The following is a 57671-nucleotide window of genomic DNA, read 5'->3' as shown; positions in this document are numbered from 1 at the left end:
CGCGACGGCCTGCGCCCATGGTCGCATGCTGATTTTGGATCAACAGGCGGCGCTGGAGTCCACCGGCCACGGTTCTCCGTTACCGATGCTGGTGCACGGCGGGCCAGGGCGAGCGGGAGGCGGTGAGGAACTGGGCGGGTTACGGGCGGTAAAACACTATATGCAACGCACGGCGATCCAGGGCAGCCCGGCAATGTTGGCGGCGATTGGCCGCGAGTGGGTACGCGGGGCAACGGTGATTGAGGATCCGGTTCATCCGTTCCGTAAATACTTTGAACAACTGCGGCTGGGCGAAAGCCTGCTCACCGCACGCCGTACGGTGACCGAAGCCGACATCGTTAATTTTGCCTGCCTCAGTGGTGACCATTTTTATGCTCATATGGACAAGATCGGTGCCGCCGAATCCCTGTTTGGCGAGCGGGTAGCGCATGGCTACTTTGTGGTATCTGCCGCTGCTGGTTTGTTTGTCGACCCTGGGGTGGGGCCGGTGATTGCCAACTACGGCATGGAAAACCTGCGTTTTATCGAGCCGGTGAAAATTGGCGATACCATCCAGGTACGGCTGACCTGCAAGAAGAAAATCCGCAAGCCGCAGAAAACCGCTGAAGATCGTCCGCATGGCGTGGTGGTGTGGGATGTGCAGGTGCTCAATCAACATCAGCAGGCGGTGGCGTTGTATAGCATTCTGACGCTGGTAGCACGCCAGCAAGGGGATTTTGAGGCGGTAAGCTAAAGACGCAGCAGGGGAAACCCTGCTGCTTACAGCGGATTAAATCAAGGGTTTGCGCAGCAGCGTTTCCAACATTTTTAGCGGTGACTGCCGTGGATTTTTCATCGCACTGACCGGCAGCAGGAAGGTTTGTTCCAACATAAACTGACCGACCATCGCTGCATGCGGCGTCTGATCGGAAAAACAGATCCAACTGCTGCCCGGCGGCAGGTCGAGTGCCAGCTGTGGGCCTTGCTGCTGGTAGTTTTGGTCGGCTTTCATTGCATCGTGCAGGTGCAGCATCAGGTGGTCGTAATGGCTGCGGCGGCGTTTGGTGATGCCGACCTTATGCTGCAGCCAACTGCTCAAGGGCGAATAGCGCGGAAGGCGCGGTATAAAACGTCGTGCCAATTGGGGGAAGGGCTCACCGACGCGCCATTGGCGATGCTCGCCGTGCGGATTGATGTTGGTAAAAATACGCAGGATGCGCTCACCCTGATTGGGGCGTGACGGGAAGGCGTCAACGTGCAAACGGCTGTCGTCCTTACGCCATGAACTGCTCGCACGCCAGGCCGAAACCGGGTGCAGGCGCAGGCTGTTAACCGGCGAATGCAAGGTCTGCTGATAGTGCGGCAGTAGCCCGATGACCAGTTGTCGGCAAGCCAGGTAATAACGTTCCAGCAGTGCCTGTACCTGCGGCTGTTGCGCCGCTATTGCTACGCCAGATAATTTTTGGCTTTCCGGCCAATAGCTGATGTTTTTACGTTTTATATCCACCAGCGCGGGATCCAATAGTGTTATTTCATCGTTTAATAATGGAAACGCCAGCTCGGGCAAAAACAGAATTTTACCTTGTTCCAGTGCTTTGACGGCCAGGAGGGAAAGAGGGGTGGCAGCACTGTCCCACTGCCGCTGTGGCACCGTCATCAACGCCTGTTCCGGCGTAATGTTATCCGTACGCATAATATCTCCTTGCAACGGGGTAATTTTTTAATTTTTATTTAAAATAGATTTATAACCAGCAGGAATGAGTTTTGAATTGGAATAATTTATATTAATAAGCTGGATGGAATGATCGTAGCATTATTAAAATGTACCAAACAGTAAACAGATATTAAACGATGAGTCTAATCGCACGAATGGGTAAAAATAGATTTAAGCGGAATTAATGTGTTTGTTATTGGAAATTAATCAAAAGCATCGACCAGGCAGGATAATTCTATTAGGTGGTCTGAGCTTTTTATCTGGGGCCGCCTTTAGTTAAAGGCGGCCCATCGGGTCAAGCGGAGTAAATGCGGTTTTTGCCCTGGGCTTTGGCTTGGTACAGTGCGCTGTCCGCCTGATTGATAAAGCTCATCGGCGTGTCGTTATACATATGCGGCACCTTGGCGTAGATCCCTATGCTGATGGTGATGACGCCATGTGGGTTGCCATCATGAGGTATTTTTAGCTCCCGCACCGCTTCGATAACGCGCTCGGCGAAAATCAGTGCACCCTGGGCGTCGGTATCCGGCAATATGATGGCCATTTCTTCGCCGCCGTAGCGGGCCATAATGTCGTTGCTGCGGCTGGCCATTCCCTTGAGCATTTGTCCGATCTGTTGCAGACACTGGTCGCCGGCGACGTGGCCATAGATGTCGTTATACTGCTTGAAATAGTCAATATCCAACATCAACAGCGCCACGCTGCGGTAGTTGCGTGAGGCGCGCATCAGCTCATTCTTTAAGGCAATATCAAACTGACGGCGGTTGGCCAGCCCGGTCAGGCCGTCCAGCAAGGCCAGTTCTTCCAGGGTGCGGTTGATACTGGTGAGCTGATCGCGAGTGCGCATCAGCTCGGCTTCGGTGCGCACGCTGTGGTTTATCTGACGCATCAACACCATCCCCATAGCCAACAGGATCGCCAGCAGGGTGGCACCACCCAGGGCAAACAGGCCGGAATCGTTGCGCCAATCAGCCAGCACGTCTTTTTTCGACAGCCCGGCGGCAATCACCAGTGGATAGCGGGTAACCCGTGAATAGCCGTAAATCCGTTCCACCTTGTCGTAGCGTGAGGTAATGGTGGCATTGCCGAATTCGGAATGTGGCAATATTTCCCGGAACAACACGCCCTCGGAAATATTCTTGCCGATGGCCGCCAGGGAATAAGGGCGACGGTAGAGAATGGTGCCGTCCGCCAATAGTAAGTTGAGTGAAGCATCGCTGTTTAGCGCAAAGGTATCGTAAAACTGGCGGAAATAATTGATATACAATGTGGCCAGTACGACCCCGGCAAAGCTGCCGTCCGGGTGGTTGAAACGGCGTGATACCGGAATGATCAAATCGCCGGTAGAGCGGCTGCGCACCACCTTGCCGATATAAACTGCATTGCTGTTGTGCTCGAGGTGATATTTAAAATATTCCCGGTCGGCATTGTTGGCGTTTTGTACAAAGCGGCCTGATGAAGTGACGACCCAATTACCTTGCGCATCGTAAACAAACAGCCCGTGCAGTTGTGGCAGGTTACCCACCTGTGTTTGCATCACTTTTTGCAATCGTAACAGCTGTGGGCTAGCCAGCCCGTCAACCTGAATGCGTTCACTCAGATCGGACAGCGTGCTGTCGGTCTGCATAAAGGTGTCATCGGCATGCTGCGCCAGCGCACGGGCCAAATTGGCGGATTCATTCTCGGCACTTTGCAAGTCGCGCTGATGGGCATTCCAAATTTGCCAGGCGTTAAACAGGATCAGCGTAACGGCAACGATGACGACAAACACGCCGGCCTGAAATAATAACGGGGAGTTTTTACCGTTGCGAGGCCGTTCGGCATCCTGCAGTTGCTGCTGTGTCATGTCACCCTTGCTGTACAATCTTTAAATCGAGGTAAGAACAATCCTACATCTTATTCGCTAATCACCTGGACCACTACACCTTAAACGGCGAAAATGAATAAGTTGTTGAGGGCAGAGGAAGAATATATTGCCTCCGATCATACCCTTCGCATTAAACCTGCGGAGAGAATACAGGGATCGCTTGCATGTCTGACTACATCATTATTACTTTGCTGACGCTGGTGGTTTATTACCCGGTGACGCTGGGAGTACTGGCGTTAATGATCCTGTTTGCCTGGCGGCAGCGTAAGTCGCCTTACTGGCGTTTGGGATTGGTGCTGCTGACGGCGCTGTTTGTGCTGTTCGCCATGGCGGCCTATGACTGGTATCACTACAACTGATGGTTGATACCACGATGCCCGCTATCAGAGCGGACACCGCAGCGGGATGAAGCACTATTCAACGTTGATCATCCAATTGACGCCAAACTGGTCGGTCAGCATACCAAAACCTTTGGCCCAGAAGGTGGACTGATAAGGCATGGTTACCTGGCCGCCCTGTGACAGTTTTTCAAACAGTTCGCGGCCTTGATCCACGGTACTCGGGTTGAGCGACAGGGCAAATCCTTTGTGTGATGCGTCGGCACCCTCCTGCGGGCAGCCATCCGAGGCCATCAGCGCGGTTTCACCGATCAGCAGCCGGGCATGCATGATGGACTCCGGATTGACGTCTTGAGGGTTGCCCTGTTTGGCTTCTTCGGGCATCTCTTTGTAACGCATCATCATTTCAAGCGTGGCACCCAACTGCTGCACGTAGAAGTTCACCGCCTGTTCACAGTTACCGTTAAAGAATAAGTAGGGTTGAATCACCATGACATTGACCTCTGTTATGGCCCGTCTGGGCGTTTAGCGGCCTACGGCGGGCGGGAAACAATAGTTTCTAATTGCGACTATTGCTGTTGGAAACTTACAAGTGTAGTGCGATTTCCGCTGAATGCCTGGCTGCCGATCACGCTGTGGGGATTTTTCGCCCGCCCAGCAGTATTGACCGAAAAACCGGGATGGTTCATCCCGGTTTAGACAGATTATCTGAGCGGTCACAGTTCCTATACTCGTTACAACCTTCACTAACGGAGTCACTGTAATGAGCAAACAATCTTTAAATGGAAAAGTGGTGTTGATCGCTGGCGGTGCGAAGAACCTGGGTGGCCTGGTAGCGCGCGATCTGGCGGCCGGCGGTGCAGCAGCGATAGTCGTGCATTACAACAGCGATGCGACCCGGGCGGCAGCGGAGGAAACGCTGAAGGCGGTTAAAGCGGCGGGCGCACAGGCGATAACGGTGCAGGGCGATCTGACTAAACCGGCTAACGTGGCGCAGCTGTTTGAGCAGGCTATCAAGGCATTCGGCAAAGTGGATATTGCCGTTAATACCGCCGGTCTGGTAATCAAAAAACCTATTGCCGAGGTGACCGAAGCGGACTACGACAGCAGTTTTGACATCAATTCCAAGGCGGCTTTCTTCTTTATCCAGCAGGCGGGCAAGCATTTGGCCGACAACGGTCGCATTGTGTCCATCGTCAGCTCACTGCTGGCGGTTTATACGCCGTTTTATGCCGTCTATCCGGGCAGCAAGGCACCGGTGGAGCACTTTACCCGTGCCGCGTCCAAAGAGTTTGGCGAGCGGGGCATCAGCGTGAACGCCATCGGCCCCGGCCCAATGGATACGCCGTTCTTCTATGGGCAGGAAAGCAAAGAGGCGGTGGAATATCACAGCAGCGCCGCGGCGCTGAGCAAGTTCTCGAAAACCGGCCTGACCGACATTGAGGACATCGCGCCGATCGTCAAATTTCTGGTCACCGACGGCTGGTGGATCACCGGGCAGACGCTGTTTGCCAACGGTGGCTATACTACCCGTTAATATCAATTTTGCTGCGGCCGATGCCGCAGCCTGTTTAACAGGATGCACTGCCGGTGGATAAAATAGGGAGATTGCGGGTCTTTATCCAGGTGGCCGAAGTGGGCAGTTTTATCCGGGCTTCGCAGATCCTGCTGATGCCAAAAACCACGGTTTCGGCCGCGATACAGCAATTGGAACATGAAATGGGCACCCGCCTGTTTCATCGCACCACTCGCCGGGTACAACTGACCAGCGACGGTGAACTGTTGCTCGAAAAGGCACGCAGCCTGCTGTTTGACGTGCAGGCATTGGAAAGTCTGTTTCACCGGCAAAACGGCCCGATCGGGGGGCGTTTGACGGTCGATGTCCCCAGCCGAATCGCCCGGAGAATGATCGTGCCGGCGCTGCCGGACTTTTTTCTGCAGTATCCCGAAATCCAACTGTTTCTCAGCGCCAGCGACCGTTCAGTCGATCTGATCCAGGAAGGGATCGATTGTGTGGTGCGCGTCGGCAACCTCAGCGACAGCAGTCTGGTCAGCCAGCCGCTGGGCCGCCTGAGTATGATCAACTGTGCCAGTCCGGATTATTTGCAGCGCTACGGGACCCCGGAGCATCCTGCCCAATTGGAAGATCACTGGGTGGTGGGCTATGCGCAGCCGACCCTGGCAGGGGCGGATAGCTGGCAGTGGCAGCAGGATGGACAGCATTTTGAGAAAACGTTGCCTAGTCGGGTGACGGTGAACAATGTGGAAAACTACATCGGCTGTTGCCTGGTGGGGTTGGGAATGATGCAGATACCGCGTTTTGATGTTCAACACTACCTGGATAACGGCAGCCTGTGCGAGATCTTGCCGCAGGCCCGGCCACCGGCAATGAGCATGGCTTTGCTTTATCCCCATCGTCGTCAGCGTTCGGCGCGTTTAACCGCCTTTGCCGAATGGTTCAGCCAGTTAATCAAGCCGTTCTGCGAAACCTGAGGCCTGCGGGCCAATGGGATTTTTATCTAAGTGAGATGCTATTTATTATTGGCTTTCAGGCAATTAAATTTCTGTAAAAACAAGACACAATTAAAACCGCCAAAAAAGTGACAAAGGATGTGTAACATTACATCAACAGCAGAGCGGCTGAACCATCCCAGGCGGCAGCCAGGGCATAAATGGCGGCCAGTATCAGCAGAAACGGCGTGTTGGTCATGGTCTGTCTCCGGCGTGAAGTCTCGCCTGTCGTTATAGCCTGTACAAATGACAGCGAGATGAATTCGGCTGATTTTCGTACAGTAAAATTCAGACGGACGGAAATGGGTAAACTGCTGATATTTGACTATAGTAGTTGTGTGAAGACGCGTGTTTATCGTGATTTACCCTGTATCGTTCTGCCGTTAAGGGAAGGGGCAGGTGTGAAAGTATCGAGCAGGCGCCGTCGTGGGTCTGGTGATAGGGTTTCTTAAGGCAAAAAGTAATAGGGAGAGTAAAAATGGGCATTATTTCCTGGATCATTTTTGGGTTAATCGCCGGTATCTTGGCTAAATGGATCATGCCGGGCAAAGACGGTGGTGGCTTTATCGTGACCGTCATTCTGGGGATTATCGGTGCAGTTGTCGGCGGCTATATCAGTACCTTCTTCGGTATGGGTCGCGTGGATGGCTTCAATCTGGGCAGCTTTGTTGTCGCAGTCATCGGTGCCCTGGTGGTGCTTTTTGTCTACAGAAAGATCAGAAGCTAATCAGATGCTGATCAACAGGGTCGCTGCGGCGGCCCTTTTTTCGTTAAATCACAAGGGTCGAGCGGCCTGAGCCGACGACTGGAAGGGGATTACCATGGGTCTTTTTGATAGCGTATTAGGCAATATTCTCGGCGGTGCCAACGGCGGTAAAGGCATCGATTACGTCGCCATCATGCAATGGGTTCAGCAACAGGGCGGCCTGCAGGCGATTCTGGACAAGTTCCGTCAGGGGCAATTCGGCGATGTGGTCGGTTCATGGCTGGGCAACGGTGAAAACCAGCAGATCAACGGCGATCACGTGCAGCAGGCGCTGGGCAGCGATGCCATCAAGCAGCTGGCCGAAAAGCTGGGCGTCGATCCGGCTCAGGCCTCCGCCACTATTGCGCAGTTCCTGCCAACGGTCGCTGACGCCGCATCGCCAAATGGCGAAGTGCAGCAGGACAGCAATGAACTGGGCGATATGGTCGGTAAACTGTTCAAATAATGTTTATGCCTCCGGCGCCTGGTCGGGGGCATAGTTTAACGTCATGCCTTCAATGTTCCCCAATGCCGTCAGCAAATACTCCACCCAGGCCTGCACTTTGCCGGGAATAAAGCGCGCCGCGGGATAAACCGCATGCAGCGCCATCGGCGGATAACGCCAGGCCGGCAAAATGGGCACCAACGCGCCACTCGCCAATTGCCGACCGATTAATGGCCGCTGTGCGCCGCCAATGCCCAGCCCCGACTCAATCGCCGCCAGCAATGAAAAAGTATTGTTAGCACGGAATACCGGACGCAGTTCCACCATCTCGGGGCCATGAGGGCCGATTAACGTCAGCGTGTCTGCGTCGCTCAGGCCGCTGTAACGAATGTGCGGATGGGTTGCCAGCTCTGCCAGCGTTTGCGGTTCACCCTGGGCTGCCAGGTAAGCCGGTGAGGCCACCAGAATGCGTTGTAACTCTCCCAGTCGTCGCGCCACCGTGCCAGGTGAACTCAGTTCGCCAAAGCGGATCGCTACATCGATGCCTTCACCGATCACATCCGCCCGACGATCGTCCAGCAACAGTTCGATGTTCAGTTGCGGATGCTGTTGCTGAAAGGCGATCGCCAGCGGCGTCAGGTGTTGTTGGCCGAAACCTGTTGGTGCATGGATGCGTAACGAACCCTGCAGCCGCAGGTTTTGGCCATGTAGCACTTCTTCCGCTTCACCCACCGCCGCCAGAATCGGTTTGATTTGTCGGTAATAGCCCGCACCGGCATCGGTCAGCGTCACGGCGCGGGTGCTGCGAAACAGCAGTTGTGCGCGCAGCTGTTGTTCCAGGCTGGCGATCTGTTGGCTGACCGCCGGTTGTGTCAGGCCCAGATCGCGAGCGGCGGCCGACAGGCTGCCCAACTCGGCTACCCGAACAAAAGTCTGCATGGCGTTTAGCTTGTCCATCGGCCCTCCATCTATAGATTTTACTTATAAGTGATAGTAATAAACCTCACCTACCGCAAGCTTAACTAATAAATCATAGTGAAAGTCTCAATAGATACTGAAGCGGAGACATAACATGCAAAACGACAAACTGGCGCTGGTGGTCGGCGCTAACGGCGTTATTGGCGGCAAGCTGATTGAAGAGCTGGAACAACAGGGTTGGCAGGTGATTGGCCTGTCGCGGCGCGGAGGCGTTGACCGGCCGCAGGTGCGTTATCTGGCGGTCGATCTGTTGGATACACAGGCAACGGCTGATGCCTTGCGATCGTTGACCCAGGTCAGCCACATTTTCTACGCTGCCTATCAGGATGCGCCGGATTGGGCGGGGCTGGTGGCGCCAAACCTGGCGATGCTAAGCAATGTGGTGGAGGCGTTGGAACCGGTGGCGCATGGCCTGGAGCACATTAGCCTGATGCAAGGCTATAAAGTGTATGGCGCTCATTTAGGGCCGTTCAAAACCCCGGCGCGTGAGAGTGATGCCGGGCATATGCCGCCGGAGTTTAATCTGGAGCAGCAAAGCTATCTTGAACAGCGCCAGCAGGGGAAAAACTGGCACTGGAGCGCCATTCGCCCCAGCGTCGTCGGTGGTTTCTCGCTTGGCAACCCGATGAATCTGGCGCTGACCCTGGCGGTTTATGCCTCGATCAGCAAGGCGCTGGGGCTGCCATTGCGTTTTCCCGGCAAACCAGGGGCTTACCACAGCCTGCTGGAAATGACCGATGCCGGGTTGCTGGCGCGAGCTACCCTGTGGGCGGCTACGGAGCCGGCGGCGGCTAATCAGGCATTTAACATCAATAACGGTGACCTGTTCCGCTGGAGTGAGCTGTGGCCGAAAATTGCCGGCTATTTTGATCTGGAAGTGGCGCCGCCGTTGCCGATGCCGCTGGAGTCGGTGATGGCGGATAAAAGTGAGCTGTGGCAGGCGTTGGCGCAACAGCATCATTTAGTCGAAACGGATTACCGCGCGGTGGCGAGTTGGCGTTTTGCCGATTTTGTTTTCTCGTGGGATTACGACATGTTTGCCGATGGCAGTAAGGCACGCCGTTTTGGCTTCCATCAATTTGTCGAAACCGAAGCGATGCTGTTCGCGCTGTTTGACGAATTCCGCCGTCGCAAGATAATTCCTTAAGTCGGCTGGCGGGACAGGCATTTTTTATGGCAATCTTTGGCTGCCGCACCAAGCGGCAGTCAGGAGGCCGTCACCCCGACCGGCCCGGATCGATGATGAGGAATTAACTGTGACAGGGATAACCGCCATACTGACGCTTTTGCTGGCGCTGGTGACCATTGCGCCACTTTCAAAGCATGCAGCCTGGTGGATCCGGGTGTGGGATTTCCCCCGCCTGCAAATACTGGCGCTCTCGTTGCTGGTGTTATTGCTTAACCTGCTGTTTGTACCGCTGTCACCCTGGGTGTGGGGCATGATGGCCGTGAACCTGGCCTGTGTGGCTTATCAGGCCGCGTGGATTTACCCTTATACCCGGCTGAGCAAACCCCAGGTGCTGGATTTTACCGGCTACCAGAAGAAACCGCGTATCCGCATTCTGGTGTCCAACGTGTTAACGCCCAATCGGCAGGCGGAGAAACTGTTGGCGTTGGTGGCGACCGAACGGCCGGACGTGCTGGTGGCGGTAGAAACCGATGCCTGGTGGGAGCAGCAGCTGTCGGCGCTGGAACAGGACTATCCTCACAGCCTGAAATGCCCGCTGGATAACCTGTACGGCATGCATGTCTATTCGCGGCTGAAACTCAGCGATGCGCAAATACAATATCTGGTGGATGAGCAGATCCCGTCGATGCACATGATGGTGCATTTGCCGCAAGGGCCGCAGATACGACTGCACTGTGTGCACCCGATGCCGCCCAGCCCGACCGAGAATGAAGAGTCGGAAGATCGCGATGCCGAGCTGGTGATGGTGGGCAAAAGCGCAGCCAAATCGGAGTTACCGGTAATTGTGACCGGCGATTTGAACGATGTGGCCTGGTCGACCACCACCCGGCTGTTTCTGAAAGTCAGCGGCCTGTTGGATCCGCGCCGTGGCCGTGGCATGTTCAGCACTTTTCACGCCGGTTATCCGTTCCTGCGTTGGCCCCTGGACCATGTGTTTCATAGCGATCATTTTGTTCTCGGTTCGCTGCGTCGCCTAACCAGCGTCGGCTCGGATCACTTCCCGATAATGGTGGAACTGGTGTATTCGCCGAAGCAGGGGGCACAGCAGGAAAGCCTGGAGAAAGACAGCGAAGACGAAGCGCTGGCGCAAGAGAAGTTAGCCAATACCGACTCCACGCCGGAAGAGGTCCACACCCCAGGCAGCTGAAATCATCCCCCCGCGACCCCTGCTGCGGGGGGCGTGTGACCTAGATAGTCAGCATGATTTTACCGATATGCTGACTGGACTCCATCAGCGCATGGGCTTCCGCGGCCTGATCCAGCGGGAAGGTTTTGAATATCTGCGGTTTTAATGCGCCGCGCTCCAGCAGCGGCCACACCTTCTGGCGTAAATCAGCGGCAATTTGCGCTTTATCTTCCACGCTGCGTGCACGCAAGGTCGAGCCGGTATGGGTCAGGCGCTTGATCAGCAGTGGCATCAGGTTCAGTTCCTTCACCACGCCGTTCTGGGTGCCGATTTGCACAATGCGCCCGTCCATCGCCGCCGCCTGGTAGTTCTTCGCCACGTAATCACCGGCAATCAGATCGACAATCACGTCGGCTCCCTTGCCGTTAGTCGCGCGCTGGGTCTGTTCAACAAAATCTTCGTTGCGGTAGTTAATCGCCACATCGGCACCCAATGCCAGACTGGCCTGGCGCTTTTCTTCGGAGCCGACGGTGGTGATCACCCGGGCGCAAAAGGCTTTCGCCAGCAGGGTGGCGACAGTGCCGATACCGGAGGTTCCGCCGTGGATCAATACGGTTTCGCCAGCCTTAAGGTGCCCGCGTTGGAACACGTTGACCCACACGGTAAAGAAGGTTTCCGGGATCGCCGCCGCTTCAATCAGGCTAAAGCCCTCGGGTACCGGCAGCGCATTGCTTTCATGTACTTTGCAGTATTCTGCGTAACCGCCGCCGGCAATCAGGGCGCAAACCGCGTCGCCGATGGCGTAATTTTGTACCCCAATACCGATAGCGACTACGGTACCGGCGATCTCCAGACCAGGAATGTCCGATGCGCCAGCAGGCGGTGCGTATTGGCCGCGGCGTTGCATCACATCAGGGCGGTTAACGCCGGCGGCAGCAACCTTCACCAGAATTTCTCCCTGTTGCAGGGTTGGCAGCGGTCTTTGGCTGCTAATCAGAACCTCTGGTTCGCCAGGCTGGCTGATTTCGACGACTTTCATGGTGTTGGGCAGCGCTGGATTGGCTGACATGGTGATTCTCCTCAGTTGGCGTTCAGGCGCAGTAACCAGTGTAGGTAACCGCCTGCTGTAATTCATGTTTTATCTTACATAAATGCCGAAGGGAGAATGTGGATCATAGGGCGGTCGCAAGGGGAAAGGTGGGGCGCCGCCGCAGGGGCGGCATGGGATTAGTCATTGGGCGGGATGCGAAAACCTTTTAGCGAGACGATAAAATGTTCTTTCCCTTTGGATATTTTGGCGCCTCGATCACACCACAGGCTGGCGAGCTGGAAAAAGTCGTCGCTGTCGATGTCATAGGCCAGTTCGATTTTTTTTGCCGTGCCGTAGCGGATCAGCTTTTCGGCTTCCTGGTGGTTGGTTGCTCTGATGGTGGTCATAACGAAATCCTTGGTATTAAGCCAGTGCGGATAATCGCCAACCATGATATGGCCATATTGTGACAATTTTGTGATGAAAAAATGACAGGGTGCAGTTCTGTGGCCAGGGGCAGGGTGTTAATGCCATGCCCCTGTACGCTTGCATTAACGATCGTAGGGACGCAGCAAGGTACTTTTCTTCTGAGATTTGAAGTGCTTATACAACGCGAATCCTGCGATGCCGGCTAATACGGCCAGCAAAGATAAATATTCAGTCGCCATCTGACAACCCTCCGATAAAGCATGGCTAAGGAGTGGTTATTTGTGACAGCTATCACGTTACGCAGCAATGAGACCATTCTGTAAGTCGGCAGGTGCTTGATATTCAGGCATAAAAAAAGCGCCTATAGGGAGGCGCATAAAATATTGCAACACAGCTTGTTGTGTTCAGCACCAGGAGGAGTGGTGAACAGGGTGTCATTGTATGAACACTGTGCTGCGGCCGATATAGGGATAACTCTTAAAGCCGCGTTACCACTGATAACCCATGCTCACATTGTAATCAGGTTCCTGATCGGTGGAGTAGGGATCCGACTGACGGCGGCGATCGGTTTTTTTCACCGGGCCGTTATTCGGGCCGTATTTAAGCGACGAATACGGCTTGGCGCGCGGGCGACTGCAGCCGGGGTGATCACATTCCATATCAACGCGAAAACCGGTTTTGTCTTCTGTTTCCGACCACACCACCGGTGGCTTGGCCGATTTTTTTTCCGGGCCAAGGGCGGTTTGCGGTGCGGGTGCCGGTTTGATACTGGGGTCCGGTGCGGTGTAGGACAGGTCCAGCGCCTGGGCGGGGGCGCTCAGTATCAACAGAGCAGTGCAGCAGGACGCTGCCAGCGTATGCCATCTCAGCATGGTCAATCTCCCTTTATAGTTACGCCGCGCAACTATAAATTAGTCAGACGAGAATTACTATCATTTGTGGCCGAAAATGGCGCAGAGCAGAGTTGGCGGCGCCAGCGTTCGGGTCTACTCTATGAGTAACTTCTCTTTATAAGACATTGAGCTATGACCACTGACACTGCGTCGTTGAGCTTACGCCAACGCAGTTATCGATTGTTGTTCGACAACCACTCCCGTAGCGGCCGCAGGATGGAAGCCTTTTGGGTCAGTACCGCGCTGCTCAGCGTGGTGCTGCTGTTTCTTGAGCCGGGAGGCAGCGCCTTATACGCGCCGGGGCAGCAAGCGATTTATCTTTTCTTTTATGCCGAGATTTTTTTTACCGTTATTTTCACGATCGAGTATTTGCTACGGCTGTGGAGCACCCCGCGTGACCAGCACTATGCCCGCAGTTTTTTCGGCGTTGTCGACCTATTGACGGTACTGCCGATGTACATCATCTGGTTTTACCCGCATATGACGGTGGAATTCGTGATGCTGCTGCGCGTCGTGCGGATACTGCGGGTGTTACGGGTGTTGAAACTGCTGCGTTACATGAGCGAGATGGGCATGATTTGGCGCAGCATCAAACTGGCGCGTCACAAGCTGGCGATGTTTTTTGGTTTTGTCGCCGTGGTGCTGTGCGTCTTTGGCGGCCTGATGTATGCGATTGAGGGGGGCAGCGGGGGCTTTACCAGCCTGGCGGCCTCCGTTTATTGGGCGGTAGTGACGCTGACCACCGTGGGATACGGCGATATTGTTCCCCATACCCCGTTGGGGCGGTTACTGACTTCGGTACTTATCCTGCTGGGCTATTCAATCATTGCGGTGCCAACCGGCATTCTGACGGCCTATATGTCGCAGGAGCTGCAACGTAACCGCGAAAGGCGTAATTGTGAGCAATGTCAAAGAGGTGGCCACGAGACTGAGGCCATATTTTGTAAATATTGTGGCAGTGCCTTACCCCCGCTAGCCGGAAAACACAGTCACAAATGACGACAAATTAAGCAGATCGGGTGAAATCCTGTGCGTTTAGCCTCGTTTCCACAGAGGGGCTTATAAAAAGAGTTGCTATTAAAGCCCCGTCATGAGTTAATGCTTCTCGGCCTGTGGTACAGACCTATTTATGCACGACATTTTGAGTAAAGTAGTTCAAATTTAAAGCGTTATCCTAGATAGCTCTTCACTGACGAATTTCCTTTCTAGTGCCTCCATAAGTAACTGATGACCGGCTATTTCTTGCCCATGGTGGCGTAAATTTAATATTGTAGGAATTAAACATGTCTAACATGATCAAAGGTCAAGTGAAGTGGTTCAACGAGTCTAAAGGTTTCGGTTTCATCACTCCAGCAGACGGCAGCAAAGATGTGTTCGTACACTTCTCTGCTATCCAGGATCAAGGCTTCAAGACCCTGGCTGAAGGCCAGAACGTACAGTTCTCTATCGAGAACGGTGCTAAAGGTCCGTCAGCGGCTAACGTTACCGCTATCTAATCGGCCTCTCGCTGATTAATAAAAACCCGCCAAGGCGGGTTTTTTTGTGCCTGCTATTTGCCGCAGGCAAAAAAAAGCCCGCAAGTCTGCGGGCAAAAGTTCCTTGTTACTTCTTCATTTGCAGGTACTTCTCTGGGGGGGAAGCACCAGAGCATAGACTACCTGTTGCGCGCTTAAGATTCTGCGGACAAAACGTTAAGAATGTGAAAAGGCCACGGGCCGAATGGCCTGCTACGCTTGTAGAAAGGCGCTACGCAGGAGAGCTGCGGATTTACTGCAGTGTACGGTATTTTTCTTACCGCATTTTGTAATACACTGACATCAATGACAAATGATGGGGTAGGGCATGAAAGCTAACGATCTGGTAACGGTAAAAACTGATGGTGAGCAACGGCGTGAGGGAGTGATTCTGGCGGTAGAAGAGTTTAACGAGGGGGTAATGTATCTGGTCTCTTTGCCTGACTATCCTGCCGGTGTCTGGTTCTTTAACGAGATAGACAGTCGTGACGGCACCTTTGTTGAACTGCGACAGGTCGCTTCTCAGGCTCCAGACTCCAAATAGCCCGGTTTGTTAATTTAATTTGCAAGATTTACGGTGGGTGATTATTTCACAGCGCTAGGAATAATCGGTTTTTTGCTGCGGGAATACCCGCCGCGGCCGAGATTTTCGTCGCGAGCAGGTATTTAGGTTATTTAAATGCGTGGTTTCCAGCACTCTGTGCTGAACAACATTTAAAACCAACGTTTGGCAGAGTACACAACAAAGCTTTTAACCTAGCGGCTATTGACAAATATCCCACTGGTTAGCGTGTCGGTCAAACGAACAACATGATAAATAATCTGTTTGTTGTGCGTTTTAATTTTTCTTTTGATATTTCCCTTGTGGGAAGAGACGGTTTTGGCTTTAATTTGCATCTGGTCGGATATCTGGATGGTGCCCTGACCCGACATCCACATGCGTAACATGTTTGATTCAGTTTGGCTGAGCGTAACCGGAGTCTGATCAAATGAGGTTTTTTCAGTGCGAGGAGCTTTTCTTTCCAGATAGTGACTAAGTAGTTGATTCATAGTCTCTGGTTTGATCGATTTTGACGAGATGATGACATTTTTACGAACATATAAATAATCGTCAAAATGTACGTTGGTGATGGCCATAAAGATGAAGAATAAGGTGTCAGGGTGCAGTGATATCACCCCTTTTATACGTTCCGTCGCGTTAGCTTCGTGTATAAAACAGTCTTCATTAATAAATACCAGGCTAGGCTTCAACTTGCTGCATTTTTCATGCAGATCGTCGATATCACCAATAGCATTAATCTGGCGTTTTTTTACTCCGTGCGTTGTCAGGTAGTCTGTTAAACCCAATCTGGTATAGCTGCATGAATCCATAATGATCGTTGGCATATCTCACCCCCACTTAAATCCGTTTTACCGCGGTAACAAAAAGAAAAAGCCTGAAGCCTAAAAGGCAAAAAAGAACAAAAAGAGTCACATCCAGGAATGTTCTATCAATAAATACGGTAGTACTCAACGATATTTTCTTTCTAAACTAATTAACATCATGAACCTATAAGTTTAGCTTAAGTCAGAATAATCTGCTGGCGTAAGGATTGCGGGGCAGTAACGGCAACTTGTGCTTGAGCCGCGTGCTCGCTGGTATTTTTATCATTGAATCTGCCCATCATGTCACGAAACGAAATTTTAGATTGATAGGAAAATTCTTAAAAAAAATTCATGTGTTGTTTTTTTAACATTTCTTGGCCTATTTATTCATCAGTGTAAGTGCTACAAGGTTTTAATGGTTTTATTTTTATTAATATTATCATGTGGTTATATTTATTTCATGGGTTTTTGATAATGATAATTCTTCCATTCCTTATCACTTGCGATAACCAATAGTCACACAAAGTTAACATTGCCCGGTGTTTTTGTTACGAAAATTGGCGTTATAACAAAGAGTTGATGTGATTATTCGTGCTGTTACGACTAATGTGATAAATGTCAGTGAGTGATTAATTGGTTTTACTGAACTATTTGGGCAGCATCCCAGGGTACCAATATCCGTTGATCGGCAGGGGGGGAATGCTGCCGTAGAATAATCACCGGCAGCAATCAATAGTGTGGCGTTATCTTGACTTGTCCTATCAGCCAGTCTCTGCCAGGCAGTGACGTATCGATTCCAACGCCAGATGGATATCGCTTTCCTCGGTCATCCAGTTGACCAACGCAGCACGGACCCCCGGCTGTCCGTTATAACGGGTAGGGGTGCAGCGCACTACGCCGTGCCGATCGAGACGGGCTATAAAGCGATCGCGTGCAGCAGTAGCATCGCCTGCGACATTTTTGAGCGCAAAGCACACTACGTTCAGATTGACTGGCGCCAGCAGGTGGAAACCCGCGCTGGCCGTCAGCTCTGCCCCCAGCAACTGCGCCAGTCGAACATTGCGTTCAACCATATCTTGCATACCGCTGCGGCCATAAGCTTTCAACGCCATCCACAACGGCAGGGCGCGAAAACGCCGCGAGTTTTCCGGAGTCAGGTGCAGGTAGTTGTCTGGCCGCTGCGTTGGCGCTTCCAGATAAGCCGAATGGTTTTGGAAGACCTGCATTTGCAATGCCAGATGGCGGCTAAATTGGATTGCGCTGTCGTAGGGCACGTTCAACCATTTATGCGCATCAACGGTAATCGAGTCAGCCTGCTCCCAACCGGCTAAGCGTGGCGCATAGTGCGGTGAACAGGCCGCCACGCCGCCAAAGGCCGCATCAACGTGTAACCAGAACGGGTAGCGCTCGCGCAACGCCAGCAGCTGCTGCAGGTCGTCGAAGACCACGGTATTCACCGTTCCGGCACTGGCCAGCACCATGGTCGGTACACCGACACTGGCGGCCAGATGCCGTTCCAACGCAGCAGGGTCGATAGCTTCGGAGTTCGGCAGGCTGTCGATAATTTTTAATGCGTCGCGACCCATGCCGAGCATGCTGAGTGCTTTTTCGCTGCTGGAGTGCGCATTCGCTGACAAAACCTGTATGGTCCCCAACGCTGCCAACCCCTGTTCCGCAACATTGATGCCGCGCTGCTGCCCCAGCCACTGGCGGCCGATGGCCATGCCGACAAAGTTGGCCATGGTTGCCCCGCTGACAAAACTGCCGTTGAATGCCTCTGGCAGACCCAACAAGTCTTTTAGCTGCACAATGGTCGCCAGTTCAATTGCCGCGGCCACGGTATCGTGGCTCAGCTGACTGTTTTGGTCGACAGCGCTAACCAGCCAGTCTGCTGCCAATGCGGCGGGGGTCGAGCCGCCGGTAACAAAGCCAAAATAACGCGGCCCGGCGCTGGCAGAAAGACCCTCGGCATAACGCCGCCAGAAATCGTCCAGTGCCGCCAGTGCGCCATCGCCGCTGTCAGCCAGTAAATTGTCACCCGGCTGTAGCTGTTGAGCAACCAGAGGAGGGCAAACCGGGCGCTGTTGCAGGCCCGTCAGGAAGCCTTCGGCCAACTGCCGGGTGCGGTCGAGTATCTGTGGAAATTGCTCAAGGTCCTGCTGTAAACGTGGGTGCATCGCTGACTCCAGATGTAAGGGGCATGAGTGACAGCCTAGAACATTTGCTTTGTGGCGAAAATCGATGAAAAATGGCCTTTTTGGATAGGCTGGCTAACCAATGTTAAATGACTCGATCCCACTGCACATTCTGCCGACCTTTGTGATTGCCGCCCGGTTAGAGAATTTGCGCGCTACTGCCCTGCAAGTACATCTTACCCATGGTGCCGTCAGCCAGCAGATCCAACAGCTCGAACGGGCAATCGGCTGCCCGCTGTTTGAACGGCAGGGGCGCGGGCTGCGCCTCAATAGCGCCGGACGTGAGCTGTTGGCCGTTGCCGAACCGGCGCTGCAGGCATTGCAGCAGGGCGTCAGCCGGGTCAGGAGGATTGCGCAAAGTCAGGCTCTGCGTATCAGCGTGCTGCCCTCTTTTGCGCATTACTGGTTAATGCCGCGTCTGCCATCTTTTCATACGGCCTGTGCCGATATTGCGTTGGATATCGACGCCTCGCTGGTAGTGCAGGATCTGGTGCGCAAAGGGTTTGATGCGGCCATCCGCCTCGGCAATGGTCAATGGGCAGAGATGCAGGCACAGTGGATTGCCTCCGGAGAGGTGGTGCCGGTGACCACCCCGGCGCTGGCCGACCAGTGGCAGGCAGCATTTGACCGTGGTGCGTCAGGCATACCGCTGTTGGAACATGATGTTACGCCGTGGCGTAGCTGGTTCACTGCGCATCAGCAGGTGGAGTCCGGCCGCCCCTTGGCATTATTCAATGATGCGGGATTGTTGATCCGCGCGGCTGAGCAAGGGTTTGGCATCGCGCTGGTGAAAAAACTGCTGGTGAGTGATGCGCTGGCAGAGGGCCGCTTGACCGCACTGGCACCGGCACGACATCTTAATCAGATAGACTTTTATCTGGTTTGGCCGCAAACCGCCGGATTGACGCCGGCGGTCGAAGCATTATTGCACTGGTTGCAGCGGCAACTGGCCTGAGTTTAGCGGCGTAGCCATTGCGGTTGTGAACTGCCAAGGGTTGTCGCAGGCAATGCCCAGAGCAGTGCTGTGCCGTTCAACCGTAGCGGCGCGATAAGGCGTTGTGCCGCCCCCCAATGGGTCAGCTCGGTTTCCGGGTTTTCATCCGCAGCGGTGGCTGCAGCCAGCGGCGTTAACGGATGCTGTTGCGGGTAAGGTTTATCAAACAGCAGTTGTGCCGTCCGTGCCAGGGAGAGTCGGGCGCTGTAGCAGGCGTTGACGCATGCCGTGCAGCACCGCCGTCGCCATCAGGTAGCCGGTTGCGTGATCGAGAGCCTGCACCGGCAGGGGGACAGGTACGGCGGCGTTTTTCCATTGCATGCCGGATTCTGCCAGCCCACAGCTCATTTGCACCAGGCTGTCGAAACCACGCCGTCCTCGCCACGGCCCACTCCAGCCATAGGCGTTGAGGCAAACGTCGATCAATCCCGGCGATAGTGTGCGGCGTTGTTCTGCGCCATAACCCAGTTTTTCCAGCGCTCCGGCACGATAACCATGAACCAGAACGTCGGCGTTTTTCAGTAAATGCTCGAAGGTGTGACGATCGTGAGGGTTTTTCAGGTTCAGCCGTGCGCAGCGCTTACCGAGGATCACTTCATGTTCGACGCCGGGTTCTTCCCAACCGTAGGGATCGATGCGTAATACGTCGGCCCCCAGACCGGCAAGAAAGCGCGTGGCGACCGGCCCGGCGATAATTCGCGTCAAGTCCAGCACCCGCACGCCGTGAAGCGGTCTGGCGGCAGGCAGCGCCCAGCCGGGGGGCGGAGCTTCCGCCTGTTGTCGTTGATGGCAAAGCGGCTCCTGCGCAACGCTCTTGCCCTGAATATGTTGTCGCCATGCTTCGATTGAGCGCATTTCAGCCGCGCAGCCGCCGGCTTCGATCACTGCCTGCTCCAGTTCACCTTTTTTCCACGTCAGCACCTTTTGCGCCAGTGCATTTTTATCCTGATGCGGGCCCAGCACTTGTTCTACGGCTTTGCGGTGATGAGGGGCATTGGTATGCAGGCGGATCCAGCCATCGCTGGTGGCATAGTCACCCGCCAGCGCGTCCCAGGCGGCCGGCAATGACCACCCCAGTGGCCGTAAGGTCCAGCCGAACCACAGCGACGCCAGCCGGCTGTCGACAAACACCTGCGGTTCCCCGCCCTGATTTTGTTGCAGCAGTTGAGCGCAGGCCAGCCCGGCGGCCCCCAGGCTGGCGGTTGCCAGCTCACTGACCGGGAATGCGCTGTTCAGGCTGCCTTCGCCGCCGACCGTCAGAGCAATTGCTGGCGTGTTGTCGCCGTGGCCGAAGCTTTGCCCGATTTCTGCGAGCAGTGTTTGAGTAAGGGTATCCATCATCAACTCCAGGTTGCCGGTCGGGGGACTGTGCCTAGCCTAGTTCACCCCGACCGGAGTTGCTATGGTGTGATGTTCAGGATGCGACCGTCCGCCAGTTTGGCTCGCAGACTATGGGCGGCAATGCCATCGAACGCTTGTTGGCCAAAGTTGGCCGTCAGGGTTGAGCCGTCGCTGAAGGTGGTTTGCTGTACCCAACCGGCTTGATCAAGCCATTGGAAGTCGGTCAGTGCCTTATCCCACAGTGCCAGATGCAGCGGACGGAAGGCCGCATCGGCCTGTTTGATTTGCGGCAGGCGTGTCTGCAAGGTCGCGCGGCTGAGGTGGAACATCGGCGCGGTGTTGTACAACAGGCTCAGCAGGCTGCGGGTGGTTTTGACATCGCTAAACTTCAGGTTGTCGTAATTCCAGTGGTGGCTGCTGATCACCGCATCGTGAAATACCGCCTGATACATGGGCAGACGATAACGCGGATCAAATTCCACCGTGCGATAAGGCTCTTTTACTTTGGCCGGGCTGAAGAAGAAAGCCGGCTGGGCATTGGGCCACCAGGCTCCAAGGTAGTAAGGCGAGGACTTATCCTGATTCATCTGTTTATCTCCCCAGCCAAATCCCCAGGTTTCCATGCCGTGGGCAAACATGATGTGGCGTGCGGTTACCGCGTTGCCATCCTCGGAGCCGAGCGGCAGCTTAAGGGTATTGCTGAACCAGGCCAGCCGCGCATTGCGGGCCTGCGCCATTTGCGCTGCGCCGGTCGGGTGATCGGGCTGATAGTCGTCTGAAACCATCCCGGTACCGTCAACGTCCAAAAACAGGCTGTTTAGCCCGGCCAACTGCACCAGTTCGCGCATGCGCTGCTGAGAGTAAGGCAGCACGCAGCCTGGATTGAGGTAGTAACCCTGCTTGCCGAAACCGGGCTTTTTACTGCCGTCGGCCCGTACTATGGCGCACTTTTCACGTAGCGCCGTTGGCAGTTGGGCGGTTAGCCAACTGTCATTGACTCCGCGCGGAATGCCGGTGTCGTAAGAGTCGTAGCTGGCAATCAGGTAACCCGATTTTTTGGCACTTTCCACCGCCTGCGGATGCAGGAATTCGGCGGTCCAGTTATCGGTACCCAGCCACAGACGGGGCAGCCCGGCCTGGTGAAGCGCCTCTATCAGCGGTTTCGCCAGCCCCTGGCCCCAGCTATCCGGCGGTGTCAGATAGACCCCTAGCTGCCGCTGCGCCCATTCCCGCACGTTAGTGGCTTGCTGGCGCTGCGCCTGCAGAAAATCCTTGTCATCCGGCGTGGCTTTCAGTGGCGTTGATGCCACCAACGCCTGATTAAGGGCATCAACCAAGACCTGTTGCTGCCAGGCTTCCGGCGTTTTTCCCGCCAGTTTCTGCACCGTTTTCTGGCTTTCGGCATCCATTTTCTGCCACAGCGTTTCGCCGGTTGGCGATGTCAGCCAGGCAAGCAATCCCGGCCAATTTTTCACGTCGGCCGGTGCCAACAGCTTGTCGCCCCACAGATAAATATGGGTGGCACCGATCAGTTTCTCACCCTCCGGCGCGATACGGATTTTATCGCGCAGGCTGCTGAACTGCCCGCTTTGCTGCAGGTATTCGCGATAACGGCGAGCGCCGGAAAGTGGGGAATCCCCCACGTGCAGTAACACCTCGAAGGCTTGCTGTTGGTTAAAACGGTTGAACTGGTGGCTGCTGTGCATGGTGAGCATGTTTTTAGCGCCGACAAAGGTAACCTGATTGCTGAACGGGGTGAGCAACAACCAGCTATACACCTTGCCCTGCTGTTGTTGGCTCCACAGCGGCAGCTTCAGATCCCAGTTGGTATCCAGCGGTGTCATTTCTTTCACCAGATAACGCTGCCAGACGGCGTTATCCAGCGGGATGCGGCTGCCTTCGCCAATCGGTAACAGTAGGGTGGTGGCCTGCGGCGGCAGGGTGAACCAGTTCAGCGTTTGCGCCCGGCTGCTGCTGAAGCTCAGGCGCAGATCGCCGTCTTCCAGCCTGGCGGTGAGTTGCATGGCGCTGTTGGGCCATTGCCAACTTGCCTGGGCAGGCGTGCTTTGCAGGTTAGCCACGGTTTGCCCAACCTGCGCCTGGTTGACCTGGATCTTGCCTGCGGTGACCTGCAGCGTGGCCGGATCGATTTCATAGCGGGTTTCACCCTGTTGCAAGAGCAGGGCCTGGGCGGGGAAACCGGCAAACAAGGCGAGGCTGATAGAGAGGCGAAGCATGTTCATCGAATAGTTGTCCTTGGTGATGATTGTCCTGCTGAACTTTCAGTTTATCGGGAATTAGCGGGCGGCCCAATGCCAATTATCTATATTCGCGTGATGAGTCAAATATACGAAATTAGTGAGTTTAGTTTTCGTTTAATAATTTGGCCTTTACATCATCACCCCACGTCACTATACTCAGCCAAAATTTCAGTGAGGAAACACAATTGGACAGTTTTAGTTGCAGTGATATAAACAAGGCAAGCTGACCAATCCTCTTCTGATTTGTTGCTTGCCGAAAACGGCGGGCAGCACCCCTCTCAAGTTATTCCGAGCTGTGCAAACCCGAATCTTATTGTTGTCCCTGTTGCCCAATGGCATCGGGTGAATTGATTTGGACGCTATTATGGCCACTTTCAGCCACAGCCTTTTCCCTCCAGGCATTCACACGCTCAACCGCTGATTTATTATCGGCGAGATTTCGCGTGTGCTAAAAAGCACATGATTTTATCTCCTGCAGTTATTTAAGGGGAAAGTCATGGCTATGACTCCTTTTGTTTTAAATTTATTACTGGCGATGAGCCTGGGCGCGGTTATTGGCGCTGAGCGGCAGTGGCGCCAACGTATGGCCGGTCTGCGCACCAATGCATTGGTGGCAACCGGAGCTGCGGTCTTTATCCTCAGTTCCATGTCTACCGATCCTTCCAGCGCCGGACGAGTTGCCGCGCAAATTGTCTCCGGTATCGGCTTTTTGGGTGCCGGGGTGATTATGCGTGAAGGGCTGAATATCCGCGGGCTGAATACCGCCGCCACGCTGTGGTGTTCTGCGGCGATCGGCGTGCTGTGCGGCCTTGGGCAGTATTGGAACGCGGTACTGGCGACGTTGGTGATCCTGTGTGCGAATATCCTGCTGCGTGAAGCGGCGCAGCGTATCAACCTGCAACCCCAGCAGCAGGCGACCGATCTGGAAGTGTGCTACCGCATTCAGGTTACCTGCGGTGAGCAGGATGAAATACTGGTGCGTACTCTGATATTGCAGGCGCTAAATGGTGTGGCATTAAAATTACAATCGCTGCGCAGTGCGGATATTTCCATTCCCGGTCAGTTGGAAGTTTGCGCGGAAATAACCGCAAATCCCTCGGTGCAAAAAGAAATTGAGGGCATAGTCTGTCGTGTCAGCCTGGAAAAAAGCGTGAGTGCCGTGCGCTGGCGCATTGCTTCCGAATTGCCTGTTTAATTATTGATAAACATTCACTTTATTAAGTGATAAGGAGGCGTCATGGACGGTGACCCCGAAAGTTTGATTATTAAGCGTTTCTGGCGTGGAAATAAACCGCGTTAATTACGTCAATTAAATAAGTTCCACTTTGTGCTTATTCACCCATTAATTGGGCGGGGTACCCCTGTGCGCAGAGTAAAATAAGAGAATAGCGTTATGACCTATATTAATGAAAACGTACGCCGTCGTGATAAAAAAACGACGCCTTACGCCATCGCCCAAGAGGCGAAAAACAGCGTTGATCAGACGCTGGCCAATTTAAAATGTAATCGCAATGGCTTGACCCAGGACGATGCGGTCGAACGCCTGGAGCAGTATGGCGTTAATCAGGTGGCTCATGAGAAGGCGCCCCATGCGCTGGTGCAGTTATTCGCCGCGTTTAACAACCCGTTTATCTATGTGCTGATGGTGCTGGCCGCGATCAGTTTCTTTACCGATTACTGGCTGCCGGCCCGGCGCGGTGAAGAAACCGATCTTACCGGCGTGATCATCATACTGGTGATGGTTTCACTCAGCGGGTTACTGCGTTTTTGGCAGGAGTACCGCACCAACAAGGCGGCTGAGACGCTAAAGTCGATGGTGCGTACTACCGCCACGGTACTGCGCCGCAGCAGTTACAGCGCGCAGGCTTTGACGCTGGAGATACCGATCCGCGAACTGGTGCCGGGCGATATTATTAAGCTCTCTGCCGGCGATATGATACCGGCGGACGTGCGTCTGCTGGCCTCACGCGATTTGTTTATCAGCCAGGCGATCCTGACTGGGGAAGCGATCCCGATCGAAAAATACGATGCGCTGGGCAACGTCAGTCAAAAATCGAGCGAAGACGAAGTTTCCAGTGAACATGCGCTGCTGGAACTGTCGAATATCTGCCTGATGGGCACCAACGTCGCCAGCGGCACCGCCACGGCGGTGGTGGTTGCGACCGGCGGGCGTACCTATTTTGGTTCCTTGGCAAAGTCGATAGTCGGTTCCCGTTCGCAAACCGCGTTTGATCGCGGAGTGAACAGCGTCAGTTGGCTGCTGATCCGCTTTATGCTGGTGATGGTGCCGATCGTATTGTTGATCAATGGCTTCACCAAGGGCGACTGGAGCGAAGCGGCGCTGTTTGCTTTGGCAGTAGCGGTCGGACTGACGCCAGAGATGCTGCCGATGATCGTCAGTTCTAATCTGGCGAAGGGCGCCATTGCCATGTCACGGCGTAAAGTGGTGGTCAAACGTTTGAATGCCATCCAGAACTTTGGCGCGATGGACGTACTCTGTACCGACAAAACCGGCACCCTGACCCAGGATCGCATCATCCTCGAACACCACCTGGACGTCAGCGGCATCAGAGACAATGAAGTGCTGCATCTGGCCTGGCTGAACAGCTTCCACCAGAGCGGGATGAAAAACCTGATGGATCAGGCGGTGATCCGCTTTGGGCGTGGCAAACCGGGCATTGAAGCATTGGGGCGTTTCAGCAAGGTTGACGAGTTGCCGTTCGATTTTGTGCGTCGCCGCCTGTCGATCGTCGTAGCGGATGAAAACCACCAACAGCGGCTGATCTGTAAAGGGGCCGTGGAGGAAATGCTGGAAATCGCTACCCATGTACGTGAAGGGCAGCAGATTGTACCGCTGGATCTGGCGCGACGTGAGGCACTGCAGGCGCTGGCCGCCCAGTATAACGAGGATGGATTCCGCGTACTGGTGTTGGCAACCCGGGAGCTTGGGGAACAAAACAATGCCTTGCCGCTGAGCGTGACCGATGAACGCGATATGGTGATCCAGGGCGTCCTGACCTTCCTTGACCCACCGAAAGAAAGTGCGCAGGAAGCTATTGCTGCACTACAGGAAAACGGCGTGGCGGTGAAAGTCCTGACCGGTGATAACCCGGTGATCACCTGCAAGATTTGCCGCGATGTTGGCCTGGAGCCTGGCGAACCGCTTTCCGGACCGCAGATTGCCGAGATGGACGATGCCACATTGGCGCGTGAAGTGGAGCAGCGCACGGTCTTTACCAAACTGACGCCGTTGCAAAAGTCGCGGGTGTTGAAAATGTTGCAGGCGAATGGTCATACCGTCGGTTTCCTTGGTGACGGCATTAATGATGCCCCGGCGCTGCGCGATGCCGACGTAGGTATTTCGGTGGACACCGGCACTGATATTGCCAAGGAGTCGGCAGACATCATTTTGCTGGAAAAAAACCTGATGGTGCTGGAAGAGGGCGTGATCAAGGGGCGCGAGACCTTCGGCAATATCATCAAGTACCTGAACATGACCGCCAGTTCCAACTTCGGCAACGTGTTCTCCGTGCTGGTGGCCAGCGCATTTATTCCGTTCTTGCCGATGCTGGCGATCCACCTGCTGATCCAGAACCTGATGTACGATATTTCTCAGCTGTCGCTGCCGTGGGACAAGATGGACAAGGAGTTCCTGCGTAAACCGCGCAAGTGGGATGCGAAAAACATTGGCCGCTTTATGCTGTGGATTGGGCCGACCTCGTCGATTTTCGATATCACTACCTATGCGCTGATGTGGTTTGTCTTCGCTGCCAACAGCGTGGAGCATCAGGCCCTGTTCCAGTCCGGGTGGTTTATTGAGGGGTTACTGTCGCAAACGCTGGTGGTGCATATGCTGCGTACCCAGAAAATTCCGTTTATTCAGAGCACCGCTGCATTGCCGGTCCTGCTGACCACGATATTGGTGATGGCGTTGGGGATTTATCTGCCGTTCTCACCGCTTGGCGCCCTGGTTGGGCTGCAGCCGCTGCCCTGGGAATACTTCCCGTGGCTGGCCGGTACCTTGATCAGCTACTGCGTTGTCGCGCAGCTGATGAAGCGGTTCTATATTCGCCGTTTCGGTGAGTGGTTGTAATTATTGCGGGCGCAGCCTACTGCGCCCCTACAGCAGTTTCTTCACCAACAGACCCAGCATGATGGTCAGCGTAAAGGAAAACAGCGTACCGAGCAGCACATACTCGGTACGCATTTTGTCATCACTCTGGCGTAAATCACCAAAGCGAAAGATTGACTTGGCCGCCAGCAAAAAACCGATAGCCGGGATCTGCCCTATCAGCACAAAGGTCAGGATCAGCGTTCTCTCCAGATAACCGATTTGTTTGCCTGCGCGTAACAGCGAATCGTTATCCGCTTTGGCTGACGGCGGCATCTGTGGCGTCCAGCGCGCCAGCAATTGCCCCATCAGAATGCCCATCGGCATATAAATCAATAAATAAGCCAGTAGCACCAGCCCGGATTGCCAGCGAGCCGCGGCGCTAGCCAGCACGCTAATCAGGGCGAGGGCATTCGGCGTAAGCAACAGCCACAGCAAAACAATCACCGTCAGGTGCAGGCCTTGATCGAGCAAAAAACCACGTGCCTGGCTGAGGCGGGTTAACAGGGTGACTTTCAGCAGGTCGGTCAGCCAGTGACTGATGGCAATAACCAACAGGGTGAACAGCACTTGAGCGGAAGAGATCCCGCCATACAACAGAGCAAAAACGGCCACGACCCAGGCAGCCAGCACGCCGTGCAGCAGGGCATGCAGCAGCAGGAAGCGAGAGCCGGCCCGATGACGTATTTTATCTTCAACCCAACTACGCGGTTGCAGTGGGAAGTCGGCAAGCAAGTGGGCTATCAGCAACCAGATCAGCAGGGGCAGGTAGCTTAAATCCATATTCAGGTGATCCTGTTAATCGCGTGAATAAATCGCATGATTTCCTCGTAGGCCGCGCGTTTGAGCGTTGCGGAGACCGTGGAGGCGGCCTTTTGCAGTTTCTTAGCCACTTCCTGGTTACTGGTGGCGAAAATACGGGCCTGGACTATCCGCGCTTCGGTCTGCGAAAGGCGGCTAACCACATGATCTAACATTGGCAACAGATCGCTGACAATGGTATTGGTCTGATCGTTATCATTTTTCAGAGCCAGTCGGCAATTTTTCATCAGGCCGTCCAACGCCTGACCCGAATTCACAAAGGCACTGCCATAGCCGGCGCTCTGAGCCTGCTTTGTGCCCAGGCCGATAGCGATGCGGGCATCCCAGCGTTGGGCGTCCATGGCTTTGAGCGCGATGCGGATATACACCGCCAGCAGCAAACCAGACTGCGGCTCGGCCACTGCCTGAAAGGCATCGCCACGGAAAATCTCGAACTGCTGAATAAGCTTAGCCTGTTGCAGCTGGCTAAGCAGGGCATTTAAGCCGCTAAGGTAGTGAGTGGTGTCTAACTGCCGGGAATTGACCAGATCGCCGGTGATCACGCTGACTTGGGCTGGCATGTGTTTGTCTGCTCTGAAGCGGGGAGTGATGGTTGAATTTCGCATCTAAATACGAATATGTCAATAATTCGCATCTGAATACGAATATGTGGATTATTCGCCTCTCAATGCGAAAAAATGAGGGTCGGTTGAGTGGGTCTAAGTTGTTCAGCCGGGAATACGCGGGCCAGAAGGCTCGCCACCGGCGAAGCGGGAGGTATAGCGGTTATGAGCGGGTTTTTAGAAGCTTTGTACCAACACTTCGCGCGGCTGTTCGCTGCCGTGCTTCAACAGATAGTCGAAGGATTTCTCGCTGCTTTTCAGTTGCTGCAGAAACTCCTGCGGGGACAGATCGTGTTTTTTGCCGCTCATATAAGCCAGCGCCAGCTCTTTTGCCTGATAACGTGAGAAGTTGTACATATTGGTTAGCCCTCGAAACGGTGGATTTCAGTGCTAACGATTGTAACCAAAGAGCACATAATGAACAGACGCTTTGGCGTATGGATTCGATAGCTAAAACTTAACCTGACGTTTCGGCATAGTATCAATACCTCAAATCTTCTCGGACAGGAACCCGACAACGCTGCGGTTGAAGAGATCCGGACAGGCAATATTGGAGATGTGCGAAGCAGGCAAGCATTGCAGTTCGGCATGGGGGGCGTTGGCGACCAGGAATTCGGCGTCCGCTATCGTAGTAACCGGATCCAGTTCTCCGGCTATCACTCTCATTGGCCTCGTCATAGAGACAATTTCCGCACGGAGATCAACCAGCGCCAGTGCATCGCAGCAGGCGGCATAACCTTCGGCATTACCGGCCGCCAGCCCGGCGACCAGTGGGGCAACCCGTTCAGGATGCTGCTGTAAAAAAGCTTCGCTGAACCAGCGAGCGGGAGAGGCGGCGGCGATCGGCGCCAGCCCGGTGTGGCGTACCTGTTGGGCACGCTGCTGCCAGCCTTCGGCACTGCCGATGCGGGCGGCAGTATTGGCGACCACCAGTCGCCTGATGCGTTGCGGGTGGTAGCGGTTGAGCCATAACCCGGTCAGGCCGCCCATCGAAATGCCGCAAAAATGGGCGCTTGGTGCATCCAGATGATCGAGCAGGGCGATCACATCCTGGCCCAGATCCTCAAGCCGCAGCGGAAGCGTTGGCAACGGTGTGGCACCGTGCCCGCGCTGGTTATAGCGCAAGACGTGAAAGTGCTCAATCAACACCGGCAGTTGCGCCTGCCACATGTCGAAAGTGGTACCGAGCGAGTTGGACAGCACCAACAGCGGCGCTCCGGCGTGGCCATCAAGGCGATAGTCGATATCCATGCTGCTTCTCCGTCTCATACCCGTTCGATAATCAGTGCAATGCCCTGGCCGACGCCAATACACATAGTGCACAAGCCATAGCGGCCGCGCGTCTTTTGCAATTGCCAGGCGGCGTTCATCACCAGCCTGCCACCGGAAGCACCCAGCGGATGACCGAGGGCGATCGCACCGCCATTGGGATTCACCTGAGCGGCGTCGTCACTCAGCCCCAGTTCACGCGTCACCGCCAATGCCTGTGCCGCAAAAGCTTCGTTAAGCTCAATCACGTCCATTTGGTCGAGGCTCAGCCCGGAAATTTTTAATACCTTGCGTACCGCTTGAGCCGGGGCAAAGCCCATAATTGAAGGCTCAATACCGGTAACGGCGCTGGCGATAATACGGGCCATGGGTTGCAGTCCGTGGCGAGTCATCCCGGTTTCGCTGGCCAGCAGCAGCGCGCAGGCACCGTCGTTCAGCCCGGAAGCATTACCGGCGGTCACCGTTCCCTGAGGGTTAACCACCGGTTTCAGCTTCGACAGGGCTTCCAGCGTGGTGGCGCGCGGGTGTTCGTCCTGAGTGAACAGTAACGGTGCGCCTTTTTTCTGCGCAACGCTGACTTCAATCAACTGCTCGGCGAAAAAGCCGCGCTCCTGCGCGCTAGCGGTGCGCTGCTGGCTGCGCAGGGCAAAGGCGTCCTGATCCTGGCGGTTAATACCGAATTTGAGGGCGACGTTTTCGGCGGTTTGCGGCATCGACTCCACGCCATATAGCGCCTGCATCTGTGGGTTGATAAACCGCCAGCCCATGGTGGTGTCTTCCAGTTTCATCATTCGGCTGAAGGCGCTTTCCGCCTTGCCCATCACGAAGGGGGCACGGGACATGCTTTCTACACCGCCGGCGATCATCAGTTCACTTTCGCCGGTTTTGATCGCCCGGGCCGCCATCGCCACCGCGTCCAGACTGGAGCCGCACAGGCGGTTGAGGGTACAACCGGGGATCTGTACCGGCAGCCCGGCTAGCAGCAACGCCATGCGCGCCACGTTGCGGTTATCCTCTCCGGCCTGATTGGCACAGCCAAGCAGCACGTCGTCCACTGCCGCCCAGTCAAGTTGTGGGTGGCGCGCCTGCAACGCTTTGAGCGGCAGGGTGGCCAGGTCGTCGGCGCGAATGCTGGCCAGGCTGCCGTTTAGTCGACCAAAAGGCGTACGGACGGCATCACACAGGTAAGCGGGGATCATACGGTGGTTCTCCGTGCTGAAGGGCAAAGGTCAGTTCGACCGGGGTGACTGCTTGCAATTGCTGCGGGGTCAGCCCGCCAAATATTTCGCGTACCACCAGACCCTGAGATGTCACGTCCATCACCGCCAGATCGCTGTAGATGCGATCGATACAGCCGACGCCGGTCAGGGGATAAGTACAGTGCTGAACAATTTTGCATTCGCCTTTTTTGGTCAGGTGTTCGGTCATCACAAACACCTGACGGGCGCCAATCGCCAGATCCATTGCGCCGCCGACCGCCGGGATTGCCCCCGCTGCGCCGGTACTCCAGTTGGCCAGATCGCCGCGTTCGGAAACCTGATAGGCGCCGAGCACGCAGATATCCAGGTGACCGCCGCGCATCATGGCAAAAGAGTCGCCGTGATGGAAAAAGCAGCCGCCTTTGAGCAGGGTAACCGGCTGTTTACCGGCGTTGATCAGTTCGGGATCTTCCTGGCCGGCCGCCGGTGCCGGGCCCATACCGAGAATGCCGTTTTCGCTGTGCAGGAAGATCTCTTTATCCGCCGGCAGGAAGTTGGCTATCTGGGTTGGGATCCCAATGCCCAGGTTGACGTAGGCACCTTCCGGGATATCGCGGGCAATACGCTCGGCTAGCTGTTGATGAGTGAGTTTGGTCATAGGGGCGCTCCTTAAGCCGACGCTGGCGCAGGGTGATCGGGTGTAGTCACCAGGCGTTGCACGAAGATCCCCGGCGTAATGATATTTTCAGGATCCAACTCCCCCAGCGGCACCATGCGGTTGACTTCGGCAATGGTGCAGGCGGCGGCCATGGCCATAATCGGCCCAAAGTTGCGCCCGGTTTTGTTGTACAGCAGGTTACCCCAGCGATCGGCTTTATCGGCCTTGATCAGCGCGAAATCCGCCTTCAGCGGTAGCTCGAACACATAGTGTTTGCCGTCGATCTCGCGCGTTTCTTTACCTTGCGCCAGTTCGGTGCCATAGCCGGTCGGGGTGTAAAAACCGCCGAGCCCGGAACCGGCGGCCTGAATGCGCGCCGCCAGATTGCCCTGCGGGATCAGCTCCAGCTCCAGCTCGCCACGGCGGTACAAGTCATCAAATACCCAGGAGTCCGACTGGCGCGGGAATGAACAGACAACCTTGCGCACGCAACCGGCCTTTAACAGCGCCGCTAAGCCAAAATCCCCGTTGCCGGCGTTGTTGCTGATCAGCGTTAGCCCGCGCGGCCGATGGCGGATCAAAGCGTCCAGCAGCGTATAGGGCTGACCGGCCGGGCCAAAACCGCCGACCATAATGGTCGCGCCATCGGGAATATCGGCGACGGCGGCATCGATGGACGCCACGTATTTATCGATCATCTGCTCTCCTGATTGCGCAACGGTAATTTCTGCGTGACGCTTATGGGCCTGGATTTACCTTAAGGGATGAAAAAAACAGCGACAAGTGCGAATATCAGCGTATTGTGCGATTATCGAAACATTAGTCCTTTGGTGATCAATTCTGTGATACGGATAACTATATTGAGTCGGAGGTCAGGATGAGTGATGCGTCGGAGTCTGGTGCTGGAGAACTGCGTCGGTTGCAGGAGATCGGGGAGTTAAGCAACGATCAATATAAGGGTGACCCCAATTTTATGGCGTCGTTGGCCAGGGGACTGGAGGTGCTGCAGGCCTTCCAGCCGCAGTATTCACAAATGTCGGTTTCTGAAATCAGCCAAATTACCGGTATCCCACGTGCGGCGGTGCGGCGTTGCCTGTACACCCTGCGTGCGTTGGGATTTGTGCATTGCCCTGACGGCCGCCATTACCGGCTGCTGCCGCGGGTGCTGACCATCGGGCACGCCTATCTTTCTTCTTCCGAACTGGCGAAAGCGGCGCAGAACTCGCTGGACTACCTCAGTAAGCTGCTGAATGAATCCTGCTCGGTGGCGACGCTGGACGGTGACAATATCCTGTATATCGCCCGCGCTTCGGTGAAGCGTATTATGACAATCGATTTGGGGCGCGGCAGCCGCCTGCCGGCCTATGCGACTTCGATGGGACTGGTCTTGCTCAGTTCGCTGGATGAAGAACAGTTGGACGATTATCTGTCGCGGGTCAGTTTCGAACCGCTGACCGAATTCACCGTGACCAGCGCCGAGCAACTGCGTGAACAGTTGGCTAAAGTGCGTCGGCAAGGCTATGCCATCAACGATCAACAGTTGGAAATTGGTCTGCGTTCGATCGCGGTGCCGATGCATTCCCGCAAGGGCGGCGTAGTCGCGGCGATGAACGTGGGCGTCAACGCTTCGCAAATTTCGTCGGCGGAACTGCGTGAGCGGGTGCTGCCACAGCTGCAACGCACGGCGATGGAGCTGGCGCTGCTGCTGTAGCTCGCGGTTGGATGAGCACCGCTGAATGGTCATCGGCTGTTTCTCATTGCCGATGGCCAGCGGCGGCAAGGGGGACCAACAGCAGGCTCAACCGGCTGGTGCGGCCTGCGTTTTTACCAGGACCAACGAACACCGAGGTTAGCGCCCCAGGGTGATTCAATTTTGTCCCCTTTACTGTATCTTGCATCGGTATACATCTGGACATCAGGGGTAAACTGCAGGGAAAGCCCCATGCCGTACTCACCCCGGGTACCGGACAAATCGTTGTTGAATCCGTTCCCATTAATACTGACGGGGTTGGAGTTCACGAACTCCTGAATGGCGGCCATATGTAGCCAGGGTTGCAGCGTCATGCCATTCTCCAGAGGCAGCGTTCGCCCTAAAACGCCATTCAGGATTGCCTGTTGGGATTTGGCGACGCCGCTGGTGGCCTGCAAGCCATTGTCGAACGTATAGGATTGCCCCTTCACCCACAGCGTAGCCAGTTGCAAAGAGGGTTCAACAAACCAACCGCTATCCAGCACAAATTGGCGGCCGACTTCCAGCGACAGACCAAAGCCAGGCGTATTGTAACCGCCCCTGGTTTTTTCCCCGTCAGTCATTCGGACATCAGCATGGCTACTAAAATTATTGGCTTTGAGTAGCGCATCGACAAACCAGCCCGATTCCAGTAACCAGGTATTGTAGCCACCAATAAAGAAGCTATTGATGGTGCCAGTGCTGCCCTGACTGAAATCGAGCGCATTGCGACTCACGCCACTGAATAACCCTGTCAGCCATTGGCCATTATTGGTGTCGCGTGCGTTGTCGACACCCACGGAAATGCCTGATTGTGTTTGGCGGTAGCCAAGGCCTGCGCGATCATTCACCTGATAGCGGCTCCCCAGTGTGCGAACCCAGGCACCACCCCGTTGTTTTCCCTGTCGCACCTCACCCATACGGGTTCGAAGGCCGGTCAGCTCGCCATACCAGAGAGTCGGCGTGGCATTGAACAAACCCAGCGCGGTGTGGGTGACAGGCGTCACTACCGGTTTTTCTTCGGCACCATATTTTTGCGCCAGTACCCAATCATTGTCGCGTTGTTGCAATTCATACTGATAGGTTCCGGCGTCCACAGCACCGTTGTTCAGCGCAAAGTGACTCTTGCCGCCACTTGTCGTTACCAGGGTTAAAGCGCTGTCCGTAATGTCGGGTTCCCGGCCACTGTTTTTGATCATCAACAGATGTTCCCCGTTAGCTTCCCCGCTGACGGTAATTAAATCACCGGTTAACGCCGCTAAATCCGTATTCATGACAAAGGCGCCGTTCCCCGACAGTGAATCCAGCGATAAGGTCTGGAAGGCACCGTCAGCGTGACGAAAGACGACCTGGCCGTCGTTGTTTAGCGCCCTCAGCGTGGAGTCATGGGTCACTGTCCACCGGCTGGAATCGCTCAGGCTCAGACGGTTGACCCCGTTGACGGCGCCATTGAGCAATGTGGCCCGACTCAACGCCACATCAACCGGGTTTTCAACGGCAGAACGGATATCCCCGTTGAGCACCACCCGATTGTCGGCAATCAAATCCACAACCCGGCTGTCATTTGGATCAACGCCGCTACCGGCCAGATTCTCCAGTAAAACGCCATTGCCGGCGGTGAGTTGCGAACCGTTTTTTATCGTCAGTTTTAGCGTTGCGCCGTTGGTTTTTATCGCCGGACCCAGGCCGCTGGACAACATGACGTTATCCAATACGACGTTACTGACGCCGCCGCTGGAAGTATTGCTGATGTAGAGTCCGGCGGCATTACCTTGTGTGGTCAGCGTGCTGTTGCTGATATTCAACGTGCCGGTTAGCGCCCACAGTGCGTGGCTGTCTTGTCCTGCCGTGGTGACCGACAGCCCATTGCCGTTAATGACCGAACCGGGATAGGCCAATAATCCGGAGCTGTCGCTGTCGGCAGTTTCAATGCGTGCGTTATCAAGGTTAATGATGCCGCCACGGGCTGCAAAGACACCGATGCTACGCCTGCCGAGTGTGGTGATGTGCAGATTATTGCCTTGTACCCTGGATTCGCTGTACAACCCGTAGCCGCCGGTGCCGGAGGTGTTTAAGCTGCTGTCTGCCAATGTGGCCGGGCCAAAATGCGCATTGAAGGCGTGTGAGCCAACGCCGTGGGTAGTGAAGGTCGCACCGGTGACGTCAGCTGAAGAGTCTGCCGTCGCTATCCACAGTGCATCTCTATAGTTGCTTTGTGTGGTAAAGCTGCCGCCCCGAATCGAGGCCTGGGCCGCGACATTGAGATTGACGGCCATCCCTCCCTGCGTGTTGACGGTGGTGTTATCAAGCATGACTTGACCGTTCAATATGTAGATCCCATCCCCTTTCTGGGTGCTGATATTACTGTTATTCAATAAAACGCTACCCCGCCCCCCGTCGCTGTTATAGATTTCTACACCCCGATTCTCCCCGTTGGTTGAAATATTAACGGCATTCCCTTCGACCCTTCCATTACTCACTTCCAACGCCGCCTGGACTCCGGTTCCGCGTAAAAAAATATTAACGTTTTCTAACGTGGCATGGGCGAACTCTGCATTTGAACTGGTCAGGGAAATACCTTTACGGTTTGCATCGGTGGCAACAATAGTTGAATGGCTCATTGTTAATGTGCCGTCCGTTAGGGTGACGCCGCCACTGCGAGGGCCGTTGGCTGAAATTTCCAAATTATTCATTGATAGCCTGGCCCCGTTGCGGCCAAAAACGCCGGCACTGTAACTGCCGGCGACGGTAATATTGCCGCTGTTCATCACTAAATTCCCGCCATCAACATTGACGGCATGTGCTTGTATGCCGTTTGTCGTTAACAAGGTTCCGTCCAGGCGGGCACTGCCCCCGGCGCGGATATTCGCCGCATAAAGCGAATTGCCGGCCGTACTAAAACTCAGCCCGGTCAGTGACGTTTGCAACAGGCTGCCGTCACCGGAGCTAAACAGAGGGTAATCACCGGCCGTTGTGCCGGTATAGCCGTGGGTAACGTCCAGTGTTGAACCATCAACGACGCGCCAGGGTGAGGCTGCATTGACGACGGCGGAAAATCCACCGGTGGTCGCCAGGGCTAACAAACAGCCGCGGGAGAAAAATGAAGGGGCAAAAGAGGCCATATTACTATCCTTGAATGGTCCGATTTTTTTAATTTCATGCGAGTTGATGTATATATAAAAATTATAATCAGAAAAATTGAATTATGTTTTTATATAAATTAATTACATTGCCGTGAGGGCGGATTGCAAGGTTTCTGTTTGATGGTTATTTTAATGTCGTGCTATTTCGTGTAATTATTAACCCAATTGACGCCCTGTATCAAGAGTTATCTGGCCGCCATTCTGATTATGTCGATAATATTTTATTTTGTGAATGGTGGGAATAAATGGTTGTCGTTAATTAAATCGATATTAATAATATTATAACTTGAGTGGGGGTTATTCTTGATACTCTGTTCTGGTGGTATAGAGCCTATTTTACTAAAGGGGGACGCCAACAGATTACCCCCTGTTGGCGTAAGGAGCCGCTAAACGTTGATAGCGGACAAAATGCCACCATCAGCGTTGTGTCACCAGGACACTCTCATTAGGTCAGGGCATTTAATTCTTTCAGTAAACCGAAGGCCAGTTTCATATGATCTTCGCTAACGATAAACGCGCGTAACTGCTGGTGCTGATCAAAGCCTTTAGCGATCATTCCCTGCGGCTCAGCGACAATTGTCCAGCTCAAATCCTGCCGACGGGTTTCCCCTGCCAGCTGCAGCGGCAAGCTGGGGGTTTTCACCTTGACCAGCATGGCGGGCAGCTTCACCGCTTCCGCCGCACCCAGCAGGTTTTTTGCCAGGGTCATGGCGCTGAACTGAATCGGCTGGAGGAATGGCAACAGTTGCCCCTCGATCTCCGCGCAATCACCAAGGGCGTAAACATCCACTTGCGAGATCTGTAAACGGTTATTCACCTGGATGCCGCGATTAACCTGCAAACCGGCCTGACGCGCCAGCCCGACGTTTGGCCGCAAACCGACCGACGCTATCGCTGCATCAACCCACAATTGGCGACCGTTGCTCAGCGTGGCTTGTATCCCCTCATCATGTTGTGTCAGTGCGCCCAGTTGCTGGTTGAGCAGCAATTCTACCCCCATCTGTTGCAGAGCATGTTGCAGGCGGCAGCTCGCTTCAACCGGCATTAACCCCGATAGCAGGCTGCCGGACTTGTCTACCAGGGTGACCTGTTTACCGGCCCGGCACATGTCCATCGCCAGTTCACAGCCGATCAGCCCCCCGCCCAAAATCAACACCCGTTGCGCCTGGAGCAGGGTCAATTGGCTGTCGCGGAATTCCTGTTGGCTGTTGAGCGTCAGCATTAACTCATGGCCCGGCACCGGCGGCACGATGGCAGCAGCGCCGATCGCCAAAACCAGTTTGTCGTAATGCCAGACTTGCTCGCCACTGCGCACCATTTTTTGCTGCGTATCTATAGCCGTAATACGCGTATGGGGGTGTACCGTCAGTTGGAACTGTTCGGCGAAGTCACCGAAGCTTTGCCGGGTCAGGGCGTCAGCGGTTTGGTTTAGGCTGAATACATGGCTCAGTTCCGGTTTGTTATATTCATCGCAACTGTCGGCGGCTATCAGCCGAATAGGGACTTCGCCATCTTGCCTGCGCAGATTCTTGGCCAACTGTCGGGCGGCAAAGCCGGAGCCGACGATCAGGATACCGGGGTTCATTTTGCCTCCGAAGAGAGTGGGTCGAACACCTCTTTACCCATGGCGCATTCCGGGCACAGGAAATCATCCGGCACCTCTTGCCAGCAGGTTCCGGGCGCCACATCTTGCATAGGTTCGCCCAACGCCGGATCGTAGATCCACAGACAGACGCTGCATTGCATGCGCGGGCCAAGATCGGCATCGGCACAGGATACTTCGGGTTCAGACGCCGGCTGAACGGCAGTGACCGCAGGGGCTGACACAGTCAACGCCGAAGGAGACAATGCCCATTGGCGAGCGATATCCCGGCCATGTTGACGACAGACTGCCAGCGTATCGCCGTCAGGGCGCCATTTGGCTTTCAGCGCCAGCGTGGTTTCAAAGCCGCAATCCATCAATCGGGTTTGAATACGGTCTACCGCGCCGCCATTCCAGCCGTAGCTGCCGAAGGCCGAAGCTTTCTTATTGCGAAAACGCAGCCCGGTTATCTCCTCCAACAGCCCGGCGACTTTCGGCATCATCACGTTATTCATGGTCGATGAGCCCACTAACACGCCTTTGGAACGGAATACGTTAGTCAGGATCTCGTTCTTGTCATGACGCGCCACGTTAAAAATCTTCACTGCCACACGCGGGTCGACTTCGTTAATGCCCTGTGCAATCGCATCCGCCATCATGCGGGTGTTGTTGGACATGGTGTCGTAAAAAATGGTGATGCGATCTTCCTGATAATCCGCCGCCCACTCTAAATAGCGCTGTACGATTTGGGTTGGGTTATCACGCCATACCACGCCGTGTGAGGTGGCTATCATGTCTACCGGCAGGTTGAAACCGAGGATCTCGTTGATTTTTGGCGTCACCAGTCGGCTGAACGGCGTCAGAATATTGGCGTAGTAACGCTGACATTGTTCAAACAATTCATTCTGATCGACTTCATCATTAAACAAATGCTCATCGCAATAGTGCTGGCCAAAGGCGTCATTGCTGAACAGCACCGCATCGCCGGTCATATAGGTCATCATGCTGTCCGGCCAGTGCAGCATCGGCGTTTCAACGAAGATCAGCTGTTTGCCGTTGCCGATATCCAGGCTGTCGCCGGTGTGTACTACGTGGAAATTCCACTCCGGGTGATGATGGTGGCCGTTGATCGAATCAATACCATTCTCGGTGCAGTAGATAGGCGTCCCCGGGATCTGCGCCATCAGTTCGGTCAACGCCCCGGCGTGATCTTCTTCGGCGTGATTGATGATGATGTAATCCAGGGTTTTAAGATCAATTTCCGCCGACAGATTTTGTACAAACTCACGGCTAAATTTATGGTCTACCGTATCGATCAGCACCGTTTTCTCTTCACGGATCAGGTAGCTGTTATAGCTGCTGCCCTTTAGGGTTTTGTACTCTGTCCCATGAAAATCACGGACTTCCCAGTCACGTTGTCCTACCCATTGGATATTGTTTTTTACCTGAATTGCCATGCTCTTTACCTTTGTTGTCAGCGACTCAATTTTGATACTTGTAATGAGCAATGGGCGTGCCAGTTATTATCTTATTGTTTTATAAATACTAATAATTATTTGATGTCATTTTGACATCGGCGTAGCATTGTCTTTATGACTAGTAAGTGTCGGAATGACAATCATGACCCTATCCATACAATCCCTCGCCAGCATCGCTATTGAACTGCAAAGCGGCCTGACGCAACGCGACCGCTTTCAACGTTTGATCAATAGCTTGCGTAGCCTGCTGCGTTGCGACGCTTCCGCATTATTACGTTTTGAAGGACAACAGTTCCGCCCATTGGCTATCGACGGGTTGGCCCAGGACGTGCTGGGGCGGCGCTTCGCGCTGGATGCTCATCCACGCCTGGAGGCGATTGCCCGCGCCGGTGGCGTGGTGCGTTTCCCTGCGGACAGCGAATTACCGGATCCTTACGATGGGTTGATCCCAGGTCATGACCAACTGAAGGTTCATGCCTGCATTGGGTTGCCGCTGTTTGCCGAGCAGGATTTAATCGGTGCGCTGACTTTCGACAGTTTGGATCCGATGCAATTCGATCGCTTTAGCGATGAGGAACTGCGGTTAATCAGTGCGCTGGCGGCGGGGGCGCTAAACAATGCGTTATTGGTCGAAGCGCTGGAGCGACAGGCGCTGTCTCCGTTGGCCTCTCCGGGGGGAAGTTCCCCGAGAGAAAATGATGAAATCATCGGGCTTTCGTCGGTGATGCAGCAGCTCAAGCAGGAAATCAGCATCGTTGCCGGTTCCGAGCTCAACGTATTGATCACCGGAGAGACCGGCGTCGGGAAAGAGCTGGTAGTGCGGGCGATCCATCAGGGATCGGCGCGGGCGGCCAATCCGCTGGTCTATCTAAACTGCGCCGCGCTGCCGGAAAGCGTGGCGGAAAGTGAGCTGTTCGGCCATGTCAAAGGCGCATTTACCGGTGCCATTCAGCACCGCGCCGGAAAATTTGAAATGGCGGATAATGGCACCCTGTTCCTCGATGAGATTGGCGAGCTGTCGTTATCGTTACAGGCCAAGTTGCTAAGGGTGATCCAATACGGTGACCTCCAGCGGGTGGGGGATGACCGGGTCAAGCGCGTTAACGTGCGCATTTTGGCGGCCACCAATCGTGACCTGAAACAGGCTGCGGTGGATGGGGCATTCCGCCTGGATTTATACCATCGGCTGAGCGTGTTCCCACTTGCCGTGCCGCCATTGCGTGAACGGGTCAGCGACATTGCCCTGCTGGCGGGGTACTTTTGCGAACGCTGCCGCATCAAACTGGGCTTGATGCAGTTAACGCTCTCGGTACAGGCGTTATCCGCGCTAGAACAGTATTCATGGCCGGGGAATATTCGCGAACTGGAACATTCGATCTATCGGGCGGCGATTTTAGCCCGCGCCGAGCAAAGCAGCAGCGAGCTACAACTGTTACCGGCGCATTTCACTATCAAGGCTGGAGCCTTGCCGACCAGGATCATAGATGACGCCCTGCCGGAGAGTGCTATTGGGGTGAGTCTTGCCACACTGACGCAGCATTTCCAGCGCAGCGTGATTGAGAAAACCCTGGTGGAATGCGAGATGAACTGGGCCGCCACGGCACGTAAGCTGGAGTTGGACAGCGGTAACTTGCACCGGCTGGCCAAGCGATTGAATATTAAATAAACGTACTTTTTATAAAATTCACTTATTTATTTTTTCTCAAAAAAATCAAAGATTTTTAAGGAAATGGTGACAAAAGCGTAAAAGGTGGCGAGAGTAATGACAAATGTGGAGGCCCCGAAGGGAGCGGAGAAACCTAAAGCAGAAGTCTCGCCCCTGATACCGCTAAGAAAAGGGGCCGTGGCAATGATTGCCAAGAAGATAATTACGGGTCTAATTATTTTCCTCATTTATGTCACTCCATTAATTTATTCATCGTTAAAATCAACCGCCCACGCATACTCTCATATGTGGGGCGGTTTTATCTATGATGTTTTGAAAACCATGCAGATGACTTTATATATAAAAATAATCATGGCAAGTGAAAAGAACACGGCAACGATGAATTTTGATATTTTTTCTGGCGCAGAGTAAAGATAATCAACGCCGATGCCTGCACCCGCTAATAAAACAGAGGATAAAACCATCCCAATCAACACTGATATTGTCCAGCATGCTCTTTTCATGAGGTATGTATTAATTACTTAAGTGAAACTTCGGGTCTGGCAGTGCTATATCAATAGTTTTCATCATCAACTCCACTTGAAAGTGTAATTTATTGTTATATTCATCTTTGAAAGGGATGGTTAATTTTTAACGCACAACTATTTTTATATCAAGAGTTATTTCACTCATGTGATGAAAAACTTTAATTCATTAGTGACGGCATTAAATTTCTCAGGTAAATAGTTTTATTAAACACATATTAATAAATTATATTTAAACCCGAGCGGTATTGCCGCCCGGGGGACTATCAGCCTGCTAAATCAAATGGGTCATCAATGGATTTTGCCGGAGGGGTAAACCAGCGTGCGCCTTCGTGGGTGACGTAAAAATGATCTTCAAGGCGGATGCCAAACTCACCCGGCAGGCACAGCATGGGTTCGATGCTGGCGCACATGCCGACATCGAGCGGTTGCTGCTGTTTGCGGATCAGATACGGGGCTTCATGAATATCCAGCCCAATACCGTGCCCGGTGCGATGCGGCAGGCCCGGCAGCTGATAGTCCGGCCCAAATCCATAAGAAACCAGCACATCGCGCGCCGCGTCATCCACTTTATGGCAGGGCACACCGGGCGCGATAACGGCAAAAGCGGCGGCCTGCGCCTCATGCTCCGCCTGCCAGGCGAAACGTTGCCGTTCGTTGGCTTCGCCGTACACATAGGTACGGGTGATATCGGACAGGTAACCCTTATAGCGGCAGCCGGTATCGAGCAGCACGATATCGTTGTTTTGCAGCGGGTTGGGTTGCTTCACGCCATGTGGGAATGCGCTATCGGATCCGAACAGTGCAATACAGAAGTACGAGCCGCTGGTGCCCATTTTACGGTGGGCTTTATCGACGAAGTCGATCAGTTCGCTGGCGGTGATGCCAGGGCGCAATATGCTGGCCGCAGCCTGCTGCACCCGCAGTGTAATATTATTGGCGGTTTGCATCAGCGCGATTTCCGTCACCGATTTACGGCTGCGGCAATGACCGGTGATCGGCTGGGCACTGATCAGCCTGATATCGCCGGCATATTGTTGCAGGCCGAGGAACAGGGTGACCGAAGCCGTTTCGCAAATTGCCACCTGGCGTGCGCCCGTTAGCCCGCGAGAGGCCAGTACGGTGAAGAACAACCGGTAAGGATCTTCTTCCTCATGCCAGCTAAAAATTTCTGCTTCTATCACCTGTGCGTCTTTGAAGGTGCCAATTTCAAACCAGGGGGCAATATAGGCGATTTCGCCTTCGGCTGGGATCACCGCGCCGACCATGCGTTCACTCGCCGACCATTGAGTACCGGTAAAATAGCGCAGATTACTGCCGGCGTTGACATAGCAAGCGTCGATACCGTTTTCGCGCATCAGGCGCTGCGCATGCTGAATGCGTTGCCGATACTCATCGCCGGCGATTTCAGGCGGATTGTCCGTCAACGGTTGCAACTGTTCCAGGGCCTGTTGCGCCGTGCAACCGCCAATGCCTGTAGCCATGCTTCTCTCCTCGCGTAGTGTCAAATGTCAGGGCCGATACTCCTGCGCCCTAAACCTTCATCATAAGTAAACCACAGCAACAAAACTTGGCTTTATTAGATAAGAAAGTTGTCGATTACGGCACAGTTTCTTGCCTGGCATTCTGATGTGCCAGAGCGCCGACAAATTTTGCTGAAAATGGTGAGTTTAGCGAAATAAAAATTATATTCGGTCATTATTTTATCGCTAACTGGTTATATTATCTAGATAATGCAATAACGCATCAATGTGATGCAAAAACGCTCTTGCTAATATCCATTAGCATTGCTAATTCTTAATGCCCATCGTATTAAATAAATTTATAAACTTTGGAGAGCATATTTAGCATGGCGAAACTTAATCTTTGGGCGTGCTTTCACTTCCTCGGATTATTGTGTGTAAATAATTAAATTATTATCTCTATTGTGCGCACTTAATCTAATAGGTGGGTGGATGTATTCTGACGAATATATTTAATTGCCTGGGTATAAGCGATATTTTAACGAGAGTCCTTATGGAAACAAATGCCGTTGAGTCTAAATTCAGTTTTGGCTCCTATACCCGATTACTGTCCGGCCCCGGACATGCCGCGCTTTCGTTGTTTGGTTTATTGCTGCGCTTTCCCGTGGCGATGCGATCTATTAGCTGCATTATGCTGCTTTCTGCCACGACCAATTCACTGTGGATAGCAGGTACCGTCGCCGGAACCTTAATGATTACCCAGGCTTTGGCCAGCCCGATACTGGGGGGCTTTGCTGACCGATTCAGCCAGCGAAAAGTGCTTATTGTCACCAGTTGCTGTCACGTTATCGCCATAACTTTGCTGATCGCCCTGGTGTTTCTTGATGCCCATTTATGGCTAATTATGGCCGCGGCTATTGGTATTGGTTGTTCATCAGTACCGGTTGATGGCTTTATTCGTACCCGTTGGGCGGCGATGGTCACCGATGAGGCTCTGCGAACCGCCTATGCTTTAGAAACCGTACTCGACGAGATTATTTTCTTGTTGGGGCCATTGGTTGCCATTGTGTTAGCCACGGTATTGCACCCCGCTGCGGGGTTGGCTTTATGTGCCGCATTCACCTTCAGTGGGTCGATGGCGTTGGTACTGCATCGGCGTTCAGAGCCGGTTATTGTGCAGAAGGTTGACGAAAAAAACCGCAGGGCTATTAGCATGATATGGGTGCGTAGCCTGATGGTTTCCTATGCGGCGGTGGGCATATTCCTTGGCTCGATCGATGTCATGATGATCGCCTTTGCCAAAGAGGTGGGCAATCCCACTCTCGCCGGAGTGCTGTTGTCTATTTGCGCCGGGGGCAGCCTGGTCGGGGGGCTCTGCTATGGTGCGATGAACTGGTCTATACCGCAGCCACGGCTGCTGTTGCTCACTTCCGCCACGCTTTTCGCTGGCACCGTTCCCCTGGTTTTCACCAGTTCCCCGTTGGTTATGGGCTTGTCTGCGTTTATCGCCGGTTTATCGGTGGCGCCGTTATTAATTACCTGCAGTAACCTGCTGGAATCATTAACCCCGAAAGGCTGTTTATCCGAAGGCTTTTCCTGGCTTTCAAGCGCCGGGTGGCTGGGTTTTTCCTTCGGTGTCTCGGTGGGCGGGCAACTTTCAGATCAAACCGGGGCTGCCCAGGTCGCCTGGATCGCTCTGGCCGCCGGCATGCTCGCCTTATTAGCCAGTCTGTTCAGCCAATCACTACTCAGTAAGAAATCAATGCCAAGCCCCATTTAAGCCAAGGGATTCTCTCACTCTTATTACCGAGACAGGAAAACGGCCATCGTGAACCAGTTAACCACGGGTATGCCCGTTCCACGTATTAGCTTTAATGAATTTGTCGCTATGGGAGTGGAGGCTATTTTCCGAGCCGACGTTCCTGTGATTATTACTGATTTACCGCTTGATGCCAGCAATAGTGCTAATGACCTTATTGCTCAACGGTTAGGTGATGACAATGTCACATTATTCCGGGAGGCGAGTAATAAGGAAAATACCGAGCGATGGCAGACCACGAAAATTCAACTTCGTGGTTTTTTGGAAAATGAACAATACCAGCGAGACAACAGCACCTGGTACCGGGTGGTTTCCAATATTATGCACCGGCCAGAAGATATCAATACTCTTCTCGGCTTTGATGCGTTTTCGCTACTGGCTTCCCGTCGTGGTCTGAATGCGGCCAATTTATGGATAAGTTACCACGGTGTATTTACCCAAAGTCACTTCGACGAACTCGAGAACTTTAATATCGCCCTGCAGGGAAGAAAACGATTCATTCTTTACCCACCCGGCCGACGCGATTATTACCCGCGTTCTATCCTAAAGGGATTTGGCGACAAATCGCAGGCCTTCGATTTTAACAATATTGACCCACAGCGTTTTCCACGGTTGGCAGCGAAATCTACGCAGCGCCGCGATTTTATTCTGGAGCCCGGTGAAATGCTGTATTTGCCGCTGGGCTGGTGGCATCAGGCCGAATCGTTAGACGACCTGAATATCAACGTTAACTTTTGGCTGTGGGATCTGAAAATCCTTCGCAGGCCTTATGTTTTGTATTCCGCGCTCTACACGGCTGCCTACCGTAAGTTCAAAGGCATATATAACTATCAACCCGAACCTGCCAAGAAGGAAGGAATTTGATGACCAGCCGCAAGAAGATCATGCCAACCAACCAATATCGCAACAACGACAAAGCTATCGGTATTGGTAATCCCTTCTGGGATATGTCAGAGCAGAACGGACTCGCAGGGATCGTCGCCGGACTCGAAAACGATCTCCTGTCCACCCCGAGTGGTCATCAATTTGTCAATTTTAGCTGCTGTTCTTACCTGAATCTGGACTCCCATCCCAGGGTGATAGAAGGGGCTATCGACGCGGTACGTCGTTACGGCGTGCTGGATCACTGCATCGCCCGTAGCCGGGTCCAGCTTCCGGTGCTCAAAGAGCTGGAGGAATCGCTCGGTGAACTGTTCCAGGCCGATGTTCTCAGTGGCGTGTCGGCCAGCAGCATCAGTGGGGGACTGTTACCGCTGATCGCCTCCGGGCATTTGGGTAACGGTGTTCGGCCGTTAATGATCTTCGATAAACATGCTCATGTGTCTTTGGCGGCGGCAAAACCCGCCTGTGCCGATGAAACCGAGGTCGTCACCTGCAATTACCACGATCTGGAGTTCATCAAGGACTGCTGCAAGAAATACCAACGGGTCTGCTACGTGGTTGACGGCAGCGATAGCCTGGGTGGCTATGCGCCGGTTAAAGAGTTGGCCGAACTGCAGGACAAATACGGCCTGATGGTGTTCTACGATGATTCACATTCTATTTCCGCCTATGGCGAACGTGGGATTGGTTACGTTCGCTCACACAGCCCGGCGCTCAATGAGAACACCGTTATGGTGGTCACGCTCAACAAGGCTTTCGGCACCAGCGGGGCGGCGATACTGCTCAACGGCTATTCACAGCCGATGTTGCGCCTGGTCGAGCGCTTTGGCGGCGGACTCAACTATTCGCAAAATCTGAACACGGCGGCCATCGGTGCCAGCCTGGCCTCTGCCGAAATTCACCGCACGGCAGAGCTGCCGATGCTGCAAAAGAAATTGTACGACAACATTGCGCTGTTCGATTCCCTGATCCCGACCGAGCAGAGCGGCAACGCCTACCCAATCCGACTGGTGCCGATGAGCGATGAAACGGTGATCAGCGAAGGGCGTCAGGTGATTGAAGCCGGTTTCTATGTCTCACCGGTATTCTTCCCGATCGTCGCCAAAGGCACTGCCGGTCTGCGGGTCATGATGCGTGCCGGACAAACAGAAGATCAAATTCGCCGTTTGTGCAAAATACTGGCTGAAGTAAGGGCTCCCCAATGACGGATAACACACGCGCCATTCCACGCAGCATTTTGTATACGCCCGCCTTGTCGCTCAACCGGGTAGTCAAGGCGCTGACTTATGATGCCGATGTCCACCTGATCGATCTGGAAGATTCGGTTCCCGGCCCGTCGAAGGCAGAAGGGCGGATTATCTGCCGCACCGCTCTTGATAATGCCCCTCCGTCGGCGAATATTGCCGTGCGCATCAACGCGCTGGGTACGGTGGATGCGCTGCATGACCTGGTGATGCTCTGTGGCGGCGGCACCGCGCCGGGGTTTATTGTCATGTCGATGGTCAGGTCACCTGCCGAGGTGGTTTTTCTGCGTGAGACTTTTGCCTCTGCGGGCAAGTACCCGGAGATTTACCTGACGATAGAGACCGTTGAAGCCATTACCGATCTCGATGATGTCGCGGCCGTAGCCGATGGCCTGATTTTTGGCTCTGCGGATCTGGCGGCCACGCTGGGCGTACCCATCACCTGGTCGGGAATGCTGGCGGCACGTCAGGCGATGGTTCTGGCCAGTGCCAGACACGGCATTGGTTGCATTGATACCGCCAACTATCGTCTTTCTGAACCCGAGGTGCTGGCTCACGAAATCCAGAACATCAGGGATCTGGGCTTCCACGGTAAAGCTACCGTGCACCCCAGTGAACTTGAGCCGATCAATTCAGCGTTACGGCCTAATGAGGGGGCGTTATTGGCGGCGCGCCGCATCACCGAGGCGGTCAAGGCTGCGCAAGGGGGCATTGCCTTGCTCGATGGTCATATGGTGGGGCCACCCTTCGCCCGCATGGCCCATACCACCCTGGGATTAGGCCAGGCCTGGGCTGCTCGTTTTAACAGGAGCAACTCATGACGCTCTCCGTTGCCGTGATAGGGACCGGCGCCATAGGGATGGATCTGGTCAATAAAATATATCGCTCATCCTGGCTGCATTGTGGGCTGGTGGCAGGGCGCAACAAGGACTCGGCCGGTTTGGCGATTGCCACTGAGCTGGGTTGCCCGATCAGTGCCGGCGGTATCGACGCCATTCTGGCTGCCCCCAAGCCATTCGATGTGGTGTTCGACGCCACCAACGCCATGTCACATGTCAAACACTGGGAGTTGCTACGCCCGCTGGGTACGTTGCTGATCGACCTGACTCCCAGCCACCTGGGGAAAATGATCGTCCCCACGGTGACCGGTACCGAAGCCCTGACCGATCGCAATGTCAGTTTGATCAGTTGCGGTGGGCAGGCGTCGATCCCGATCCTGCATGCCCTGAGCCGACATTTCCAAATTAACGACATCGAGGTGGTGGCGACCGTAGCCAGCAATATTTTGGGGCGGGCGACCAGAGTCAACATCGATGAATACGTAGAAACCACGCAGATTGCGCTCAGCGCTTTCACCGGCGTGGCAAATACCAAGGCGATCCTCAATATCAGCCCGGCCACTCCGCCAGCCATGTTCAGGGTCACTATATTTGCCGATATTCCCGGCGTGACGGCAGAACAGATAACCCCGGTGGTCACTGCGGCGGCGGCGGCGGTGCGGGAGTTTTCGGCGGGTTATCGGTTAACGGCGCTCAAGGTGACCGAAGGGCGAGCGTCAATCTCGCTGGAGGTGACTGCCAGCAGCAAGGTGATGCCTGAATACGCGGGCAACCTGGACCTGATTAATTCCGCTGCCATTCTGGTTGCCGAACAGTATGCGCACTATCGAAATAAAGCGGAGGTGGCCAATGACTATTCTCATTAACGATTCAACCCTGCGCGATGGTCAGCATGCGGTAAAACACCAACTCACTGCGGCGCAGTTGCGAAGCTACGCCACGGCGGCAGACAAAACCGGCGTGGCGATGGTTGAAGTCGGCCACGGTAACGGGCTGGGAGCTTCCTCCTATCAGGTGGGGCGTGCGGCATTGAGTGACGAAGAGATGCTGACCACCGTTCGCGAGTCTTTGCAAAACAGCAAGATGGCGGTGTTTATGTTGCCCGGTTGGGGCACCATCGCCGACTTGACCAAAGCTCTGGCTTACGGCACGGATGTGGTGCGCATTGGTACCCATTGTACCGAGGCGACGCTGGCCGAACGCCATCTGGGTTGGCTGCGGGAACAGGGCGCGGAGGCTCATGCGGTGCTGATGATGAGCCATATGGCCACCCCGGCCGAGTTAGCTGACCAGGCGGAGTTATTGGTGGGTTACGGCGCCCAGGCGGTCGGCATTATGGATTCGGCCGGCAGTCTATTGCCGCAGGATGTCACCGCACGTATTACGGCCATGCGCATGCAGGTAGAGGTGCCGCTGATTTTCCACGCGCATAACAACCTGGGCATGGCGGTGGCGAATTCGCTGGCCGCCGTTAAGGCGGGCGCCGGCATTATTGACGGCTGCGCTCGTGGGTTTGGTGCCGGGGCGGGCAATACCCAACTGGAAGTGCTGATCCCGGTATTGGAGCGCCTGGGTTTCAACACCGGCATCGACCTTTATCATTTTCTGGATGCCGCCGATCTCGCCGCCAGGGAGTTAATGGTGGTTCCGCCGATGATCGACTCTCTGGGCATCGTCAGCGGTCTGGCCGGTGTCTTCTCCGGCTTCAAAAGCCCGGTGCTAAACCATGCAGGCAGCGCCGGGGTGGATGCGCGCGATGTCTTCTTCGAACTGGGACGACGACAAATTATTGCCGGGCAGGAAGACCTGATCGTTGAGGTTGTCGCCGAGCTGAAGAGGGCGGCCTCATGACCATGTTAATCATCGACGCCGCTGAAATGGCAGGGGGCGATCGTCTGCGACAGGTGATGATCACCCTGAGTGACGTGTTCCAGGATTTACGCAGCGGTAAAGAACAATCACCGCCGCGCACCTTACTGGACCATGGCCGTTCAGAGATGCTGGTCAGCCCGGCCAGCTGGCTGAAACGCGGTGTCGCCAGCGTCAAAATCACCACGCTCACGCCGGGTAACTCCGCCCACGGGCTGCCACTGATCCACGGTGTGGTGGTACTGACCGACATCAATACCGGCCAGATGCTGGCATTACTTGACGGCGCAAGCTTAACGGCAGTACGCACCGGCGCAGTGGCCGGTTTGGCGACCGACCTGTGTGCTAATGCCGATGCCGGCAACCTGGCCATTTTGGGGGCCGGGGTACAGGCCCGGGCAGTGCTGCTGGCAATGCTTGCCGTTCGCCCGATCCACAAGGTGCGAATCTTTTCCCGCACGCCGGCCAGAACCGAACGGTTCGTGCAGTGGGCGCGAACCGTTACGACGGCAGCGATTGCCATTTGCCATAGCGTGTTCGAAGCCGTGCAGGGGGCGGATATCATCTGCACCACCACCTCAACCTCATCTTCCCAACCCTTGATTGAGGCCGATTGGGTAACGCCGGGGGCGCATTTGAATATTATCGGCGGCACCCATGAAGAGGCTATTGAGGTTGATTCTGCCTTGCTGAAAACGGCGTTTGTGGTGGTGGAAACCGCCGCTGCCGCCAGGGAGGACGCTGGAGAGGTGCGAACCGCCCTCACGCAGGGTTATCTCCAGCCTGAAGATCTTAATGAACTTGGCGCTGTCATTCTTGGCGAGTCTGCTGCGGGCGAAGGGCAGACAACCTTGTTTCGCAGTGTGGGGCTGGCGATTGAAGACACGGCCGCCGCGATCGCACTCTATCCATCCACAGAGAAGAGACCATGCTAAGACGAGTTGGCGAAAATGAGTACGTTGAAGAACACGGTGGCGACTACGAGGACTTCGAGCCTGGCATGACTATCAAACACTGGCCGGGGCGCACGCTTTCTGAAGCCGACAACACCTGGCTAACCTTGCTGACCATGAATCAGCATCCGTTGCATTTCGATCAGGCCTACGGCGCTCAGGTTGAATATGGCCGGGTATTGGTGAACAGCAGCATTACCCTGGCGTTGGTCAGCGGCATGACCGTGCAAGCCTTGTCCGCCAGAGCCGTGGCTAATTTGGGGTGGGAAAAAGTGCGTTTGAAAGATCCGCTTTTTGTCGGTGATACGCTGTATGCCACCAGCAAAATCCTGGCAAAACGGCCTTCAAAATCCCAGCCGAACAAAGGCATTGTCACGGTTGAAACCCTGGGTATCAAATCCACCGGCGAGACGGTGATTACTTTTGAGCGGTCGTTTATGGTTCTGAGACGGGATTATATTGCCGCCCAATCTTCGTCCGCGCAGGATTAAATGCCTGGCTCATCCCCGTTGATCACCGCAGCGGGGATGAGCAGAAAAAACCATGAAATGAAAGCGCTGTTACCCAGCCTGAGATCTGCGTGGCAACTCTGGTTGATAGTCCTTCAGGGCTGGGGGTTGTGTACTATGTTTTCTGTTTGCAGCACGCTACACGCCGCTTCCGGTCGTGAGCGCAGCGGAGAGAACAGATGAACAAACGGGAATTAGAAAGCGCGATTGTCACCGATTTTTCCAAACGCATGAGCTACGGCGACTATCTGTGCCTGGATCAACTGCTGGACTGCCAACATCCGTTGTCCAACCCGCAGCATCATGATGAGATGCTGTTTGTGGTGCAGCACCAGACCTCCGAACTGTGGATGAAGTTAATGCTGCATGAGTTGCAGGCGGCGCGGATATTGGTGCAGCAGGACAAACTCAGCCACTGTTTCAAAATCCTGGCCCGGGTCAAACAGATCCAGCGTTTGCTGTTTGAGCAATGGGCGGTGCTGGAAACCCTGACACCGTCGGAATACGTTGAATTCCGTGACGTGCTGGGCAACTCATCGGGCTTCCAATCCCATCAGTATCGCTCGATTGAGTTTTTGTTGGGCAACAAGAATGCCGCCATGCTGGCGGTATTCAGCAACGATGCGGATAAACACGCTGCGCTGAAGGCGATCCTCGAGGCACCCAGTCTGTACGATGAATACCTGCTCTACCTGTCACGTCACGGCCTGCCTATTCCGCAGGAGTGCATCGAACGTGACTGGACCCAGCCTTACCAGCGCAACCCGGACCTGCTGCCGGCGTTTAAAGAGATCTACGACCACCCGCAAAAGTATTGGGAAGCCTATGAAATGGCCGAGAAGCTGGTGGATATCGAGGAGAGCTTCCACCTGTGGCGTTTCCGCCATATGAAAACGGTGGAGCGGATTATCGGCTTTAAAACCGGCACCGGCGGTTCCAGCGGTGTCAGCTTCCTGAAAAAGGCGCTGGAATTGACCTTCTTCCCGGAACTGCTGGATGTGCGAACCGAGATTGGTGCCTGAACGGTATCCCGTATTAGTGCGAGGAGAGGGCGATGACGGTAAGAATTGAAAATAAATCAGCGGAAAGAGTGGTGGGTGTGCGAGTGGTCGGGCCTTATCCGCAAACCATCCCTCAGGGCTGCCAACGGCTGATGGCCTGGCAGCAGCAACACCAGGTGCCATTAGGGAAGTGGCTGGTGCTGTACTGGGACGATCCGGCTGAAGTGGCACCCGAGCGACTGCGGGCCGATGTGGTGTTTACCGTGGCGGATGATTTCGTATTGCCGACGTCGGGCAGTGAGGGTTTTGCGTTACAAACCCTGCCCACCGGGCAATATGCGATTTACAACGTGCGCGTCAGCGACGGGGATTTCGAGCGGGTATGGGGTGATTTCTATCAGCGGGAACTGCCGGCCAGCGGCTATCAGCCAGTAGAAGGGGTGAGCTATGAGCACTACCTTAATGACTGCGAGGCGGATGGTTACTTTGACCTGGATATTTACCAGACGGTGAAAAAAGGCTGAGTTTGCGGTGCAGGGAAGGGAAAATGCTGAGGCGTCAGGGAGAGAAAAGGGGCTGAACCCGGCGAATACCGGGCTCAGCTCTCTTATTATCGGCTAGAAGGTACTGGCGATTTCATACATTAACTTCATATGCGCCCTTGAGATATCCGTCGTGCCGCTATCACTGATGACCGAGACATACTGCTGCTCACTGGTTAACAGGATTTTGGCTTGTAACGGCGCGGATCGTTCGTTCAGGGTGGTAAATAACAGAGTTTCAATGCGATCCAGATTCGGATCCGCTCTGCCCCTGGCCTGGTCCGTATAACGTCTGCCCATATAGAGCTCGGCATTACTGCGGCATTTGTCTTCATCCTTGATGATTTTTATCCGTGTTTCGTTAACGAACTCAATCAGCTTGATCCTTGCCTTGGCCGTTCTTTTGGTTGCTTCCAGCAAGTCTTTATTGTCCGTCTGCTGACGCTCGGACAAGGTATTTCTGAGCATCAACAGGCCGGCGCTGACGATACCGGTCGCGCCGATCGTCGTCATGGCATACCGGACATAGATGTTGGTCATCAGCGTGTCTGCTGCCTGAGCGGCGGCGATCGCCGCATAGGTAGCTCCCGCGCCTGATAATGCGCCCACGGCACCTACTGCCTTGGCGGCATAATCATAGTTACTCTTTTGCCTGTCGTCATAGACGTTGCCTCCATAACCCCGCAGCGAGGTTTTATATTTTTGGAAGAAACCAGAGTTCTCTTGCAGAGTGGTATTGTTGCCATTATTTAATAGCCCCATTTCCATCTCGTTGGTGTTATCTTCACCATTGCGCTGGGCATCACTGCTCTGGCGCAATCGTTCGAAACTGGACATGATTGCCCGTTCGGAGTCATTCTCATACTGGTTGAGCGCTGTATTATCCAGCTCATTAACAAAGGCGATAATTATCCGCAGCTCGTCAGCATTGTATACCGAGAGATCGTTGAGCAGATTGTCTATCGCCAGCGTTGGGTCTGCCATAGTGCTGCCCTCGTTTAAATCTCTTTATTCTGTTTAATATCCCAACCGGCTTTGGTTTCTGCACCCTTGGTGCCGCTGGCGCTTTGCTCCCAGTAATGCAGATTGACCTTGGAAGCCTGAAAACGATATTTAACCAGGATATTGTCGGTGTGCCCAACACCGGTAAAGTCCGCCATACTGACCAGGACATCTTCCAGCACGATCCTGGTATATTCGACCTGGGAGCCCCCGGCCTTGCAGATAGAAAGTTCTACTTTGGTTACATGTTTACCGCTGGAGCAAAACTTCAGAATGGCCGGTGTAGATTTATCGATAAGTGCCTGCACCTCCAAATCCTTGAAGTTTACTTTCCCCGTCCCGCCGCCACCGCCTACGGCCATATTGCCAGACTGGGTCGCCCCCCAGTTGAATGACAGAATATCAGTCCAATTTTTGTGATTCGAATCATTAGATTCGCCAGTAACCCCGTCAACCTTCAGAAATGAGTCAATTGCCATTTTGATACCTATATGAAATTGATTAATTTGCATTGGCGAAGCGGATTTATATCCATCAAGGCCAATAAGTGAGGTGATACTTCTGGGCAGTTACAGTATTTGCTAATACGCCCGGAATTAAACTTGAACCAAATATTAATGGTGATTGCAACGGCTATAGATGGGTGTCTCTCCTTTGGTTTTTAGGGTGAGTTTGGTTCTGCAGCGCAGAGAAGTCGCACTACCACAGGTTTTTGGATTTAGGGGTGAATTTACGAACGATCTTTATTAATCAGTTATTGATGAGATAGGGTGGTCATCTATTCTTATAATGTATTGAATATTAAGGAATTAATGGGTATCCACTTGGCTTTGCTCGGTCATGGTGATTATATGTTTATAAAATAATCATTTGTCTAAATAATGCCATGCTAAAGATTCAAGCCTTTTTTAGAGGCTTGAATCTGCTGATGCATTTATTAATGCGATGAGGTTTTCCCTATTTCTTTAAAAATCCTCTTCGGGAGCCATATGAAATAATTCTTCAGCAAGATTAGATATTCTCTCTTGTTGGACGAGCTTGTCAAGCCATGGTTTTGGGATGTTTGAATATCCATATAGTGCTCCTGCTATTTGTCCAGTTGTAGCGGCTACACTATCAGCATCATCACCCAGGTTTGCTGCAAGTAAAATAGCATCGTGGAAGTTATCGGTATTCCACACAGCCCACATTGCTGCTTCTAAAGTGTCTATTACATACCCACTTGAACGAATTTCGTCACGTTTTTTTTCCTTGTATTCGCCAGCATTTATTAATAGGACTCTAACTGGAAGTGGCATGACGTGTGGTGAGAACGCTTTCTCTCTGCTGCTTCCATTAATTAGATGATTTAGTATAAAACCTAAAAATTGGCAGCTGGCCATAGATTCAGGTGCACAGTGGGTCGCCATGCTTTGTGAGTCTGAGTCTGCAAATGTTCGTTGTAGTGATTTCCTTCTGAAAATTGATGTGGGGGCCTGTCGTATTATTGCAGCATTACCAGCAGTTTCAGGCTCTGTATTCCCAAACCAACTCGCTCCGTGTTTTAAATATTGCTCCAAAGCATTCCTGGTTGTATTTCCTATATCAAAGCATCGTCCGTTTGAGCTATTTTCTCCGTGGCGATACCAGCGAACTAATTTTTCGCGGAATAAAGTAATATCTAAACGGCCTGCGGAAATATAACTCTCTGCCAAACAAAGAGCCATTGAGGTATCGTCTGTCCACTCGCCTGGTTGTAACCTGAATGGGCCGCCACCCACCATATCGTTAACATGAAGCTTATCTCGAGGAAGAAACTCAAGAGTGGTGCCAATAGCATCTCCTATAGCTAAACCGACTAAAGCACCTTTGGCTTTATCTAGTGATTCGCTTTCTGGAATTAAGCAGGGAGGTGTATTGAGCCATTCTGGTTTGCTATTCTGCTCTTCTCCAGATGTAGGCAAATTGGGCTTTAAAGGATCATATTCCATTCTCAATTGTAGCTCGCGTGAGTTCTTTGGGGATAACCCCTTGTAACGTTGAGCATAAAGTTGCAATGTCCAAGTGTCTTCACGTAAGTCGATCATGGAATTTCCCTGTATAGAAGATGTGTTGTGCCATTTTGCTCTATGCGATTAATAACTTCAAACCGAGTATTCGGAGGATATAGAACCTCTGCTTCGTTTTTATACTTTGACAAAAAGTCAATTTGTTTACCTGAGTTTCCTCGTACCGAGATGCTAACGTCACCGTCAAAAGGAGTTTTTGCCGACGTACTCATGAAACCGCCATCTGAAACGGTGCCGCCAATCTGATTTTGTTCCAAAATATGTGCTGGTAATGTCGTTCCGCGATATGTCTCCCCGTTGTAAGCAGGCAACTTATTGAGCCCATCAGTTACATGTCCAGTAAAAGCCTCAAGTTCTGGAGTCAATGGTGTTTGTCCTCGTAATGCTGGATTTAATGCTGTGTAGCCTTCATTAGTCGTATAACCGTAAATGGCGCCTATTTGGTCATCAGTGAGCAAGGTTGACAACTGAGCGTTATTCTTTTCAGCATTGGCCCTTGCCGTTTGTGTCCACACCTTCGCTTGTTCTTGGCCTACAGCCTCTGCCAGAGTCATACGGGGCGGAGAAATGGGGTCTACTTTTGTAGTGACCCGAGGTGGAGGTTCGACGATTTTCGTATTACGCCAAGCATCAAACTTGGCACCGCCTTTGCCACCGGCAAATCCGCCGACGAATCCTCCCGCCAGCATTGACCATTTCTGACCATCACTGCCTTCACCGAAGAAAGCCCCGCCAATTAAACTGCCTGCGAAACCGCCTCCCAATCCGCCCAGCGTCCCCAGTATCGCTATGGCAGGGGTGGCGAGCACGGCAGCGGCACCGGCACCCGCCGCAAGCAGCGTCCAGTTAACCCAGTCGGGGATCTCTGGTTCAATATCATCCGTTTGCTCTTTTTCTCCGCCAATAATGACGTTAGGTGAACCGGTGTGAATTTCGGCGCTACATGCCAGCAAATCATTGATACGGGCCGCAGGGAAATCATTGATATAGACTTTGGCTGAGCCTTGAGCAACGACCTTTTTGGCCGGGCCATCTTCACTGCATTCTCCTGTTGAGATATGCGCGCGTATGGCAGGTCTACCATTGATGTAGACATTCGGCGAGCCATCGGCAAGTACCCCGGTGACATGGCGAGGTGCCCAGGACATGCTGCCCAGCACTTCACCAAGCCCGCCTCCGGCAGAAGCGCCTGCAACTACGGCGGCGACAGCGACCGCCGCCGTGCCACCAGTAACGGCGATTAGTGCGGCACCGACAATCGCGCCGCCAATCAAACCGGCGATCATCCAGCCTTCGGACGCAGTGTGGGCTATTTCATCCAACTCGCGCGCTGCACTAAGCTCACTCATGAGTTAAGGCTCCCTGGCGGTCCGAAGATACTCCGCAATTTGCTCGGGATTGCTTAGTTCTTGTGGCCCATTCACAGAACGGCAGAGCAACAGTATCGATGAAAGATGCTGGCTGTTTTGGACAGAGGATGTCCATAACGCATAACGAGTAAATTCCGCTGAGCTATTGGTAGACACTGGCGCAATATGCAACGGCTCACCCAGTGAGTGGTAAAACAGGTAGCTGCCGTTTAATGCTCTTTTCAGGTCGATATGTTGATAAAGTTCGCTGATGGCCGTGAATACGGAAAGTTCTTTACTGTCGGTGTCAAATACAAAAAAATTGCCAACGGAATCGGTTGCAAGCATTACGGGAACATGAGTGTCATTTTCTTTCTCATTAAAAATGATACTGGAAATAATTCCTTTATACTGTCTGTTATAGTAATCATCGAAGCTATTTTGACAGGTGCCA

53 protein-coding genes and 1 pseudogene (2 of these 54 running past the window's edge) are annotated in these 57671 nt (G+C 53.9%); 27 read left to right on the top strand and 27 right to left on the bottom strand.

The window, feature by feature from the left end; genetic code table 11:
• Nucleotides 1–733, top strand: partial view of a phenylacetic acid degradation bifunctional protein PaaZ gene (gene paaZ / locus ACSOSI_RS16265; protein WP_476705791.1) — the 3' portion only. 1340 nt of this gene lie to the left of the window's left edge; the window shows 733 of its 2073 coding nt (coding positions 1341–2073); its start codon lies beyond the left edge, outside the window; the stop codon is at nt 731–733.
• A gap of 36 nt (nt 734–769) precedes the next feature.
• Here the strand turns inward: paaZ and ACSOSI_RS16260 are convergent, their stop codons facing one another.
• Complete coding sequence (locus tag ACSOSI_RS16260) at nt 770–1672, bottom strand: Kdo hydroxylase family protein (RefSeq protein WP_476705790.1); 903 nt, start codon at nt 1670–1672, stop codon at nt 770–772.
• Nucleotides 1673–1988: 316 nt separating this feature from the next.
• A complete protein-coding gene (locus ACSOSI_RS16255; protein ID WP_476705789.1) occupies nt 1989–3539 on the bottom strand; it encodes a sensor domain-containing diguanylate cyclase in 1551 nt (516 codons plus the stop codon).
• Between the two features lie 185 nt (nt 3540–3724).
• Between ACSOSI_RS16255 and ACSOSI_RS16250 the strand changes: the two genes are divergently transcribed.
• On the top strand, nt 3725–3919 hold the full coding sequence (locus ACSOSI_RS16250; RefSeq protein WP_012145786.1) for a hypothetical protein: 195 nt from the start codon (nt 3725–3727) through the stop codon (nt 3917–3919).
• A gap of 54 nt (nt 3920–3973) precedes the next feature.
• Here ACSOSI_RS16250 and ACSOSI_RS16245 read toward each other — a convergent pair whose 3' ends face one another.
• A complete protein-coding gene (locus ACSOSI_RS16245; protein WP_012145785.1) occupies nt 3974–4390 on the bottom strand; it encodes a VOC family protein in 417 nt (138 codons plus the stop codon).
• A 271-nt stretch (nt 4391–4661) separates the two neighbouring features.
• On the opposite strand from ACSOSI_RS16245, the gene ACSOSI_RS16240 reads away from it, so the two are divergent.
• The 4 genes from ACSOSI_RS16240 to ACSOSI_RS16225 all read left to right on the top strand — a co-directional run bounded on the left by ACSOSI_RS16240 (nt 4662) and on the right by ACSOSI_RS16225 (nt 7620).
• Nucleotides 4662–5435, top strand: coding sequence for an SDR family oxidoreductase (locus ACSOSI_RS16240; protein ID WP_476705788.1), 774 nt, complete (start codon nt 4662–4664; stop codon nt 5433–5435).
• Nucleotides 5436–5488: 53 nt separating this feature from the next.
• Nucleotides 5489–6391: a LysR family transcriptional regulator gene (locus ACSOSI_RS16235; RefSeq protein WP_476705787.1), complete on the top strand. Its 903-nt coding sequence runs from the start codon at nt 5489–5491 to the stop codon at nt 6389–6391.
• A gap of 496 nt (nt 6392–6887) precedes the next feature.
• A complete protein-coding gene (locus ACSOSI_RS16230; protein WP_012145782.1) occupies nt 6888–7136 on the top strand; it encodes a GlsB/YeaQ/YmgE family stress response membrane protein in 249 nt (82 codons plus the stop codon).
• Between the two features lie 94 nt (nt 7137–7230).
• Nucleotides 7231–7620: a YidB family protein gene (locus ACSOSI_RS16225; RefSeq protein ID WP_476705786.1), complete on the top strand. Its 390-nt coding sequence runs from the start codon at nt 7231–7233 to the stop codon at nt 7618–7620.
• A 3-nt stretch (nt 7621–7623) separates the two neighbouring features.
• Here the strand turns inward: ACSOSI_RS16225 and ACSOSI_RS16220 are convergent, their stop codons facing one another.
• On the bottom strand, nt 7624–8556 hold the full coding sequence (locus tag ACSOSI_RS16220; protein WP_476705785.1) for a LysR family transcriptional regulator: 933 nt from the start codon (nt 8554–8556) through the stop codon (nt 7624–7626).
• Nucleotides 8557–8671: 115 nt separating this feature from the next.
• Between ACSOSI_RS16220 and ACSOSI_RS16215 the strand changes: the two genes are divergently transcribed.
• Nucleotides 8672–9724, top strand: a complete 1053-nt coding sequence (locus ACSOSI_RS16215; protein ID WP_476705784.1) for an SDR family oxidoreductase — start codon at nt 8672–8674, stop codon at nt 9722–9724.
• A gap of 109 nt (nt 9725–9833) precedes the next feature.
• Nucleotides 9834–10913, top strand: a complete 1080-nt coding sequence (locus ACSOSI_RS16210) for an endonuclease/exonuclease/phosphatase family protein (protein WP_261413521.1) — start codon at nt 9834–9836, stop codon at nt 10911–10913.
• Between the two features lie 40 nt (nt 10914–10953).
• Here ACSOSI_RS16210 and ACSOSI_RS16205 read toward each other — a convergent pair whose 3' ends face one another.
• The 3 genes from ACSOSI_RS16205 to ACSOSI_RS16195 all read right to left on the bottom strand — a co-directional run bounded on the left by ACSOSI_RS16205 (nt 10954) and on the right by ACSOSI_RS16195 (nt 13223).
• A complete protein-coding gene (locus tag ACSOSI_RS16205; protein WP_012145777.1) occupies nt 10954–11961 on the bottom strand; it encodes an NAD(P)H-quinone oxidoreductase in 1008 nt (335 codons plus the stop codon).
• A gap of 158 nt (nt 11962–12119) precedes the next feature.
• A complete protein-coding gene (locus tag ACSOSI_RS16200) occupies nt 12120–12329 on the bottom strand; it encodes a hypothetical protein (protein WP_012145776.1) in 210 nt (69 codons plus the stop codon).
• 510 nt (nt 12330–12839) lie between these two features.
• Complete coding sequence (locus ACSOSI_RS16195; protein WP_012145775.1) at nt 12840–13223, bottom strand: hypothetical protein; 384 nt, start codon at nt 13221–13223, stop codon at nt 12840–12842.
• 153 nt (nt 13224–13376) lie between these two features.
• Between ACSOSI_RS16195 and ACSOSI_RS16190 the strand changes: the two genes are divergently transcribed.
• From ACSOSI_RS16190 to dsrB, 3 genes are all read left to right on the top strand, one after another.
• Nucleotides 13377–14243, top strand: coding sequence for an ion transporter (locus ACSOSI_RS16190; protein ID WP_017893294.1), 867 nt, complete (start codon nt 13377–13379; stop codon nt 14241–14243).
• A gap of 284 nt (nt 14244–14527) precedes the next feature.
• On the top strand, nt 14528–14740 hold the full coding sequence (gene cspE, locus ACSOSI_RS16185; RefSeq protein ID WP_004946278.1) for a transcription antiterminator/RNA stability regulator CspE: 213 nt from the start codon (nt 14528–14530) through the stop codon (nt 14738–14740).
• Nucleotides 14741–15086: 346 nt separating this feature from the next.
• Nucleotides 15087–15302 carry a protein DsrB gene (gene dsrB / locus ACSOSI_RS16180; protein WP_012145773.1) on the top strand — a complete coding sequence of 72 codons (216 nt, stop codon included), beginning with the start codon at nt 15087–15089 and terminating at the stop codon, nt 15300–15302.
• Between the two features lie 212 nt (nt 15303–15514).
• On the opposite strand, the gene rcsA is transcribed toward dsrB, so the two are convergent.
• Nucleotides 15515–16144, bottom strand: a complete 630-nt coding sequence (rcsA, locus tag ACSOSI_RS16175) for a transcriptional regulator RcsA (protein ID WP_012145772.1) — start codon at nt 16142–16144, stop codon at nt 15515–15517.
• Between the two features lie 740 nt (nt 16145–16884).
• Nucleotides 16885–18300, bottom strand: coding sequence for a pyridoxal phosphate-dependent decarboxylase family protein (locus tag ACSOSI_RS16170; protein WP_476705783.1), 1416 nt, complete (start codon nt 18298–18300; stop codon nt 16885–16887).
• Nucleotides 18301–18400: 100 nt separating this feature from the next.
• Here ACSOSI_RS16170 and ACSOSI_RS16165 point away from each other — a divergent pair, with 100 nt between their 5' ends.
• Nucleotides 18401–19273: a LysR substrate-binding domain-containing protein gene (locus ACSOSI_RS16165; protein WP_476705782.1), complete on the top strand. Its 873-nt coding sequence runs from the start codon at nt 18401–18403 to the stop codon at nt 19271–19273.
• A gap of 2 nt (nt 19274–19275) precedes the next feature.
• Here the strand turns inward: ACSOSI_RS16165 and ACSOSI_RS16160 are convergent.
• Nucleotides 19276–20650: pseudogene (locus tag ACSOSI_RS16160) on the bottom strand (CoA transferase).
• A gap of 62 nt (nt 20651–20712) precedes the next feature.
• Entirely contained in the window at nt 20713–22896 is a 2184-nt protein-coding gene (locus ACSOSI_RS16155; RefSeq protein ID WP_476705781.1) for a glycoside hydrolase, read from the bottom strand.
• A gap of 514 nt (nt 22897–23410) precedes the next feature.
• Between ACSOSI_RS16155 and ACSOSI_RS16150 the strand changes: the two genes are divergently transcribed.
• Both ACSOSI_RS16150 and mgtA read left to right on the top strand, forming a co-directional pair.
• Entirely contained in the window at nt 23411–24109 is a 699-nt protein-coding gene (locus ACSOSI_RS16150; protein ID WP_012145767.1) for an MgtC family protein, read from the top strand.
• A gap of 198 nt (nt 24110–24307) precedes the next feature.
• Nucleotides 24308–27007 carry a magnesium-translocating P-type ATPase gene (mgtA, locus tag ACSOSI_RS16145; protein ID WP_476705780.1) on the top strand — a complete coding sequence of 900 codons (2700 nt, stop codon included), beginning with the start codon at nt 24308–24310 and terminating at the stop codon, nt 27005–27007.
• A gap of 27 nt (nt 27008–27034) precedes the next feature.
• On the opposite strand, the gene ACSOSI_RS16140 is transcribed toward mgtA, so the two are convergent.
• The 7 genes from ACSOSI_RS16140 to ACSOSI_RS16110 form a co-directional block, all read right to left on the bottom strand.
• The gene (locus ACSOSI_RS16140) at nt 27035–27808 is read right to left on the bottom strand and encodes a DUF3307 domain-containing protein (RefSeq protein ID WP_261098012.1); all 774 of its coding nucleotides are present in this window, start codon (nt 27806–27808) and stop codon (nt 27035–27037) included.
• Between the two features lie 2 nt (nt 27809–27810).
• Nucleotides 27811–28407, bottom strand: a complete 597-nt coding sequence (locus tag ACSOSI_RS16135; RefSeq protein ID WP_476705779.1) for a hypothetical protein — start codon at nt 28405–28407, stop codon at nt 27811–27813.
• A gap of 219 nt (nt 28408–28626) precedes the next feature.
• Nucleotides 28627–28806 carry a hypothetical protein gene (locus ACSOSI_RS16130; protein WP_012145763.1) on the bottom strand — a complete coding sequence of 60 codons (180 nt, stop codon included), beginning with the start codon at nt 28804–28806 and terminating at the stop codon, nt 28627–28629.
• Nucleotides 28807–28938: 132 nt separating this feature from the next.
• Nucleotides 28939–29700: a 3-oxoadipate enol-lactonase gene (pcaD, locus tag ACSOSI_RS16125; protein ID WP_476705778.1), complete on the bottom strand. Its 762-nt coding sequence runs from the start codon at nt 29698–29700 to the stop codon at nt 28939–28941.
• A 14-nt stretch (nt 29701–29714) separates the two neighbouring features.
• Complete coding sequence (pcaF, locus tag ACSOSI_RS16120; protein WP_476705777.1) at nt 29715–30917, bottom strand: 3-oxoadipyl-CoA thiolase; 1203 nt, start codon at nt 30915–30917, stop codon at nt 29715–29717.
• The gene (locus ACSOSI_RS16115; protein ID WP_476705776.1) at nt 30895–31575 is read right to left on the bottom strand and encodes a 3-oxoacid CoA-transferase subunit B; all 681 of its coding nucleotides are present in this window, start codon (nt 31573–31575) and stop codon (nt 30895–30897) included. Before ACSOSI_RS16115 ends, pcaF begins: the two co-directional genes overlap by 23 nt.
• Before the next feature lie 11 nt (nt 31576–31586).
• The gene (locus ACSOSI_RS16110; RefSeq protein ID WP_012145759.1) at nt 31587–32273 is read right to left on the bottom strand and encodes a 3-oxoacid CoA-transferase subunit A; all 687 of its coding nucleotides are present in this window, start codon (nt 32271–32273) and stop codon (nt 31587–31589) included.
• A gap of 179 nt (nt 32274–32452) precedes the next feature.
• Between ACSOSI_RS16110 and ACSOSI_RS16105 the strand changes: the two genes are divergently transcribed.
• Nucleotides 32453–33286, top strand: coding sequence for an IclR family transcriptional regulator domain-containing protein (locus ACSOSI_RS16105; RefSeq protein WP_012145758.1), 834 nt, complete (start codon nt 32453–32455; stop codon nt 33284–33286).
• Between the two features lie 113 nt (nt 33287–33399).
• Here ACSOSI_RS16105 and ACSOSI_RS16100 read toward each other — a convergent pair whose 3' ends face one another.
• From ACSOSI_RS16100 to norV, 3 genes are all read right to left on the bottom strand, one after another.
• Nucleotides 33400–36426, bottom strand: a complete 3027-nt coding sequence (locus ACSOSI_RS16100) for an autotransporter outer membrane beta-barrel domain-containing protein (protein WP_476705775.1) — start codon at nt 36424–36426, stop codon at nt 33400–33402.
• A gap of 466 nt (nt 36427–36892) precedes the next feature.
• Nucleotides 36893–38032, bottom strand: coding sequence for an NADH:flavorubredoxin reductase NorW (gene norW, locus ACSOSI_RS16095; RefSeq protein ID WP_476705774.1), 1140 nt, complete (start codon nt 38030–38032; stop codon nt 36893–36895).
• A complete protein-coding gene (gene norV / locus ACSOSI_RS16090; RefSeq protein ID WP_476705773.1) occupies nt 38029–39486 on the bottom strand; it encodes an anaerobic nitric oxide reductase flavorubredoxin in 1458 nt (485 codons plus the stop codon). Before norV ends, norW begins: the two co-directional genes overlap by 4 nt.
• Nucleotides 39487–39649: 163 nt before the next feature.
• On the opposite strand from norV, the gene norR reads away from it, so the two are divergent.
• Both norR and ACSOSI_RS16080 read left to right on the top strand, forming a co-directional pair.
• Entirely contained in the window at nt 39650–41173 is a 1524-nt protein-coding gene (gene norR, locus ACSOSI_RS16085; RefSeq protein WP_476705772.1) for a nitric oxide reductase transcriptional regulator NorR, read from the top strand.
• Nucleotides 41174–41269: 96 nt separating this feature from the next.
• Nucleotides 41270–41584 (top strand): hypothetical protein, encoded by a 315-nt coding sequence (locus tag ACSOSI_RS16080; protein ID WP_476705771.1) that lies wholly within the window; start codon nt 41270–41272, stop codon nt 41582–41584.
• Between the two features lie 379 nt (nt 41585–41963).
• Here the strand turns inward: ACSOSI_RS16080 and ACSOSI_RS16075 are convergent, their stop codons facing one another.
• A complete protein-coding gene (locus tag ACSOSI_RS16075; RefSeq protein ID WP_476705770.1) occupies nt 41964–43181 on the bottom strand; it encodes a M24 family metallopeptidase in 1218 nt (405 codons plus the stop codon).
• Between the two features lie 463 nt (nt 43182–43644).
• On the opposite strand from ACSOSI_RS16075, the gene ACSOSI_RS16070 reads away from it, so the two are divergent.
• The 10 genes from ACSOSI_RS16070 (at nt 43645) to sbmC (ending at nt 52800) form a co-directional block, all read left to right on the top strand.
• On the top strand, nt 43645–44940 hold the full coding sequence (locus ACSOSI_RS16070; protein WP_476705769.1) for an MFS transporter: 1296 nt from the start codon (nt 43645–43647) through the stop codon (nt 44938–44940).
• Between the two features lie 48 nt (nt 44941–44988).
• Nucleotides 44989–45843 carry a cupin-like domain-containing protein gene (locus tag ACSOSI_RS16065; protein WP_476705768.1) on the top strand — a complete coding sequence of 285 codons (855 nt, stop codon included), beginning with the start codon at nt 44989–44991 and terminating at the stop codon, nt 45841–45843.
• Entirely contained in the window at nt 45843–47066 is a 1224-nt protein-coding gene (locus ACSOSI_RS16060; RefSeq protein ID WP_115184377.1) for an 8-amino-7-oxononanoate synthase family protein, read from the top strand. Before ACSOSI_RS16065 ends, ACSOSI_RS16060 begins: the two co-directional genes overlap by 1 nt.
• Entirely contained in the window at nt 47063–47926 is an 864-nt protein-coding gene (locus ACSOSI_RS16055) for an HpcH/HpaI aldolase/citrate lyase family protein (protein WP_017893274.1), read from the top strand. Before ACSOSI_RS16060 ends, ACSOSI_RS16055 begins: the two co-directional genes overlap by 4 nt.
• Nucleotides 47923–48810, top strand: a complete 888-nt coding sequence (locus ACSOSI_RS16050; protein ID WP_012145748.1) for an acetaldehyde dehydrogenase (acetylating) — start codon at nt 47923–47925, stop codon at nt 48808–48810. The genes ACSOSI_RS16055 and ACSOSI_RS16050 overlap by 4 nt, the downstream gene beginning before the upstream one ends.
• A complete protein-coding gene (gene dmpG, locus ACSOSI_RS16045; protein ID WP_476705767.1) occupies nt 48794–49795 on the top strand; it encodes a 4-hydroxy-2-oxovalerate aldolase in 1002 nt (333 codons plus the stop codon). Before ACSOSI_RS16050 ends, dmpG begins: the two co-directional genes overlap by 17 nt.
• A complete protein-coding gene (locus ACSOSI_RS16040) occupies nt 49792–50748 on the top strand; it encodes an ornithine cyclodeaminase family protein (protein ID WP_476705766.1) in 957 nt (318 codons plus the stop codon). The genes dmpG and ACSOSI_RS16040 overlap by 4 nt, the downstream gene beginning before the upstream one ends.
• Nucleotides 50742–51257 (top strand): MaoC family dehydratase, encoded by a 516-nt coding sequence (locus tag ACSOSI_RS16035; RefSeq protein ID WP_012145745.1) that lies wholly within the window; start codon nt 50742–50744, stop codon nt 51255–51257. The genes ACSOSI_RS16040 and ACSOSI_RS16035 overlap by 7 nt, the downstream gene beginning before the upstream one ends.
• 197 nt (nt 51258–51454) lie before the next feature.
• On the top strand, nt 51455–52297 hold the full coding sequence (kynA, locus tag ACSOSI_RS16030; protein ID WP_012145744.1) for a tryptophan 2,3-dioxygenase: 843 nt from the start codon (nt 51455–51457) through the stop codon (nt 52295–52297).
• 32 nt (nt 52298–52329) lie between these two features.
• Nucleotides 52330–52800, top strand: coding sequence for a DNA gyrase inhibitor SbmC (sbmC, locus tag ACSOSI_RS16025; RefSeq protein ID WP_476705765.1), 471 nt, complete (start codon nt 52330–52332; stop codon nt 52798–52800).
• A gap of 93 nt (nt 52801–52893) precedes the next feature.
• On the opposite strand, the gene ACSOSI_RS16020 is transcribed toward sbmC, so the two are convergent.
• The 5 genes from ACSOSI_RS16020 to ACSOSI_RS16000 all read right to left on the bottom strand — a co-directional run.
• Nucleotides 52894–53802, bottom strand: a complete 909-nt coding sequence (locus ACSOSI_RS16020) for a hypothetical protein (protein WP_012145742.1) — start codon at nt 53800–53802, stop codon at nt 52894–52896.
• 14 nt (nt 53803–53816) lie between these two features.
• The gene (locus tag ACSOSI_RS16015; protein ID WP_476705764.1) at nt 53817–54299 is read right to left on the bottom strand and encodes an Hcp family type VI secretion system effector; all 483 of its coding nucleotides are present in this window, start codon (nt 54297–54299) and stop codon (nt 53817–53819) included.
• Nucleotides 54300–54785: 486 nt separating this feature from the next.
• On the bottom strand, nt 54786–55886 hold the full coding sequence (gene tri1 / locus ACSOSI_RS16010; RefSeq protein WP_476705763.1) for an ADP-ribosylarginine hydrolase Tri1: 1101 nt from the start codon (nt 55884–55886) through the stop codon (nt 54786–54788).
• Complete coding sequence (gene tre1 / locus ACSOSI_RS16005) at nt 55883–57217, bottom strand: NAD(+)--protein-arginine ADP-ribosyltransferase Tre1 (protein WP_012145739.1); 1335 nt, start codon at nt 57215–57217, stop codon at nt 55883–55885. Before tre1 ends, tri1 begins: the two co-directional genes overlap by 4 nt.
• Before the next feature lie 3 nt (nt 57218–57220).
• Nucleotides 57221–57671: the 3' portion of a DcrB-related protein gene (locus ACSOSI_RS16000; RefSeq protein WP_012145738.1), read on the bottom strand. It continues 356 nt past the right edge of the window; only the last 451 of its 807 coding nucleotides appear in the window; its start codon lies off the right edge, out of view — the gene reads right to left on this strand; the stop codon is at nt 57221–57223.

Source organism: Serratia sp. AR11 (genome assembly GCF_056376275.1).
This window is presented reverse-complemented; position numbering and strand designations above follow the sequence as displayed.

What these genes read in the sequence shown, in the direction of transcription:
- ACSOSI_RS16225 (WP_476705786.1), top strand. Translation starts at nt 7,231, where the DNA reads ATGGGTCTTTTTGATAGCGTATTAGGCAATATTCTCGGCGGTGCCAAC.
- ACSOSI_RS16100 (WP_476705775.1), bottom strand. Translation starts at nt 36,426, where the DNA reads ATGGCCTCTTTTGCCCCTTCATTTTTCTCCCGCGGCTGTTTGTTAGCC.
- sbmC (WP_476705765.1), top strand. Translation starts at nt 52,330, where the DNA reads ATGACGGTAAGAATTGAAAATAAATCAGCGGAAAGAGTGGTGGGTGTG.
- ACSOSI_RS16075 (WP_476705770.1), bottom strand. Translation starts at nt 43,181, where the DNA reads ATGGCTACAGGCATTGGCGGTTGCACGGCGCAACAGGCCCTGGAACAG.
- ACSOSI_RS16165 (WP_476705782.1), top strand. Translation starts at nt 18,401, where the DNA reads ATGTTAAATGACTCGATCCCACTGCACATTCTGCCGACCTTTGTGATT.
- ACSOSI_RS16140 (WP_261098012.1), bottom strand. Translation starts at nt 27,808, where the DNA reads ATGGATTTAAGCTACCTGCCCCTGCTGATCTGGTTGCTGATAGCCCAC.
- ACSOSI_RS16190 (WP_017893294.1), top strand. Translation starts at nt 13,377, where the DNA reads ATGACCACTGACACTGCGTCGTTGAGCTTACGCCAACGCAGTTATCGA.
- ACSOSI_RS16130 (WP_012145763.1), bottom strand. Translation starts at nt 28,806, where the DNA reads ATGTACAACTTCTCACGTTATCAGGCAAAAGAGCTGGCGCTGGCTTAT.
- ACSOSI_RS16230 (WP_012145782.1), top strand. Translation starts at nt 6,888, where the DNA reads ATGGGCATTATTTCCTGGATCATTTTTGGGTTAATCGCCGGTATCTTG.
- ACSOSI_RS16080 (WP_476705771.1), top strand. Translation starts at nt 41,270, where the DNA reads ATGACAAATGTGGAGGCCCCGAAGGGAGCGGAGAAACCTAAAGCAGAA.
- ACSOSI_RS16155 (WP_476705781.1), bottom strand. Translation starts at nt 22,896, where the DNA reads ATGAACATGCTTCGCCTCTCTATCAGCCTCGCCTTGTTTGCCGGTTTC.
- ACSOSI_RS16255 (WP_476705789.1), bottom strand. Translation starts at nt 3,539, where the DNA reads ATGACACAGCAGCAACTGCAGGATGCCGAACGGCCTCGCAACGGTAAA.
- ACSOSI_RS16060 (WP_115184377.1), top strand. Translation starts at nt 45,843, where the DNA reads ATGACCAGCCGCAAGAAGATCATGCCAACCAACCAATATCGCAACAAC.
- ACSOSI_RS16135 (WP_476705779.1), bottom strand. Translation starts at nt 28,407, where the DNA reads ATGCCAGCCCAAGTCAGCGTGATCACCGGCGATCTGGTCAATTCCCGG.
- ACSOSI_RS16220 (WP_476705785.1), bottom strand. Translation starts at nt 8,556, where the DNA reads ATGGACAAGCTAAACGCCATGCAGACTTTTGTTCGGGTAGCCGAGTTG.
- ACSOSI_RS16105 (WP_012145758.1), top strand. Translation starts at nt 32,453, where the DNA reads ATGAGTGATGCGTCGGAGTCTGGTGCTGGAGAACTGCGTCGGTTGCAG.
- ACSOSI_RS16200 (WP_012145776.1), bottom strand. Translation starts at nt 12,329, where the DNA reads ATGACCACCATCAGAGCAACCAACCACCAGGAAGCCGAAAAGCTGATC.
- dsrB (WP_012145773.1), top strand. Translation starts at nt 15,087, where the DNA reads ATGAAAGCTAACGATCTGGTAACGGTAAAAACTGATGGTGAGCAACGG.
- ACSOSI_RS16150 (WP_012145767.1), top strand. Translation starts at nt 23,411, where the DNA reads ATGGCTATGACTCCTTTTGTTTTAAATTTATTACTGGCGATGAGCCTG.
- ACSOSI_RS16170 (WP_476705783.1), bottom strand. Translation starts at nt 18,300, where the DNA reads ATGCACCCACGTTTACAGCAGGACCTTGAGCAATTTCCACAGATACTC.
- norW (WP_476705774.1), bottom strand. Translation starts at nt 38,032, where the DNA reads ATGAACCCCGGTATCCTGATCGTCGGCTCCGGCTTTGCCGCCCGACAG.
- ACSOSI_RS16195 (WP_012145775.1), bottom strand. Translation starts at nt 13,223, where the DNA reads ATGCTGAGATGGCATACGCTGGCAGCGTCCTGCTGCACTGCTCTGTTG.
- tre1 (WP_012145739.1), bottom strand. Translation starts at nt 57,217, where the DNA reads ATGAGTGAGCTTAGTGCAGCGCGCGAGTTGGATGAAATAGCCCACACT.
- rcsA (WP_012145772.1), bottom strand. Translation starts at nt 16,144, where the DNA reads ATGCCAACGATCATTATGGATTCATGCAGCTATACCAGATTGGGTTTA.
- mgtA (WP_476705780.1), top strand. Translation starts at nt 24,308, where the DNA reads ATGACCTATATTAATGAAAACGTACGCCGTCGTGATAAAAAAACGACG.
- pcaD (WP_476705778.1), bottom strand. Translation starts at nt 29,700, where the DNA reads ATGGATATCGACTATCGCCTTGATGGCCACGCCGGAGCGCCGCTGTTG.
- ACSOSI_RS16110 (WP_012145759.1), bottom strand. Translation starts at nt 32,273, where the DNA reads ATGATCGATAAATACGTGGCGTCCATCGATGCCGCCGTCGCCGATATT.
- pcaF (WP_476705777.1), bottom strand. Translation starts at nt 30,917, where the DNA reads ATGATCCCCGCTTACCTGTGTGATGCCGTCCGTACGCCTTTTGGTCGA.
- ACSOSI_RS16035 (WP_012145745.1), top strand. Translation starts at nt 50,742, where the DNA reads ATGCTAAGACGAGTTGGCGAAAATGAGTACGTTGAAGAACACGGTGGC.
- ACSOSI_RS16260 (WP_476705790.1), bottom strand. Translation starts at nt 1,672, where the DNA reads ATGCGTACGGATAACATTACGCCGGAACAGGCGTTGATGACGGTGCCA.
- ACSOSI_RS16015 (WP_476705764.1), bottom strand. Translation starts at nt 54,299, where the DNA reads ATGGCAATTGACTCATTTCTGAAGGTTGACGGGGTTACTGGCGAATCT.
- cspE (WP_004946278.1), top strand. Translation starts at nt 14,528, where the DNA reads ATGTCTAACATGATCAAAGGTCAAGTGAAGTGGTTCAACGAGTCTAAA.
- ACSOSI_RS16250 (WP_012145786.1), top strand. Translation starts at nt 3,725, where the DNA reads ATGTCTGACTACATCATTATTACTTTGCTGACGCTGGTGGTTTATTAC.
- tri1 (WP_476705763.1), bottom strand. Translation starts at nt 55,886, where the DNA reads ATGATCGACTTACGTGAAGACACTTGGACATTGCAACTTTATGCTCAA.
- ACSOSI_RS16215 (WP_476705784.1), top strand. Translation starts at nt 8,672, where the DNA reads ATGCAAAACGACAAACTGGCGCTGGTGGTCGGCGCTAACGGCGTTATT.
- ACSOSI_RS16240 (WP_476705788.1), top strand. Translation starts at nt 4,662, where the DNA reads ATGAGCAAACAATCTTTAAATGGAAAAGTGGTGTTGATCGCTGGCGGT.
- ACSOSI_RS16245 (WP_012145785.1), bottom strand. Translation starts at nt 4,390, where the DNA reads ATGGTGATTCAACCCTACTTATTCTTTAACGGTAACTGTGAACAGGCG.
- norR (WP_476705772.1), top strand. Translation starts at nt 39,650, where the DNA reads ATGACCCTATCCATACAATCCCTCGCCAGCATCGCTATTGAACTGCAA.
- dmpG (WP_476705767.1), top strand. Translation starts at nt 48,794, where the DNA reads ATGACTATTCTCATTAACGATTCAACCCTGCGCGATGGTCAGCATGCG.
- kynA (WP_012145744.1), top strand. Translation starts at nt 51,455, where the DNA reads ATGAACAAACGGGAATTAGAAAGCGCGATTGTCACCGATTTTTCCAAA.
- ACSOSI_RS16055 (WP_017893274.1), top strand. Translation starts at nt 47,063, where the DNA reads ATGACGGATAACACACGCGCCATTCCACGCAGCATTTTGTATACGCCC.
- ACSOSI_RS16050 (WP_012145748.1), top strand. Translation starts at nt 47,923, where the DNA reads ATGACGCTCTCCGTTGCCGTGATAGGGACCGGCGCCATAGGGATGGAT.
- ACSOSI_RS16040 (WP_476705766.1), top strand. Translation starts at nt 49,792, where the DNA reads ATGACCATGTTAATCATCGACGCCGCTGAAATGGCAGGGGGCGATCGT.
- ACSOSI_RS16020 (WP_012145742.1), bottom strand. Translation starts at nt 53,802, where the DNA reads ATGGCAGACCCAACGCTGGCGATAGACAATCTGCTCAACGATCTCTCG.
- ACSOSI_RS16115 (WP_476705776.1), bottom strand. Translation starts at nt 31,575, where the DNA reads ATGACCAAACTCACTCATCAACAGCTAGCCGAGCGTATTGCCCGCGAT.
- ACSOSI_RS16205 (WP_012145777.1), bottom strand. Translation starts at nt 11,961, where the DNA reads ATGTCAGCCAATCCAGCGCTGCCCAACACCATGAAAGTCGTCGAAATC.
- norV (WP_476705773.1), bottom strand. Translation starts at nt 39,486, where the DNA reads ATGGCAATTCAGGTAAAAAACAATATCCAATGGGTAGGACAACGTGAC.